At 39.7% G+C, this 57,671-nt stretch carries 52 protein-coding genes and 5 tRNA genes (1 of these 57 running past the window's edge); 38 read left to right on the top strand and 19 right to left on the bottom strand.

Annotation, left to right across the window (positions count from 1 at the left end):
• The 5 genes from BLQ18_RS16070 to BLQ18_RS16050 form a co-directional block, all read right to left on the bottom strand.
• A protein-coding gene (locus BLQ18_RS16070) for a M14 family metallopeptidase (protein WP_090299363.1) crosses the window boundary here: on the bottom strand, positions 1 to 1,235 show its 5' portion. It extends 541 nt beyond the left edge of the window; 1,235 of the gene's 1,776 nt are visible here — the first part of the coding sequence; its start codon is at positions 1,233 to 1,235; its stop codon lies beyond the left edge, outside the window.
• Between the two features lie 69 nt (positions 1,236 to 1,304).
• Positions 1,305 to 1,706: a response regulator gene (locus BLQ18_RS16065; protein WP_245668169.1), complete on the bottom strand. Its 402-nt coding sequence runs from the start codon at positions 1,704 to 1,706 to the stop codon at positions 1,305 to 1,307.
• Positions 1,699 to 3,519, bottom strand: a complete 1,821-nt coding sequence (locus BLQ18_RS16060; RefSeq protein WP_245668168.1) for a PAS domain-containing sensor histidine kinase — start codon at positions 3,517 to 3,519, stop codon at positions 1,699 to 1,701. Before BLQ18_RS16060 ends, BLQ18_RS16065 begins: the two co-directional genes overlap by 8 nt.
• Before the next feature lie 193 nt (positions 3,520 to 3,712).
• Positions 3,713 to 4,171 carry a pantetheine-phosphate adenylyltransferase gene (coaD, locus tag BLQ18_RS16055; RefSeq protein ID WP_090299156.1) on the bottom strand — a complete coding sequence of 153 codons (459 nt, stop codon included), beginning with the start codon at positions 4,169 to 4,171 and terminating at the stop codon, positions 3,713 to 3,715.
• A 36-nt stretch (positions 4,172 to 4,207) separates the two neighbouring features.
• Positions 4,208 to 5,182 (bottom strand): D-alanine--D-alanine ligase, encoded by a 975-nt coding sequence (locus BLQ18_RS16050; RefSeq protein WP_090299153.1) that lies wholly within the window; start codon positions 5,180 to 5,182, stop codon positions 4,208 to 4,210.
• Between the two features lie 77 nt (positions 5,183 to 5,259).
• Here BLQ18_RS16050 and BLQ18_RS16045 point away from each other — a divergent pair, with 77 nt between their 5' ends.
• From BLQ18_RS16045 to BLQ18_RS17045, 6 genes are all read left to right on the top strand, one after another.
• Positions 5,260 to 5,847: a PASTA domain-containing protein gene (locus tag BLQ18_RS16045; protein WP_090299150.1), complete on the top strand. Its 588-nt coding sequence runs from the start codon at positions 5,260 to 5,262 to the stop codon at positions 5,845 to 5,847.
• 2 nt (positions 5,848 to 5,849) lie between these two features.
• A complete protein-coding gene (locus BLQ18_RS16040) occupies positions 5,850 to 6,884 on the top strand; it encodes an RluA family pseudouridine synthase (protein WP_090299147.1) in 1,035 nt (344 codons plus the stop codon).
• Positions 6,885 to 6,973: 89 nt separating this feature from the next.
• Positions 6,974 to 7,735, top strand: coding sequence for a peroxide stress protein YaaA (gene yaaA / locus BLQ18_RS16035; protein WP_090299144.1), 762 nt, complete (start codon positions 6,974 to 6,976; stop codon positions 7,733 to 7,735).
• Between the two features lie 174 nt (positions 7,736 to 7,909).
• Positions 7,910 to 10,456 carry a phosphoenolpyruvate carboxylase gene (locus tag BLQ18_RS16030; protein WP_090299141.1) on the top strand — a complete coding sequence of 849 codons (2,547 nt, stop codon included), beginning with the start codon at positions 7,910 to 7,912 and terminating at the stop codon, positions 10,454 to 10,456.
• 152 nt (positions 10,457 to 10,608) lie between these two features.
• Positions 10,609 to 11,322, top strand: coding sequence for a uracil-DNA glycosylase family protein (locus BLQ18_RS16025; protein WP_090299137.1), 714 nt, complete (start codon positions 10,609 to 10,611; stop codon positions 11,320 to 11,322).
• Between the two features lie 118 nt (positions 11,323 to 11,440).
• Complete coding sequence (locus BLQ18_RS17045) at positions 11,441 to 11,623, top strand: hypothetical protein (RefSeq protein ID WP_175443793.1); 183 nt, start codon at positions 11,441 to 11,443, stop codon at positions 11,621 to 11,623.
• A 60-nt stretch (positions 11,624 to 11,683) separates the two neighbouring features.
• On the opposite strand, the gene BLQ18_RS16020 is transcribed toward BLQ18_RS17045, so the two are convergent.
• The 12 genes from BLQ18_RS16020 to BLQ18_RS15965 form a co-directional block, all read right to left on the bottom strand.
• Positions 11,684 to 13,180, bottom strand: a complete 1,497-nt coding sequence (locus BLQ18_RS16020) for a M20/M25/M40 family metallo-hydrolase (protein ID WP_090299134.1) — start codon at positions 13,178 to 13,180, stop codon at positions 11,684 to 11,686.
• 32 nt (positions 13,181 to 13,212) lie between these two features.
• Positions 13,213 to 13,974, bottom strand: a complete 762-nt coding sequence (gene trpA / locus BLQ18_RS16015) for a tryptophan synthase subunit alpha (RefSeq protein ID WP_090299131.1) — start codon at positions 13,972 to 13,974, stop codon at positions 13,213 to 13,215.
• Positions 13,975 to 14,068: 94 nt separating this feature from the next.
• A complete protein-coding gene (gene trpB, locus BLQ18_RS16010; RefSeq protein ID WP_090299128.1) occupies positions 14,069 to 15,250 on the bottom strand; it encodes a tryptophan synthase subunit beta in 1,182 nt (393 codons plus the stop codon).
• 2 nt (positions 15,251 to 15,252) lie between these two features.
• The gene (locus tag BLQ18_RS16005) at positions 15,253 to 15,969 is read right to left on the bottom strand and encodes a phosphoribosylanthranilate isomerase (protein WP_090299125.1); all 717 of its coding nucleotides are present in this window, start codon (positions 15,967 to 15,969) and stop codon (positions 15,253 to 15,255) included.
• A gap of 106 nt (positions 15,970 to 16,075) precedes the next feature.
• Entirely contained in the window at positions 16,076 to 16,861 is a 786-nt protein-coding gene (trpC, locus tag BLQ18_RS16000; protein WP_090299123.1) for an indole-3-glycerol phosphate synthase TrpC, read from the bottom strand.
• Between the two features lie 154 nt (positions 16,862 to 17,015).
• Positions 17,016 to 17,318 carry a GIY-YIG nuclease family protein gene (locus BLQ18_RS15995; RefSeq protein WP_090299358.1) on the bottom strand — a complete coding sequence of 101 codons (303 nt, stop codon included), beginning with the start codon at positions 17,316 to 17,318 and terminating at the stop codon, positions 17,016 to 17,018.
• Positions 17,319 to 17,480: 162 nt separating this feature from the next.
• Positions 17,481 to 18,476, bottom strand: a complete 996-nt coding sequence (gene trpD / locus BLQ18_RS15990; protein ID WP_090299119.1) for an anthranilate phosphoribosyltransferase — start codon at positions 18,474 to 18,476, stop codon at positions 17,481 to 17,483.
• 64 nt (positions 18,477 to 18,540) lie between these two features.
• Positions 18,541 to 19,110 (bottom strand): anthranilate synthase component II, encoded by a 570-nt coding sequence (locus BLQ18_RS15985; protein WP_090299116.1) that lies wholly within the window; start codon positions 19,108 to 19,110, stop codon positions 18,541 to 18,543.
• 3 nt (positions 19,111 to 19,113) lie between these two features.
• Positions 19,114 to 20,511, bottom strand: coding sequence for an anthranilate synthase component I family protein (locus tag BLQ18_RS15980; RefSeq protein ID WP_090299113.1), 1,398 nt, complete (start codon positions 20,509 to 20,511; stop codon positions 19,114 to 19,116).
• A 239-nt stretch (positions 20,512 to 20,750) separates the two neighbouring features.
• Positions 20,751 to 21,323 carry a YceI family protein gene (locus tag BLQ18_RS15975; protein ID WP_090299110.1) on the bottom strand — a complete coding sequence of 191 codons (573 nt, stop codon included), beginning with the start codon at positions 21,321 to 21,323 and terminating at the stop codon, positions 20,751 to 20,753.
• Between the two features lie 40 nt (positions 21,324 to 21,363).
• Positions 21,364 to 21,996, bottom strand: a complete 633-nt coding sequence (locus BLQ18_RS15970; protein WP_090299355.1) for an NAD(P)H-dependent oxidoreductase — start codon at positions 21,994 to 21,996, stop codon at positions 21,364 to 21,366.
• A gap of 29 nt (positions 21,997 to 22,025) precedes the next feature.
• Positions 22,026 to 22,472, bottom strand: coding sequence for a MarR family winged helix-turn-helix transcriptional regulator (locus BLQ18_RS15965; RefSeq protein WP_090299105.1), 447 nt, complete (start codon positions 22,470 to 22,472; stop codon positions 22,026 to 22,028).
• A 134-nt stretch (positions 22,473 to 22,606) separates the two neighbouring features.
• On the opposite strand from BLQ18_RS15965, the gene BLQ18_RS15960 reads away from it, so the two are divergent.
• From BLQ18_RS15960 to BLQ18_RS15830, 27 genes are all read left to right on the top strand, one after another.
• The gene (locus BLQ18_RS15960) at positions 22,607 to 23,161 is read left to right on the top strand and encodes a TlpA family protein disulfide reductase (RefSeq protein WP_090299102.1); all 555 of its coding nucleotides are present in this window, start codon (positions 22,607 to 22,609) and stop codon (positions 23,159 to 23,161) included.
• 8 nt (positions 23,162 to 23,169) lie between these two features.
• Positions 23,170 to 23,808 (top strand): thioredoxin family protein, encoded by a 639-nt coding sequence (locus BLQ18_RS15955; protein WP_090299100.1) that lies wholly within the window; start codon positions 23,170 to 23,172, stop codon positions 23,806 to 23,808.
• 223 nt (positions 23,809 to 24,031) lie between these two features.
• Entirely contained in the window at positions 24,032 to 24,343 is a 312-nt protein-coding gene (locus BLQ18_RS15950) for a rhodanese-like domain-containing protein (protein ID WP_090299097.1), read from the top strand.
• A 28-nt stretch (positions 24,344 to 24,371) separates the two neighbouring features.
• Positions 24,372 to 25,649, top strand: coding sequence for a DUF2851 family protein (locus BLQ18_RS15945; protein ID WP_090299093.1), 1,278 nt, complete (start codon positions 24,372 to 24,374; stop codon positions 25,647 to 25,649).
• Positions 25,650 to 25,657: 8 nt separating this feature from the next.
• Positions 25,658 to 25,885, top strand: a complete 228-nt coding sequence (locus tag BLQ18_RS15940) for a PspC domain-containing protein (RefSeq protein ID WP_014033469.1) — start codon at positions 25,658 to 25,660, stop codon at positions 25,883 to 25,885.
• A 3-nt stretch (positions 25,886 to 25,888) separates the two neighbouring features.
• Positions 25,889 to 26,896 (top strand): potassium channel family protein, encoded by a 1,008-nt coding sequence (locus BLQ18_RS15935; protein WP_090299090.1) that lies wholly within the window; start codon positions 25,889 to 25,891, stop codon positions 26,894 to 26,896.
• Between the two features lie 85 nt (positions 26,897 to 26,981).
• Positions 26,982 to 28,658 carry an alanine/glycine:cation symporter family protein gene (locus tag BLQ18_RS15930; protein WP_090299087.1) on the top strand — a complete coding sequence of 559 codons (1,677 nt, stop codon included), beginning with the start codon at positions 26,982 to 26,984 and terminating at the stop codon, positions 28,656 to 28,658.
• An 11-nt stretch (positions 28,659 to 28,669) separates the two neighbouring features.
• A complete protein-coding gene (locus BLQ18_RS15925) occupies positions 28,670 to 29,524 on the top strand; it encodes a ComEA family DNA-binding protein (protein ID WP_090299084.1) in 855 nt (284 codons plus the stop codon).
• Between the two features lie 10 nt (positions 29,525 to 29,534).
• A complete protein-coding gene (locus tag BLQ18_RS15920) occupies positions 29,535 to 30,704 on the top strand; it encodes an acyl-CoA dehydrogenase family protein (protein WP_090299080.1) in 1,170 nt (389 codons plus the stop codon).
• 92 nt (positions 30,705 to 30,796) lie between these two features.
• Positions 30,797 to 30,991 (top strand): 30S ribosomal protein S21, encoded by a 195-nt coding sequence (gene rpsU, locus BLQ18_RS15915; RefSeq protein WP_090299076.1) that lies wholly within the window; start codon positions 30,797 to 30,799, stop codon positions 30,989 to 30,991.
• 99 nt (positions 30,992 to 31,090) lie between these two features.
• Positions 31,091 to 31,981, top strand: coding sequence for a tyrosine-type recombinase/integrase (locus BLQ18_RS15910; RefSeq protein ID WP_090299073.1), 891 nt, complete (start codon positions 31,091 to 31,093; stop codon positions 31,979 to 31,981).
• 54 nt (positions 31,982 to 32,035) lie between these two features.
• Complete coding sequence (hpf, locus tag BLQ18_RS15905) at positions 32,036 to 32,338, top strand: ribosome hibernation-promoting factor, HPF/YfiA family (RefSeq protein ID WP_090299070.1); 303 nt, start codon at positions 32,036 to 32,038, stop codon at positions 32,336 to 32,338.
• Between the two features lie 99 nt (positions 32,339 to 32,437).
• Positions 32,438 to 32,511, top strand: a tRNA-Thr gene (locus tag BLQ18_RS15900).
• A 22-nt stretch (positions 32,512 to 32,533) separates the two neighbouring features.
• A tRNA-Tyr gene (locus BLQ18_RS15895) sits at positions 32,534 to 32,616 on the top strand.
• An 83-nt stretch (positions 32,617 to 32,699) separates the two neighbouring features.
• A tRNA-Gly gene (locus tag BLQ18_RS15890) sits at positions 32,700 to 32,772 on the top strand.
• Positions 32,773 to 32,862: 90 nt separating this feature from the next.
• Positions 32,863 to 32,934, top strand: a tRNA-Thr gene (locus BLQ18_RS15885).
• A 48-nt stretch (positions 32,935 to 32,982) separates the two neighbouring features.
• On the top strand, positions 32,983 to 34,170 hold the full coding sequence (gene tuf, locus BLQ18_RS15880; protein WP_090299067.1) for an elongation factor Tu: 1,188 nt from the start codon (positions 32,983 to 32,985) through the stop codon (positions 34,168 to 34,170).
• 70 nt (positions 34,171 to 34,240) lie between these two features.
• Positions 34,241 to 34,313: transfer RNA gene (locus tag BLQ18_RS15875), tRNA-Trp, on the top strand.
• A 99-nt stretch (positions 34,314 to 34,412) separates the two neighbouring features.
• A complete protein-coding gene (secE, locus tag BLQ18_RS15870; RefSeq protein WP_090299063.1) occupies positions 34,413 to 34,601 on the top strand; it encodes a preprotein translocase subunit SecE in 189 nt (62 codons plus the stop codon).
• An 11-nt stretch (positions 34,602 to 34,612) separates the two neighbouring features.
• The gene (nusG, locus tag BLQ18_RS15865; RefSeq protein WP_036383134.1) at positions 34,613 to 35,164 is read left to right on the top strand and encodes a transcription termination/antitermination protein NusG; all 552 of its coding nucleotides are present in this window, start codon (positions 34,613 to 34,615) and stop codon (positions 35,162 to 35,164) included.
• A gap of 68 nt (positions 35,165 to 35,232) precedes the next feature.
• The gene (rplK, locus tag BLQ18_RS15860) at positions 35,233 to 35,670 is read left to right on the top strand and encodes a 50S ribosomal protein L11 (RefSeq protein ID WP_090299059.1); all 438 of its coding nucleotides are present in this window, start codon (positions 35,233 to 35,235) and stop codon (positions 35,668 to 35,670) included.
• 20 nt (positions 35,671 to 35,690) lie between these two features.
• A complete protein-coding gene (rplA, locus tag BLQ18_RS15855) occupies positions 35,691 to 36,380 on the top strand; it encodes a 50S ribosomal protein L1 (protein WP_090299055.1) in 690 nt (229 codons plus the stop codon).
• A 27-nt stretch (positions 36,381 to 36,407) separates the two neighbouring features.
• Positions 36,408 to 36,926 (top strand): 50S ribosomal protein L10, encoded by a 519-nt coding sequence (rplJ, locus tag BLQ18_RS15850; protein ID WP_090299052.1) that lies wholly within the window; start codon positions 36,408 to 36,410, stop codon positions 36,924 to 36,926.
• Positions 36,927 to 36,981: 55 nt separating this feature from the next.
• Positions 36,982 to 37,362 carry a 50S ribosomal protein L7/L12 gene (gene rplL, locus BLQ18_RS15845; RefSeq protein ID WP_090299050.1) on the top strand — a complete coding sequence of 127 codons (381 nt, stop codon included), beginning with the start codon at positions 36,982 to 36,984 and terminating at the stop codon, positions 37,360 to 37,362.
• Between the two features lie 128 nt (positions 37,363 to 37,490).
• The gene (gene rpoB / locus BLQ18_RS15840) at positions 37,491 to 41,300 is read left to right on the top strand and encodes a DNA-directed RNA polymerase subunit beta (protein ID WP_090299048.1); all 3,810 of its coding nucleotides are present in this window, start codon (positions 37,491 to 37,493) and stop codon (positions 41,298 to 41,300) included.
• A gap of 36 nt (positions 41,301 to 41,336) precedes the next feature.
• The gene (gene rpoC, locus BLQ18_RS15835; protein ID WP_090299045.1) at positions 41,337 to 45,635 is read left to right on the top strand and encodes a DNA-directed RNA polymerase subunit beta'; all 4,299 of its coding nucleotides are present in this window, start codon (positions 41,337 to 41,339) and stop codon (positions 45,633 to 45,635) included.
• Between the two features lie 49 nt (positions 45,636 to 45,684).
• Positions 45,685 to 45,996 (top strand): DUF3467 domain-containing protein, encoded by a 312-nt coding sequence (locus tag BLQ18_RS15830; protein ID WP_090299042.1) that lies wholly within the window; start codon positions 45,685 to 45,687, stop codon positions 45,994 to 45,996.
• Positions 45,997 to 46,043: 47 nt separating this feature from the next.
• Here BLQ18_RS15830 and BLQ18_RS15825 read toward each other — a convergent pair whose 3' ends face one another.
• Positions 46,044 to 46,406, bottom strand: coding sequence for a hypothetical protein (locus BLQ18_RS15825; protein WP_245668167.1), 363 nt, complete (start codon positions 46,404 to 46,406; stop codon positions 46,044 to 46,046).
• Between the two features lie 236 nt (positions 46,407 to 46,642).
• Here BLQ18_RS15825 and BLQ18_RS15820 point away from each other — a divergent pair, with 236 nt between their 5' ends.
• A complete protein-coding gene (locus BLQ18_RS15820; RefSeq protein WP_090500111.1) occupies positions 46,643 to 47,356 on the top strand; it encodes a hypothetical protein in 714 nt (237 codons plus the stop codon).
• Positions 47,357 to 47,362: 6 nt separating this feature from the next.
• On the opposite strand, the gene BLQ18_RS15815 is transcribed toward BLQ18_RS15820, so the two are convergent.
• Positions 47,363 to 48,952, bottom strand: coding sequence for a peptide chain release factor 3 (locus BLQ18_RS15815; protein ID WP_090299032.1), 1,590 nt, complete (start codon positions 48,950 to 48,952; stop codon positions 47,363 to 47,365).
• Between the two features lie 388 nt (positions 48,953 to 49,340).
• Between BLQ18_RS15815 and BLQ18_RS15810 the strand changes: the two genes are divergently transcribed.
• The 4 genes from BLQ18_RS15810 to BLQ18_RS15795 form a co-directional block, all read left to right on the top strand.
• On the top strand, positions 49,341 to 53,117 hold the full coding sequence (locus BLQ18_RS15810; protein ID WP_090299028.1) for a T9SS type B sorting domain-containing protein: 3,777 nt from the start codon (positions 49,341 to 49,343) through the stop codon (positions 53,115 to 53,117).
• A gap of 12 nt (positions 53,118 to 53,129) precedes the next feature.
• Positions 53,130 to 54,080, top strand: a complete 951-nt coding sequence (locus BLQ18_RS15805) for a PorP/SprF family type IX secretion system membrane protein (protein ID WP_090299025.1) — start codon at positions 53,130 to 53,132, stop codon at positions 54,078 to 54,080.
• 12 nt (positions 54,081 to 54,092) lie between these two features.
• Positions 54,093 to 56,042, top strand: a complete 1,950-nt coding sequence (locus tag BLQ18_RS15800) for an OmpA family protein (protein WP_090299020.1) — start codon at positions 54,093 to 54,095, stop codon at positions 56,040 to 56,042.
• Between the two features lie 361 nt (positions 56,043 to 56,403).
• Positions 56,404 to 57,671 (top strand): collagen-like domain-containing protein (locus tag BLQ18_RS15795; RefSeq protein WP_175443792.1); only part of this gene is annotated, 1,268 nt, incomplete at its 3' end.

The following is a 57,671-nucleotide window of genomic DNA, read 5'->3' as shown; positions in this document are numbered from 1 at the left end:
AGCCAACTTTGTTTAACAATGTAAGCATCAGGAACACTGATAGTATCTTTTGGAATAAAATAATCTTGGTAAATCGTTTCTTTGGTGAAGGGCTTTTCCCTGTTGTATTTTAATCTGGGCAATCCAGTGACCTCACTTGTCATGATTTCAGCTTCAAAACCTTTAAAGTTTAGGGCGCTACTTTGGGTGGTATCCACCTCATAATTGAAGTAGTATTCGGAGAGCTCCAAATTGTTCTCCAAGGTTTCTTTTCTGAGCTTCTTTATGTTATCGTGCTCTTTTTCTGTTACCTCAATCAGGCTTTCCATTAGTGTATAGGTACCTTCAACCCTTTGCTTGTACGGTTTTAGCATATGGGTTTCCACCATTAAGCCTAATGTGCTCCAAAGTGTAGTGTAACCTGTGGAGTATCTTGGGTGGTCCATAAATTGACTAAACCCTTGCTCTGGCGGCATATTGAATACGTTTACATAAGGAGTGATGTCCCATTCTTTGTTGGCCAACGCCCCTACAATGTCGGGCATAAAACTGTCATGCAGATAGGCTCCCATTTCTCCTCCCAATTTATTGTGTTGGGTGAACAGGTGTGTTAGCACATATTGGTAATCGGCACCGTTGCTTACATGGTTGTCGATAAATACATCGGGCTTAACCGTATGAAATATCTGTGCAAACGTTTTTGCGTTCTGCGTATCCATTTTAATGAAATCCCGATTTAGATCATAATTCAGGGCATTTCCTCTAAAACCATATTCTTCAGGTCCATTTTGGTTGGCCCTAGTAGCTGAATTTCGATTGAGGGAACCACCCACATTGTAAATAGGAATGGTTACAAGAACCGTTTTTTCAGGTGCTTTGATTTTTTCTGTGGCCAAATCACGATAGAGCATCATGGTGGCATCTATTCCATCACTTTCCCCTGGATGAATTCCATTATTGATGAGTATGATGGTTTTTTCCTTTCGGATATTTTCATAATTAAAATCCCCATCAGGATTGTAGGTGACCATGTGCAACGGATAACCGCTATCGGTTTTGCCAATGGTATGAATGTTGATTTCTGGAAAATCCCTTGCAAGGGTTATGTAGTAATCAATGGTTGCTTGGTAGGTAGGAGTTTCCATTCCTTCCGAGGCCTCAAAAAAGGTTTGATATGATGGTTTTTCATCCTGCGTTTTATTTTCACAGGAGATAAAAAATAGGGCTAGTGAGGTTAAAAAAACTAAATACTTCAAATTAACTAAGGGAACTTTGGTTGGCACAATAATGTTTTTCTTGCAAACCAAAAATACAATATAATATGTTTATGAAGCCACATTAATGTACCCAAGGTCAGCCAATTCTATCTTAAAAATGGGCTTGTTCTTAAAATTTAGAGTATGTGGGCAACGGGCTTTGTAATAATACCATTTCTCCAAATCCAACGGATCAATGGAGGATGTTATCACATTTATAGTAATAGGTTGTTGAATGTTCATGGAGATTAATTCTTCCAAAAAGCCCCATCCATCCAAAATGGGCATATTAATATCCAAAAAAATCACTTCGGGCAATAAACTACCTCCAACTCGTTCTTGTATTTCGTTCAATGCCTCCTTGCCGTTTTGAAAAATTTGGATATCGGCACAACCAGCAACAGGTTTCAACATTTTTTTGATTCCGAATACCGTGATCGGATCATCGTCTACAATAAAAATACTATTCATTTTCTTCATTAAAATACACATTAAAGGACGAGCCTTTATCAACTTCACTTTCTATGGTTATGGTTCCGCCCATGGCCTCAATTTGATTTCGTACCAAATACAGGCCAAAACCTTTGGCATCTTCTCGCTGATGGAAAGTTTTGTACATGCCAAACACTTTATCCCCATTCTTTTCTAGGTCAATACCAAGTCCATTGTCGGATACGCGTAAACACACTTGATTGTTTTCGAGAAATGCATCTATGGTGATCACAGGGTCCAAGTCGGGTTTTTTGTATTTGATCGCATTGGTAATCAGGTTAAGAATAATACTGTCCAAATAGGCAGGCACAGACGAAACAGTTATTTGTTTTGGGATGTTGTTTATGATCCGTGCCTTGTTTTTCTCGCTAAATGCAACAATGTTCTGTTGTGCCTTAACAATGCTATCGTGTAGGTTAAGTTGTTTTTTTAACTGCGGCGTTTTGGTGTTGACATCTACTACTTGATTTAGGTTTTCAAGGGTCTCCAACAAATTGTCCGACGCGTGGTTTAACATTTTTAATATTTTTCCTCTTTCCTCCTGATTTTCTTCATAGTTCAAAAACTCCAAAAGCATGGAGAAGTTGGCTGAATGTGATCTAAGGTTATGGGAGACAATATGTGCGAAGTTTACTAGCTTCTTGTTTTGAATAGTGGTAATACTGATCAAATTTTGAAGCTGTTCTTCTTTCTTTTTAATGGCCGAAATATCCATGCTAATTCCAATAAGGCCATTTACGCGGCCGTCAAGGTCAAAACGTGGAATTTTTGAGGTTAGGAAATAGGTGGTTTTTCCATCTTTCTTGGCACTTTCGGTCTCCTTCCCCAAAATGGGTTTAAGGTGTTTCATTACCAGTAAGTCTTCCTCACGTGAAATTTGCGCCATCTTTTCATCATAAAGGTCAAAATCCGATTTGCCCAAAATTTCTGCAGCGCTTTTACCTAGATAATCGCATTCTGCCTTGTTGACCAAAACTTTTTTGGATTCCAAATCCTTGACATAGACGTTCAAGGGTAAGCTATCGATTAAAGTGGTGAGCAACTGTTGGTTTTCCTTGATTTTGGTTTCGGCCATCACTTGTTCATGAATGTCCTTTAAGGTTCCAAAGAGTTTTACCACCTTACCATTTTTTAAAATGGGTTTTCCAGTAGCACGTACCCATCGCTCTTCTCCTTTAAAAGTAAGGATGATCAAATCAACTTCATACGAATCGCCTTTGGTCATCGCATTGTGGAAGAGCATGGAAATTCTATTTTGACTAAAGCCTGACTTGTAAAAGTTTATGGCTTCATTTATATCGGGTCGGTAAGAATCGGGGGCTTTATGTATTCTTTTAGTTTCGTCGCACCAAAATATTTCTTCATTTAAGACATCATATTCCCACCATCCAATTTTGGCTGCTTCAGATTTGTATTTAAGAATATTCTTAAGGCGTTCAATCTCCAATTCCTTCTCTACTTCGGATGTAATATCCTTTGTTTGAATAATGGAACCCAAAACATTCTCATTGTCATCAAACCACGGGGTAAAGGAACTTTCAAAATGACTAATGTTGTCATTTATAATATTCTTGTGTTTGAGGGAAAAGGCGTTGTTGTTTTGAAAGTCTTTAGCTTCTGGAAAAAAATCAAGAATTTTAAGCTTGCGCTTTTTCTTTGTCGGTACTAAACCAAAAATCTCCAACCAGGAGTCGGATGCATCCATCACAACTCCATTTTTACCAACAAATGCGGTAGGGGTGGGGAGCTGTTTGATTAAATAATTTTGGTCTATGTTCTCGACTGCTTTCAAATTTCGGGGGTATTATGAAATTGTATGCCGTTAATTATGAGACCAATGTAAAATTATCCCGATGTATTGGAGAGTTAATGTTGTGAAAGAAGTAAAAAATGTGGTTTTTACATCAATTTGCAATGTTTGACATTTGTCAAGTTTGAAGAAATCACCTACATCAAAATTTATCGGTTGATCAGAAGCTTTAAAATTATTTCTTTACAATGACGGTTTCGGGAACAAGTCCAGTGTAATCGCCTCCATTTCTAATGACATCTCGAACAATGGAAGAACTAATAAACGATTTACCCGAAGAGGTAAGCAAGAACACAGTTTCAATTTCTGATAGTTTACGGTTAGTGTGCGCAATGGCCTTTTCAAACTCAAAATCCGCAGGGTTGCGAAGTCCCCTTAAAATAAAATTGGCATCTATTTTTTTGCAGAAATCTACCGTCATGCCTTGGTAAGTAGTTACTTTTATTTTGGGCTCATCTTTAAAGGCTTCTTTGATAAATTGAACCCTTTCCTCCAAAGAGAACATGTATTTTTTGTCAGCATTGATCCCTATAGCAATAACGAGTTCATCAAAAAGGGTAACACCTCTTTGAATAATGTCAGAATGACCTAAGGTTAGCGGGTCAAAAGAACCAGGGAACAATGCGCGTCTCATGTGGTTTGGTAATTGGTTTCTTAAAAATACGGATTTCTATCGTAAAGCTTCTTCTATGGCACTGTCAAAAAGTGCTTCTAAAGAAATTCCAGCCTCTCGAGCTTGTTGCGGTAACAAACTTTCTTCGGTAAGTCCTGGAGTGGTATTGATCTCCAATAAATAAGGTTCGGCCCCGATAAAAATAAACTCACTTCGGGTGTAGCCTTTTAGGCCGAGCACTTTATAAATAAATTCTGCCCTTTCTTTTACATTGGTTGCCTGAGTTTCTGAAATTCGAGCAGGAGTGATCTCTTGGGATTTACCCATGTATTTCGCTTCAAAATCGAAAAAATCGTTTTCTGAAATAATCTCGGTGGCGGGTAACACTTTCACTTCATTATTATAGGTGATTACCCCAATCGAAACTTCGGTGCCATCCAAAAAAGATTCAATAATAACTTGGTGGTCCTCTTTAAAGGCATTCTCGATGGCGGTCTCCAATTCTTCTTTTTTGTACACTTTGGAAACGCCGTAGCTACTTCCCGCTCTGTTCGCTTTCACAAAACAAGGGAGTCCTACCTTTTCAGCAATGGCATCCTCATCAATAGATTGACCCTTATTAATAAAATAGGAAGTGGCACAAGGTATTCCGTAGGGTTTCAAGGCGCTCAATAAATCCCTTTTGTTGAAAGTTAGAGCGGCTTCGTAATGGTTGCAAGAGGTATGTGGAATCCCCAACAACTCAAAATAAGCCTGCATTAATCCATCTTCACCTGGGGTGCCATGAATGGCATTGAAAACACAATCAAACTTGATTTTATTTCCATCCAATGGCAAACTAAAATCGGAACGTTCCAATAAAAACTCATTGTTTTCTTCATCCAAATAGTACCATTTTTCTTTGGTAATAATTATTCGATAAGGATTGTATTTGCTTCTATCCAAATACTTAAAGACCACATTTCCACTCTTTATGGAAATATTGTATTCACTGGAGTAGCCCCCTATGATGATGGCAACGTTCTTTTTCATTGGTTCAAAATATCGCAAAGCCAAAGTAAAGAAAAAAGGGTTGGCTTTCCTATATTTGTCCCGATAAGGTAATCCACATGAAAAATTTTTTAAACTTTTTAAAAAGTAAGACATTTTTGATTCAATTGGGCTTGGCGGTCGTGGCTGTGCTTGTTTTGGTGATGCTGTCTTTGCGATGGCTTAACAGTACTACCAACCATGGTGAATTTGTAGAAGTGCCCGATTTTTCCAAAATGTCTGTATCCGAAATGCGAAAAGCTGTTGAGGATGCAGGTTTGCGATACCAAGTTTTGGACTCTTCCGAATATAATCCCGATTACCCACGTTTTTCCATTTTGGACCAAAATCCACCTGCGGGAAACAAGGTGAAATCCAACCGTAAAATATATTTTACCGTTAACCCATCAGGGTATAAAAAGGTGACCGTGCCAGATATTATTCAGGTAACCCAACGAAATGCTGCTTCTATGCTTAAGGCAGTAGGATTGGATGTGCAACGTGTTACTTACATTGATGAGTTGGGTAAGGATATGGTGTACAACATGAAGTTTAAAGGGAAATACATTAAGCCTGGAGATAAATTGCCCAAGACCTCCAAAGTTGAACTGATCTGTGGTAACGGGACTGTTCCAGGAAGTGCAAGGGTTCAGGCAGAGTCCAATTAAGCATGGATATTTCGGATAACGATAACCAAGAGTTGTCGCAAGACGAGCTCTACGAGCATTTTAAGTTCATGGCCTCAAAAGGTCAGGAGCCTTTGCGCGTTGATAAATTCTTGATGAATTTTATCGAAAATGCTACTCGAAACAAGATCCAACAAGCGGCCAAACGAGGTCATATTTGGGTAAATGGCGAGGTTGTAAAACAAAACTATAAGGTAAAAGCAGGTGATGAGGTTAAAGTGATGTTCGAGCACCCACCTTATGAGTTTTTACTGACTCCTGAGGACATTCCGTTGGATATAGTGTACGAGGATGATTCTCTTTTGGTGGTGAACAAACCCGCAGGGATGGTAGTGCACCCAGGTCATGGAAATTATTCGGGAACCTTGATCAATGCTTTGGTCTACCATTTTGAGAATTTACCCAACAATAGTTCAGAACGCCCAGGTTTGGTACACCGAATTGATAAAGACACTACGGGCTTGTTGGTGATTGCCAAAACGGAAACCGCGATGACGCATTTGGCCCAACAGTTTTTTGAAAAAACCAGTGAGCGTGAATATATTGCCTTGGTTTGGGGTAATGTGGAAGAGGATGAAGGAACCATTGAAGGTCATATAGGTCGAAACCCTAAGAACAGACTTCAAATGGTGGTTTTTCCGAATGGGGAAGATGGGAAAGAAGCGGTGACCCACTATAAAGTGCTGGAACGTTTGGGCTATGTGACTTTGGTCTCCTGCAAATTGGAAACAGGAAGAACCCATCAGATTCGGGTGCACATGAAATACATTGGGCATACACTGTTCAATGATGAGCGCTACGGTGGGGATAAAATTTTAAAAGGCACCACATTTACCAAATACAAGCAATTTGTAGAAAACACCTTTAAGGTTTTGCCCAGACAAGCTTTGCATGCCAAAACTTTAGGGTTTGAACATCCAGTGACAGGAGAGTTCATGCGTTTTGATTCAGAATTGCCAGAAGATATGGTGAACGGTATTGAAAAATGGCGTGGCTATTCTAAACATCATGAATCATAGTTTTCATTAATATTAAGATTGAAAACACCATTGGAAAATGCTTTTTGAAGCCCAAATTCCTACTTATTTTTACTGAAATTTAAATGCATATGAAAATTGTGATCTCTCCAGCCAAGTCGTTGGATTTTGAAACAGCCTTACCAACATCAAAATTTACACAGCCCGAATTTTTGGAGCAATCCGAAAAGCTGAATGCGGTGCTGAAAAAGAAGAAACCAAAGGCATTGAGTGAGCTGATGTCCATTTCCGATAAGTTGGCTGAACTGAACTGGGAGCGCAATCAACAATTTGAGCCACCTTTCACTCCAGAAAATGCTAGGCCAGCAGTTTATGCTTTTAATGGTGATGTGTACCAAGGTTTGGATGCCTACACCATTCCAGAGGAAAAACTAGATCAACTTCAGGAAACCCTCAGAATTTTATCAGGATTGTATGGTGTGTTAAAGCCTTTGGATTTAATTCAGCCCTACCGCTTGGAAATGGGAACACAATTGAAAATAGGAAGAAAAAAGAACTTGTACGACTTCTGGAAAACACAATTGACCGCCCATTTAAACAATGAATTGGAAGATGGTGAGTTGTTTGTGAACTTGGCCAGTAATGAATACTTCAACGCAATCGATACCAAGAAATTGAAAGTTCCTGTGATCACCCCAATCTTTAAAGATTGGAAAAACGACAAGTTGAAGATCATCAGCTTCTTTGCCAAAAAAGCACGTGGATCTATGGTGCGCTACATCTTGGATTCTGACGCTAAGACCTTGGACGATATTAAAAACTTCAATTACGACGGTTACCTTTTTAGTGAAGAGCACACCCTAAAGGAAAACCAGCCCGTTTTCGTCCGATAAATCTTTGGTAAAATCCAAAGTAATCTTTAAGTTGTTAGTGACAATTGGGTTTGGGTGTTAAGATAGAAACGCCTTATACCTAAAATTGTGATACCCTTAAATTTAACCCATTGGTTACACATTAATCACGACCTTTGGGTGTTCGTCTGTTTTTAACACTAACACAAACAATACATGCAACAGTCTAAACGGTTAGAAGAGTTTAAAAAATCGGTAACCAATAAATTCAATATCTACAACAGTCTTTTCTTGAGTTTACCCTACAAGAACATTGAAAATGTGGGGATTTTGATTCCACTTTTGTTGGATCAATGCGAAAAGGGATTGAAAGATGGTAAGGAGCCCCAAGAAATTTTGGATGTGTTCTTTTCCAACTTTGCCAATATTCAAGATGAGCGTGAGCGATTGGATTTTATGTTCCGCATTGTGCAATATGTGGAACGTCAGGTGGTGTTGTATGATAGTGTTGAAGATTCGGCATTTCCGAAACTTCAGGAGTACAGCACTTCGTTGACCATTCCTGATTATTTTGAATTGGTGAATCGCACCAAAAACTGGGACAAGGTATCCAAGAAACTGTCCACATTCAGCGCACGAATTGTTCTTACAGCGCACCCTACGCAGTTTTATACCCCTGCTGTTTTAGATATTATTGCTGAATTGCGAAGCCTTATTGACGAAGATAGGCTTCACGATATTGATGTAACGCTTCAACAATTGGGATTGACCTCTTTGGTGAATGCCAAAAAGCCTACTCCGTTGGATGAGGCCAAAAACATCATCTATATTTTGAGGAATACCTATTATGATGCAGTTGGGGATTTGTACCAATATGTAAAGAACAACATCAAAGATGAAAAGTTTGAGAATTACAATCTCATGAAACTTGGATTCTGGCCAGGTGGTGACCGAGATGGAAACCCCTTTGTGACCGCTGATATCACCAAACAAGTAGCCGATGAACTTCGATTGACCTTGATGAAGTGCTACTACAATGAATTAAAGGAACTTCGTAAAAAGCTTACGTTCAAAAGCATGCAAGAAGACCTTAATGCTCTGAGCGATAAACTATACCTCGCCATGTTCGACCCGAATGCACCAATTTCCTACGCTGGAATTATAGAACATTTAAATGCAGTTCGTGAGCAATTGATAGAGCATTACCACGAATTGTATCTGGATGAGTTGGACCAATTTATTGATAAGGTTCACATCTTTAAAACGCACTTCGCTACCTTGGATATTCGTCAAGATCATAGCAAACATTTCTTGGTAGTTGAAACTGTACTGAAAAAACAGGGCGTTATCAAGGAATCTTTGGCTGAGTTGAAAGAAAAGGATTTGGTGCAGCAATTATTGCAAAAGGACTATAAACTCAACCCAAAAGATTTTGATGAGGAAATTGTACAGGATACCATTGCCAACATTCAAAATTTAAAGGCCATTCAAGAAAAGAATGGGGAAGATGGTTGTAACCGCTATATCATCAGTAACTCCGAAGATATTTTTGCCGTTCTCTTTGTTTATGGATTGTTCAGATGGTGCGGATGGGACGAAAAGGACATCACTTTCGATATTGTTCCTTTATTCGAAACCATGAAAGGAATGGATGCTTCCGAAGAAGTGATGCAAACCTTGTTTGATATTCCAAAATACAGAAAACACTTGGAGCGCAGAAATGATGTGCACACCATTATGCTTGGTTTCTCCGATGGGACCAAAGATGGCGGATATTTAAAAGCCAACTGGTCTATTTTAAAAACAAAGGAAACCTTGAGTAAAGTCTGCAAGAAAAATGGAATCGCTGCCATATTTTTTGACGGTAGGGGAGGACCACCTGCAAGGGGTGGTGGTAAAACCCATAGATTCTACGCTGCACAAACAAAAGATGTGGCGAATCACGAAATTCAACTCACCATTCAAGGGCAAACCATTACCAGTACCTATGGTACAAAAGAGCAATTCATCCATAACTCGGAACAATTGCTGACTGCAGGTTTGAGCAATAATCTTTTTGGTAAGGAATTGGTGATTTCTTCAGCCCAACGTAAATTGATAGAAGAGCTTTCTGAATTGAGTTTCGATAAATACGATGGGCTAAAACAGCATGATAAGTTTATCCCGTACTTAGAAAACCGAAGTACTTTAAAATATTACACGAAGGCCAATATTGGAAGTAGACCAGGAAAGCGTGGCAATAAAGCAAAATTGACCTTGTCCGATTTAAGGGCAATTTCCTTTGTGGGATCTTGGAGCCAATTGAAACAAAATGTGCCAGGTTATTTTGGTTTGGGTACAGCTATCCAACAATTGAAAGAGGAGGGTCGACTGAGCGAAGTGAAAAAATTGTACAAAGAAGTGCCATTTTTCAAAGCTTTGATGTTGAACAGTATGATGTCTTTGGCGAAAACCAATTTCCAATTGACAAGCTACATGAAAGACGATCCTGAATTTGGAGATTTCTGGAATATACTTCACGACGAATTCGAACTTTCTAAAAAGATGTTGTTACAGATTTCTGGTCTTAAGATTTTAATGGAAGATGAGGCCATTTCAAGGGAGTCCGTAAAAATCCGTGAGAAGATTGTGTTGCCTTTGTTGGTGATTCAGCAAAACGCCTTGTACCATATCACCCAGAATTCTGAGTTTAAGGAATTGTATGAAAAGATTGTAACGCGTTCGCTTTACGGAAACATTAATGCAAGTAGAAACTCTGCTTAACCATAATATAGTATAAGGTCACCCCGAACTTGTTTCGGGGTCTCATAAAATTTTATTTATGTGATGCTGAAACGAGTTCAGCATGACGTGGATTCTCTCTTTTTAATAGTTTGTTCTTTTGAACTTGATACTTAAAACTCTCCACTTTAAACTTGAAACTCTTTCAACACATTCATCCATACGAGCCATTTTTATTGGAAGAGGCCACCAAGTTGATTGTGGGTACGCTACCACCACCTCGTTTTACCACAGGAGAATTAAAGGATGAGGATGTTGATTTTTGCTACGGCAGTTGCAATGGCATGTTATGGCCCATTTTGGACCGAATCTTTGATTTGGGACTCAAATATGAAAACACCCATGAGGCCATTCAACAACGAAAACACTTTTTAATAAAAAATAAAATTGGTGTTTGCGACATTGTGCAAAGTGCCGAACGCGAAAAAATCGATGCTTCCGATTTGGGAATGCAAAATGTAGAACTGCGCGATTTGGTGGGATATCTTCAAAAACATCCAAATATTGAAACATTGTTGTTCACAGGTGGCAATAGTAAAAACGGTCCAGAATATTTCTTTAGAAGACAACTCAAAGAACATGGTTTAAAATTGGATGTGATTTCTGATGAAGTGCCACGAATTCATCAGTTGGAGTTACCTGTCACTTCTAATTCTTTGTCAGTTCGAGCGCCCGCCTGCGGCATGGGCAGGCAGTCGAGAACAATTACAACAGTCTCTTTAACTGGACCCTCGGGAGCAGCCAATAGAGCCGTGGGAAGTTTGCAAGCGTATAAAGATTTGAAAAAAGTCAATCCCAAATTCAACACCTTGGATTTTAGGGTAATGCAGTACCGAGAGTTTTTCTAGTTTGATGGAAATATGAATTATTTAGCATTATTCATCAAATGATATGGGGTTTAGGTCAATTTTAACGTGATTTTTTCGTTGTTATAACTACATTCAACCAAATCCCTAAATCAAAAACATGAGAAATTTACTTAAGATTACTATTGTATTATGTTCTATTGCGATGTTTACATCTTGTAAAGTGAACCATGGTACGGTAAAAAGAAGTACTGCACCAGGTCAGGTTAAAAAAGCAACAGGAGCTAAAAGTGCCAAAGCGTATGCCCCTGGCCAACAGAAAAAGAAAAGCAATAACGAATAGTCTAAATAATTTATCAAAAAAAGCCCCGACAGTTCGGGGCTTTTTTAGTTAGAAGTTCTTTTATTCCATCGGAGTTGATAGCACCCCGTAAAACATTTTAATTCCATACGCTAGTTGCCCAATTTTCACATTTTCATTGGGACTGTGTTGGTTGTTATCTGGATTTACAGTAGGAACAATAAATGCAGGGATTTTCAATTCGTTGATGAATGGTGCAATGGGAACGGTTCCGCCCATGGTTCGAATTTGAATTACATCCTCTCCAAAGGTTTCTTTCATGGTTTTTGTGATGAAAACACCATAAGGGTTGCCCATTGAAGTTCTAAAAGCATCGGTAACACTTCCTTCCCTTACATGAACGATTTTATCGAATTGCATGCGCTCTTCCTTGCTCGGCTCGTGGTCCAATACTTTGTATCCTTGTTTTGCGATGTGGTCCTTTACCAATTTTTTCAATCTAGTACCATCGCTTTCCACTACCAAACGCAAATCCAATTCAGCAGTTGCACTTTCGGGAACAATGGTTCTAGCTTTTGCACCTACCCATCCAGAGCCCAATCCTCTAATATTCAAAGAGGGATATTGTAGCGCTTCTTGATAAAAACTCCCTACTTTTTCCGAGGTTTTGAATTGTAATTTTTCTGCAATGGCTTCATCACTGTCAGGAACACTTTTTAAAATGTTTAAAGTGGACTCGTCTATATTGATGCCATCATAATAGCCTGGAATCAATACCTTTCCATCTTTATCTTTCATGGTTGCCAATAACTGGGCCAATTGGAAACCAGGGTTTGGCGCATAATTACCATAATGGCCGCTGTGTTGAGGTTTGATTGGACCATAAGTAGTCAATGAAAGCGTAGTGATTCCTCTACAACCATACACAACCGTTGGTTTTTCCGAAGCATGAACGGGACCATCCACAATCATTAAAAAGTCAGCTTCCAATAAATCACGGTACTCTTTTACTGCTTTAGGTAAAGGTTTACTACTTTTTTCTTCCTCACTATCCAAAATCACCTTTACATTAAATGGGATTTCTTTACCCTCATTTTTAAAAAGGTCGATAGTGTTCAACAACATCACAATGGGCGATTTGTCATCTGAAGTGGAACGACCAAAAAGGCGCCAATCATAATTGATGTCATCATTGAGTTCTTCCCAAGAAATAGTTTTAAAACCATCACCCTCAGGAGCTTTTAAAACCACCTCATAAGGGTCAGGTTGATCCCATTTTGTTGGGTCAATAGATTGACCATCCAAATGCATATAGATCAATACCGTTGGTTTTTCGGTATTCATCGGTAATGCAGCAAAAAACAAGGGTAGATTTTCTGTTTCCAAAACAGCTGTATTGAAACCACGTTCTCCAAATTTGCGCTTTAGCCAATTAATGTTTCTGTCGATATCATCAGGATTGAGGGCATCGTTTGGTATGGAAATAAAATCCCGAAGCTCGTTGATGGCATCGGCGACTTGCGACTTTATGGCTACATCATCTTGGGCATAAAATGAAAATGCAGAAAATAATGAAGCTAGCAGTATGGCTTTTTTCATGAATCGGCTTGAGTTAGTTTTAAACTCGAAATTTAACGAATTTGACTCACAAACCCACCAATACTGTCTACACCATTTTCTGTTAAATGTTTGATGAAAGCAGAACCAATAATGGCACCCTTTGTTTTTTCTGTAGCTTGATTAAAAGTTTCTGCATTGCTGATACCGAACCCAACAATTTGAGGGTTCTTTAATTGCATATTTGAAATGCGTTGAAAATAAGAAGATTGCTCTTCTCCAAATCCAGATTTTGCTCCAGTGGTGCTTGCTGAACTCACCATATAAATAAACCCTTCCGAAGCATCATCGATGGCTTTGATACGTTCATCACTAGTTTGTGGTGTAATCAAAAACACATTGATGAGTCTATGTTTTTTGAACAAAGCTTCGTACTCTTCTTGGTACACATCAAGGGGTAAATCGGGTAGAATTAACCCATCGATGCCAATTTCCTCACATTTTTGGCAAAACTTTTCCACTCCATATTGAAGCACTGGGTTAAAATAGCCCATCAATATCAATGGAATGGAAACCGATTTTCTTATGTCTTTGATTTGTTCAAAAAGCAATTCAGTGTGCATCCCATTTTTAAGGGCAGCCGTAGAACTTTCCTGAATGGTTGGTCCGTCAGCCAAAGGATCACTAAAAGGAAGACCAATTTCAATAAGATCCACTCCGCTTTTTTCCAGATCTTGGATGATTTGAACCGTGTCGTCCAATTTAGGATAACCAGCGGTGAAGTATATAGAGAGGATTTTTTTATCCTCGCTCAGTTTTTGTTTGATTCTGTTCATTCTAAATCTCGTATTTAAAAATCATTTTGTCATTCCGCACTTGATGCGGAATCCTTAGGGTTATAGATTCCTGCTTTCGCAGGAATGACAGAAATTATAATTTGAAATAATCGATATAATTCTGTAAATCTTTGTCGCCACGGCCTGATAAATTCACTACGACCACATCATCTTCTTTGAATTTTCTATCCTCAAAAATGGCCAAAGCGTGTGATGATTCTATCGCTGGGATTATTCCTTCTAGTTTGCAAAGTTCCAATCCAGCTTGCATGGCCTCATCATCGGTAATAGAAATAAATTCCCCACGACCAGACTTGTACAAATGAGCATGCATCGGACCAACTCCTGGGTAATCCAAGCCAGCTGAAATGGAATAGGGTTCAGTAATCTGCCCGTCAGCCGTTTGCATCAACAAAGTCTTACTTCCATGGATGATGCCCACTTTGCCCAAGGCAGAGGTTGCCGCACTTTCACCTGAATGAATTCCTTTTCCAGCTGCTTCGACGGCAATAATGCCCACTTCTGGTGTATCCAAATAATGGTAAAAAGCACCAGCTGCATTACTTCCTCCACCCACACATGCTACAACGTAATCTGGATTTTCTCGGTCCTCTTTTTCCAACAATTGACTTTTAATTTCCTCGGAAATTACCGATTGGAAACGAGCGACCATATCAGGGTAGGGATGTGGCCCAACTACAGAACCAATAATATAATGGGTGTCCACTGGATTGTTGATCCAATCACGAATGGCTTCGTTGGTGGCATCCTTTAGGGTTTTACTTCCTGATTTAGCCGCTCTCACCTCGGCACCCAACATTTTCATTCGGGCTACGTTCGGAGCTTGGCGAGCAATATCAATTTCACCCATATACACTACACATTCAATGCCCATAAGAGCACAAACTGTTGCAGTGGCCACACCATGTTGACCTGCACCAGTTTCAGCAATGATTCGATGTTTGCCCAATTTTTTGGCCATCAAAATCTGCCCGATCGTGTTGTTCACCTTATGTGCACCTGTATGGCAAAGGTCTTCACGCTTCAGATAGATTTTGGTGTTGAATTTTTCTGAAAGTCGTTTAGCAAAATAGAGTGGGGTGGGTCTGCCCACATAATCTTTTAATAATTGTTGGAACTCTTGCTTAAAGGAGGGTTCCTCCATGATTTGGATATAGTTTTGCCGAAGTTCCTCGCAATTGGGATACAGCATTTCGGGAATAAAGGCTCCGCCGAACTCCCCGTAATACCCTTTTTCATCTGCATGATAACTCATAATCAGTTGTCAGTTTTAAGTTGTAATTCGTCATTGAGTTCATTGATGAATGTTTTCAATGACGTTATGTTTTTTAATCCAGGTTGGGTCTCAAATTTACTGTTCACATCAATCGCAAAACAATATTTTGATGCTGGACTGTTCTTGAATTTTTTCAATTTTTCAATGGATTCCAAACCAATGCCCCCACTTAAAAAGAAAGGTTTGTTGGATGGGTAATTCTCTAAAATAGACCAATCAAACGTATAGCCATTTCCACCTGGTAATTTTCCTTTGGTATCGAAAAGAAAGTAATCACAAATGGTTTCATAATCTTTCAAAATGGAAAAATCAAAATCATCTTTGATGGAAAAAACTTTGATGATATCCGTATTTGTCATGTCGAGTACAGTCGAGACCTCTTTCTTATCATCAACTTTCTGGTTTCTCGACTGTGCTCGAAATGACAGAAAGTTGGATTTTAAATCAGAGCAATACTGAACACTTTCCTTACCATGTAATTGCACGGCATCCAATTGGAATTCGGCAACTTTTTCCAAAACCTCTTCTAAAGGTGCATCTACAAAAACCCCCACTTTTTTAATGGATTTGGGCAAATCGGGCATTTCTCCCTCAAAAAAACGAGAGGAGGGTTCCCAGAAAATAAAACCCAAATAATTGGGTTGCAATTGTGCGACCTCGGTGGGATTATGGTTCATGCCGCAGACCTTTAGTTTCATAATCTTTATTTCGTCAGGTCGAGTATTTTGAAACTTGTTTCAAAATGTATCGAGACCATTTCACTTCTCGATACAATTTACCTTTGGTAAATCACTCGAAGTGACGTTAATTTTCTAATTCGTTAATAAATGCTTTTGCACTCGCTCCAGGATTATCTGTTTTCATAAAATTCTCTCCAATCAAAAATCCTTGGTAACCGTATTCTTTTAAATCTCTGATTGCTTCAATGGAACTGATACCGCTTTCGGAAACCTTTACAAATTCATCAGGAATTAGCTGAGAAAGAGTTTTACTGGTTTCCAAACTCACCTTAAAAGTTTTTAGGTTACGATTGTTCACGCCCAACATGTCCAAATTGGGCATCAAGGATTTTTCCAATTCTTCTTCATTGTGCACTTCCAACAACACATCCAAGCCCAAACTTTTGGCCAATTCGGAGTACGCTTTGATTTCTTCTCGGGTCAATATGGCGGCAATCAATAAAATCACATCGGCACCATAGGCTTTGGCTTCCACAATTTGATATTCATCTATAATGAATTCTTTTCGTAGCAATGGGTTGTTCACGGCTGCTCTGGCCAGCACCAAATCATCCAAGGAACCTCCGAAATATTTTCCATCCGTTAAAACCGACATGCCACAAACTCCTGCCTCTGCATAGCCTTTTACCACATTCTGTACATTCAGGCTTTGATTGATTACGGATTTTGATGGGCTACGTCTTTTGTGTTCTGCAATAATTCCTGAATTGCTTTTGCGTAGCACTGCAGCCAATGAAACCGATGTGCGTTCCATAAGCAATGCACTTTCCAATTGGGGAAGTGTAATCAGCTTTTTCTTTAAATCGACTTCCTTGCGTTTGTCGGCTACTATTTTGTCTAGTATGTTCATTTTATTCTTTAGTCATCCCGCACGGATGCTGAGCGAAGTCGAAGCATTATGCGTAATTTTTTATTCTGTTTCTGTTTTCGATTCCTGCTTTCGCAGGAATGGCAATGATCTTGATTCATTGTTAATTGTCATCCCGCACTTGATGCGGGATCCATTAGGAATACCAACCACTAGCTAAATCCTTCCATTTGGGATTTTCTTTTTCAACCAATTCAATTTTCCATTGTCTTTTCCATTTCTTCAGTTGTTTCTCCCTTAGGATTGCCTCATTCACATTTTGATGAACTTCAAAATAAATTGATGTTTTGAGTCCGTACTTTTTTGTGAAACCCTCTACACTACCAGTTTTATGTTCTAGTATTCTACGTTCTAAATCGTTTGTCATGCCAATATATAAGGTGCCATTTGGTATATTGGTTAAGATGTAAACATAATATTCATGAACGTTTTTAATCATTTGTTTTATGGATTCCTGCTTTCGCAGGAATGACACTTATCTTGTTTTTATTTAATTTGTCATTCCGAACTTGATGCGGAATCATTTATTCAATTAGGTTATTGGATTCCTGCTTTCCCATCGGCTACGCTCAGGGTACAACAGGAATGACATTTCATCTCTTTAATTTCTACTCAATTCCTGTAATTTTTTTAATGCTGCCAAACCTTTGCCACTCATCAACGATTCTTGGGCTTTCTCAAAACCTTGTTTTGGCGTCAATCCTTGAACCGTGGCTATGGCTACTCCTGCATTGGCGCATACCACATTGTTTTGTGCTTGGGTACCTTTTCCTTGCAGCACATTCATGAAAATTTGTGCGGATTCAGCAATATCCTCACCACCCACAATTTCTGCTTGAGTTACTTTTTCTACTCCAAAATCGGCAGGTTTCAACATGCTCTCGGTATGGTTAGAAATGGTCTTGGTGTCACCCGTCAACGAAATTTCATCGTAGCCATCCAAGGCATTTAAAATGGTGAATTTCTTATCGGTATTCTGATATAAGTAGCCGTACATTCTGGCCAATTCCAAATTATACACCCCTACCATTTGGTTCTTTGGAAAGGCAGGGTTCACCATAGGTCCCAGCATATTGAAAAAGGTCTTTACCGCCAATTCTCTTCGGATGGGAGCTACATTTTTCATGGCAGGGTGAAAAAGTGGCGCATGCAAAACACAAATGCCAGCTTCTTCAATGGTTTTCTTTAGAAAATCGGCATCATTACTGAATTTGATGCCCAGAAATTCCATCACGTTGCTACTTCCACATTTCGAGGAAACCCCATAGTTACCGTGTTTGGTCACATGGATTCCAGCTCCAGCCGTAACAAAAGATGCCAAGGTGGAAATATTAAAGGTGTCCTTGCCATCCCCGCCCGTTCCGCAAAGATCAATAGGATTGTAATCGGATAGGTCTACCGCCAAACAAAGCTCCAATAGGGCATCGCGGAAGCCTTCCAACTCCTCAATGGTGATACTTCGCATCATGTACACCGTTAAGAATGATGCAATTTGGGAGGTGTTGTAATCTCCCTTGGCAATGTTCACCAATATTTGCTTGGCCTCTTCCTTGGGGAGAATTTCGTGATTGATAAGTTTATTTAAAGTCTCTTTCATTTTTCTTAGATGTGAGAGATTAGATGTTAGATTTTAGAGAACTCTCAATTCTCATATCTCGTTTCTATTTTCTATTGAGCCAATTCTTAAGCATTTGTTTTCCTTCTGGAGTCAATACCGATTCTGGGTGAAACTGCACGGCTGTTACATCATAGGTTTTGTGGCGAAGTGACATTACCTGTCCGTTTTCATCCACGGCAGTAGTTTCCAATTCTTCAGGTAGATTTGGATCAACAACCCAAGAGTGGTAACGCCCCACTTGAATGGTCTTGGGCATGCCCTCATAGATTTGGTCGTCTTTGGTGATTGTTATCTTGGTGTCCACTCCGTGGTACACTTTATCCAGATTCACCAAAGTGCCACCAAATACTTCACCAATCGCCTGCAATCCCAAACAAACCCCAAAAATCCGTTTGGTAGGGGCGTAGGTTTTGATGATTTCTTTCAGCAAGCCTGCTTCATCAGGAATACCTGGCCCAGGGGAAAGCACGATATAATCGAACAGTTCCACTTCATCCAAAGAGAGTTGGTCGTTTCGTTTTACGGTTACTTCACAATCCAAATCTTCCAAATAGTGCACCAAATTGTAGGTGAAACTATCGTAGTTGTCTATCATTAAAATCTTTCTTCCCATGGTCTAGATTGTTTCGGCAATTTCCAATGCCTTGGTCAATGCTCCCAGCTTGTTATAAGTTTCTTGTAATTCGTCTTCAGGGTTGGAGGCGGCCACCAAACCAGCTCCTGCTTGGTAATACAGTTCGTGGTTTTTGCTCAAAAAGGTTCGGATCATAATGGCATGGTTAAAGTTGCCTTCAAAATCCATAAAGCCTATGGCGCCGCCATAATAAGAGCGGCTTGTTTTCTCATATTTTTCAATGAGTTGCATGGCCATGTGTTTTGGCGCTCCGCTCAATGTTCCTGCAGGGAATGTGTCGGCTACCACTTTCATGGTGCTGATGTCTTTCTTTTTTTGTCCTGTTACTTTGGAAACCAAATGAATCACATGGGAGAAATATTGCACTTCACGATAAGTGTCCACATGCACAGTGTTTCCGTTTCGGCTTAGGTCGTTTCGGGCCAAGTCCACCAACATCACATGTTCGCTGTTTTCTTTGTCGTCCTGAGCCAATTTTTTAGCGAGCTCAGCATCTTTTTCATCATTCCCAGTACGTTTGTAAGTGCCTGCGATAGGGTGAATTTCTGCTTTTCCGTCCTTTACGATCAATTGTGCTTCTGGTGAACTTCCGAAAATTTTAAAGTTGCCGTAATCGAAATAGAAAAGGTAAGGGGAGGGGTTGATGGAACGAAGTGCTCGGTACACATTAAATTCGTCCCCTTTAAATTTTTGTTTGAATCTTTTCGAGAGCACCAATTGAAATACATCACCACGTTGACAATGCTTTTTGGCCAACTCTACGTGCTCTTTATACTCTTCATCTTTAAGGTTGGATTCTGGTTCCCCCTCTTTATGGAAATTGTAGGATGAAAATGTACGCACATTGAACAATTGTTCAATTTCATCCACATTACTTTCCGAATCGTAGCAATGAGCAAACAAATAGGCCTCATTTTTAAAATGGTTGATGGCAATAATGTTTTTGTACACCGCATAATAAATATCAGGAATCCTAACGGAATCTTCCTTTTTGGAAATCTCCACATCTTCAAAATAACGAACCGCGTCATAGGCCATGTAACCGAACAGTCCATTGTTGATGAACTTGAAATCGTTTTGGGCAACAGAAAACTTTTGTGAGAAGCTATGGATGACTTCGGTGACATCTATTTCTGGGGTGATTTCAGTGGTTTCTTTGGAACCGTCGGGAAATCGTTGGGTAATAATTTCATCTTCTACCTTAATATAAGCGATGGGATTGCAGCAGATGTACGAAAAACTGTTGTCGTTGGCATGGTAGTCGCTACTTTCCAATAGAATACTGTTCGGGAACTTATCTCGAATTTTAAGATAGACACTCACGGGCGTAATGGTGTCCGCAAGGATTTTTTTGAAGTGGGTCTGTAATTGGTATTTCATAATAGTTCTTAAAAACAAAAAAGGCTTGTCGTGATGACAAGCCTCTTGTATGATTATAATGGGGACTTAGCTCACGACGTTTGACGTAAGTTGTTCCACCACCAGTTATTTGCTGTAAATAATTTCATTGCTTCAAATATAGGGAGGAATTTTTAACTCAGCAATACCCTTTTGTTTTAAAATAAAAAATCCCGCCCAATTTAATTGGGCGGGATTTTTACACACTAAACATGAGTTGCCTACATCTGTAGATCAACTACCAAATCAAATTCGTCATAGATCAATTTGTCCTTGGCAGTACCAATAATCCCCGATCCGTATTTTACGTCGTACTTTGTTCTGTCTACTTTCAAAGAAGCAGTTGCTTTGTCTCCGTAAACGGAAACATCGAAAGTTACAGGCTCGGTAGTTCCTTTAATAGTAAGGTCACCTGTTACGGCATACGAATTTTTACCAGTAGCTTTCACTTTAGTGAAAACCAATTTGGCTGTTGGGTGGTTGGCAGTTCCGAAGAAATCATCAGATTTCAAGTGACCGTCCAACTGACCTTTGTAATCACCTTCCAAATCGGTAGTGTTGATGCTGGTCATATCCACAACAAATTCACCACCTACCAATTTTTCACCGTCAAATTGCAAAGCACCAGATTTTAGGGAGATAGTTCCATTGTGAGAACCACCAACTTTGTAACCTTTCCAGGTAACAGTGCTTTCAGAAGTTTTTACTTCTTTGGTTTCTTTAACGATTGGATTTGCGATTGCAGAAGCTCCAAAAAGGGTGATCAAGGCTAAACTTAAAATTCTCTTTTTCATGATTGTTTAAATATCTGTTTTAATTGTAATTGTTTAATACTTATATAAGGGTAAATAATTCTTCTTCTGATCTGCGTACTTTGGCGTAATGCTGGGTATCATCTTCTTCAGAACGGTAACCTACGGCCAATACCACTGCGGCTTTAAGATTTTTGTCAGTTAGGCCAAGAATCTCATTGTATTGCTCAGCTTCAAAACCTTCCATAGGACAAGTATCGATTTTTAACTCAGCTGCCGCTTGCATAGCATTACCAAAAGCGATGTATGCTTGTCTTGCTGTCCAGTTGTTTTTGGTTTCGGTTGGAAGATTGACCAATTTGGATTTCATAAAATCTGCATATCCATTCAAGTTTTCAGCAGGAATACCACGAGTTTCACTCACATTGGTGATATAATCGTCTACCAACTCATCACCAAAATCTGCGAAATTGGCAAAAACGATGATGTGAGATGCATCAGTAAGTTGTGACTGTCCCCAAGAAGCTGCTTTAAGTTGCTCTTTTACCTCTGGATTGGAAATCACCAATACATGATACGGTTGAAGCCCATAGGAAGAAGCGCTCAAACGGGTTGCTTCCAATAAGGTGTTCAAATCCTCTTCCGATACTTTTTTAGAGGTATCAAATTTTTTGGTGGCATAGCGCCAGGTTCTATTTTCTAGTACAGTACTCACTTTATCTTCTATTGCTGTGCTCATGCTATTTAAAATTTATCTAGTAATTCGTTTAATTTTTCTAAATCTTCTGTGTTGAAATTCTGATAGATTTCCTCGTGGGCTTTTTCTAAGGAAGCATCCATTTGCTCCAAAGCTTTAAGTCCAGATTCAGTAATCACAATCTCAACTTTTCTTCTGTTGGAGGGACATACGGCACGATCCACAAACCCTTTGATCAAAAGTTTGTCGACCAAGCGTGTGGTATTGCTCATTTTGGTCACCATCCGTTCATTTAAGGTGGATAAGTTCGCGGGTTGGCCCTTTTGTCCTCTCAATATGCGTAGCACATTAAATTGTTGCAGGGAAACTTCAAAGGGTTTTAGGGCACTGTTCATGGTTTCGTTGATTTTATTGTGTACCAACTGCATATGAATCAATGTTCTGGGTTCCAGTGGAATTTCCTTCGAGGTTTTTATAATCTCTTCAACATTCATGTCTAAACAATATTTGTATATACAAATGTATGTGATTATTTCATTTCCAACCAAATTTTTATTCGATAAATTTTTGTTAAAGAGTGGATTGGGAAGCTTTTGCTTTGTATTTTTAAGAGTGTAAAATACAGATAATGAATAGGTTATTTATCCTTTTGACGGTTTTGGTATTGATTTTCAGCTGTAAAGACCAAAAAGCAAAAAATAACGAGGTAGCGGATTCCAGTTTAGTTGAAAGTAGTACAAATAATACCAAGGATGAAGCCGATGTCAAATTCCCCGTATATGATTTCAATGCATTTGAACCGTTGTTACATAAAGATGACGGCATCACTTACATTGTTAATTTCTGGGCTACTTGGTGCCAACCCTGTATTGAAGAAATGCCGCATTTTGAAAGAGTAAATGCAGAACAAAAAGAAAATAATGTAAAAGTAATTCTAGTCAGTTTGGACATGCCCAACATGTGGAAATCTCGATTGGAGCCTTATGTGGAAAAAAAAGATATCCAATCCGAGGTGGTGATTTTGGACGACCCGAAACAAAATGTGTGGATTCCAAAGGTATCCGAGGAGTGGGGCGGAGCCATTCCTGCTACCTTAATATATAATAAGGATAAACGAAGTTTTTATGAAAGGGGCTTCACCTATGAAGAACTGAACGAAGAATTAAGCAAATTCACCAAATAAAAAGAGCTATGAAATCAAACAAAATACTTGGAATAGTGGCCTTGTTGCTGCTTGTTGGAGCATCACTGGCCATGGGAGTTATAAGTTCGGAGGAAATTTCTCCTTTGGAAGCAGGATATGAAGTGGGCGATATTGCTACGGATTTTTCTTTGAAAAACGTGGACGGAAAAATGGTTTCGCTTTCAGATTACAAAAGTGCAAAGGGCTATTTAGTAATTTTTACCTGTAATACGTGCCCTTATGCCCAAGCCTACGAGGATAGAATCATTGCTTTAGATGCCAAATATAAATCTAAAGGAGTTCCTGTTGTGGCCATTATGCCAAACAACCCATCCAAGAAACCAGGCGATAGCTTTGATAAAATGAAGGAACGAGCATCGGACAAAGGTTTTTCTTTTCCTTATTTAATTGATGCAGGTCAAAAAGTGTATCCACAATACGGTGCTACACGAACACCCCATGTATTTTTATTGGAGAAGACATCAAAAGGGAATGAGGTAAAGTACATTGGTGCCATTGACGATAATTACCAAGATGCCGCCAGTGTTGATGAAAAATTTGTGGAGAATGCAGTGGATGCTATGTTGGCTGGGAAAGAAGTTCCGTTAAAGACAACCAAGGCTATTGGATGCGGGATAAAAGCTTGATTTGAAAAATAAAATAGATGAAAATCCGGGGTAATGCTCCGGATTTTTTGTTTCGCTGAATTAGAATCCACTGAAATTCGTCAACCTGAACTAGTTTCAGGTTCCCATCTTCATATATTTTAAAAGTTCATGAGATTCCGAAATAAATTCGGAATGACGCACAAAAGCAATTATTTTATCTAAAAGATATTCGTTTATTTTGTTGCCATATAAATAAAATAAAATGTCAGATTTATCACAAGAAGAGTGGGAAGAACAATTGCAAAATGATGAAAACGCCATCATTTTGGACGTAAGAACTCCTGAAGAAGTTGAAGAAGGATATATTCCAGGTGCCATTAATATAGATATTTATTTGGGGCAGGAATTTTTGGCGGAAGTGGACAAGTTGGACAAGTCCAAGAATTTTTACGTGTACTGCAGGTCTGGTAACCGTAGCGGTCAGGCATGTGCCATTATGAACAGTATTGGAATAGCGAATGCATATAATTTGGAAGGTGGCTTTATGAACTGGGAAGGAGATAGGGAAGAGTAAACGGGCACCCTCCATCAATCCCAAATCGATGCGAGAAGACCTACTATATTTTATGTGGAAGCACAACAAGCTTCCAACAAAACAATTGTGCACAGGCAATAAGGAATCGGTGACCATAAAGTCACCTGGGTTCCAAAACAAATTGGCTGGCCCCGATTTTTTCAATGCACAAGTTGAAATAAACGGACAGTTATGGGCTGGTAATGTAGAGATGCACCTTAAATCTTCGGATTGGTATGCTCACCATCACGAAACTGATGAAAATTACAACAATGTCATCCTCCATGTAGTTTGGGAAGATGACATTGCTGTTTTTAGGAAAGACGGCACCCGAATTCCCGCTTTAGAGGTGCAACACTTTGTTTCGCACGAGTTGTTGAAAAGTTATCAGAATCTTTTCGAAAAGTCTAAAGTCACTTTTATTAATTGTGAAAGGGATTTAGGAGGCGTAGACAATTTCTTGTTCGAAAATTGGTTGCACCGCCTGTACATTGAAAGAATGGAAGAAAAGTCAAAATTAGTTTTTGAATTACTGGAAGCATCAAAAAATGATTGGGAGGCTGTTCTATTTATAATGCTAGCTAAGAATTTTGGATCCAAAGTAAATGGCTCCTATTTTTTGGAACGAGCAAAACAGCTGGATTTTTCCATTATTCGGAAAGTATCGAACTCACCACAACAATTGGAAGCTTTGCTTTTTGGTCATTTTGGACTTTTGGAGGTTGAATGCAATGACACCTATTTTATTCAGCTTAAAAAGGAGTATGATTATTTAACACGAAAATTTGGATTATCGGCTCCTTCCTCAAAACCCAACTTCTTTGGATTGAGGCCTCATAATTTCCCAACGATCAGAATTTCGCAATTGGTTAATATATATAAAGGTAAACATCAGTTTTTTGCCCATTTGATGACCTTGAAGACCAAGGAGCAGGTGTTCGATGCTTTTCAGGTGGAAGCTGGAACGTATTGGGAAGACCATTTTACCTTTGGTAAGATATCCAAGAAAAGCAAAAAGCGTATTTCAAAGTCGTTTATCGATTTGATCATCCTCAATACTTTGGTGCCATTGCGGTTTTGTTATGCCAAACACTTGGGCAATGAAGACCATGAAGATTTGATTGCCCTTATGGCTCAAGTTGAAAGTGAGCAGAATTCCATCATCAAAAATTTTGATAAACTGGGACATGAAACTAAAAATGCAATGGAAAGCCAAGCCAAATTGACCCTGTACCAATCGTATTGCGCAAAAAATAAATGCCTGCAATGTGCCGTGGGTACCCAATTATTGAATAGAAATATATAATTTTAGGTATGTCTTTATTTTATAATACCCTTTATTATTTTCAAAAGCGAGGTTTTGAGGTGTGCAGGCGCATCGCGGAGCGACTTGGTATTCGGGCTAGGGTAGTGCGAACCAGCTTTATTTATCTCACTTTTGTAACCTTGGGTTTTGGCTTTGCCCTATACCTATTTATCGCATTTTGGCTTCGCATAAAAGATTTGATCTACACCAAACGAACTTCCGTTTTTGACCTCTAATTTATGATTCGATTACTTCGCTCCAAAATAGTATTGGCACTTTCCTTAATGGCTACAGTGCTTGTATTTGGTGTGGTGGGGTATAAATTAATTTCTGATTTTACTTGGATAGAGGCATTGTACATGACCATTATCACGGTGACCACCGTTGGTTTTTCCGAAGTACGCCCCTTAGATGCGGATGCAAAGATTTTTACCGTATTTTTAATCGTAACCAGTGTTTTTATTTTTGGTTTTGCCATTTCGGTGGTTTCGGAATATATCTTGGGTCGAAATCAACTCGAACTCTTAAAAAAGAAAAAAGTGAAAAAGCAAATAGATAGTCTCTCAAACCATGTGGTCGTTTGCGGATTTGGTAGAAATGGCATGCAGGCCGCGGAAAAGCTAATGGCCTATAAAAAACCCTTTGTGGTTATTGAAAAGGATAAGGAGATTATTGAGAGACATGAAGAGGAAATATTGTTTGTTGAGGGAGATGCCAATGAGGATGAGGTGCTGATGGAGGCAGGTATCGATCGTGCCCAATATTTGATCACGGCCGTACCTGATGATGCCGCCAACCTTTTTATAGTGCTCTCCGCACGACAATTAAACAAAAAACTATTCATTATAAGTAGAGCTTCACAAGTAACCTCCCTTAAAAAACTACAATTTGCTGGAGCGGACAAAGTGATTATGCCCGATAAAATTGGGGGGGACCACATGGCTTCCTTAGTGGTAATGCCCGACTTGATCACCTTTATGGACAAGTTGTCCATAGAAGGGGAGCATACCACCAATTTAGAGGAGGTAGAAATAGAGGATTTTACCAATCAAATGGATTGTCATTCGCTACGGGATTTAGATCTTCGAAGAAAAACGGGATGTACTATTATAGGTTATATAGATCCAGAAGGTAAGTACATAATCAACCCAGAAGCAGATATGGTTTTGCAACCCAAAAGCAAGGTGATTGTGTTGGGTAGGCCAGAACAAATAAGAAAACTCAACGAAATGTTTCAGATTGGATAGGTTTAACAATCATTAATTTTTTTCCGTTGAAATTTTTTAGGATATTGGGGCCTTTACAAAAAACTAACATAACCAAAACATTATTATGAAGTATAAGCTTCTATCTATTTGCTCAATTTTTTTACCCTTAATGTCCATGGCCCAAGAGGCGCAGGAAGTGGGAATCGACGAAAAAATTGATAAAGTTTTTGGAGACCTCACAGGTTGGTTCGTAAACTTCATTTTTTACCAAATCCCCTTTTCAGAGAACATTAAAATTTATTGGGTGCTGTTCCCATTGATCTTAGGAGCAGGTTTCTTTACTTTCTATTTTAAATTTATCAATTTCACTGGTGTTGTTACTGCTATTAAGGTGGTAATGGGCAAGTATGAGGATATTGAAAAGTACGGTGCAAAGGAGTTGTATGGTGAAGACGGAATTGCTGCTGGGGTTGATATGAACAAGGTTGAAAGTCTAGACAAGCATTTGGCCGATAACCAAGATGAAATTGTAGTTGACGGAGATATTATTGACACTATTAGGGATGAAAGTTCCAATGGAGAAGTGTCACACTTCCAGGCATTGACAGCGGCTTTATCTGCCACTGTAGGTTTGGGTAATATTGCTGGTGTTGCGGTAGCAGTTTCCATTGGTGGAGCTGGTGCAACTTTTTGGATGATTGTAGCTGGTCTTTTGGGAATGGCTTCAAAATTTGTTGAATGCACGTTGGGTGTAAAATATCGTGATGTTGGTCCTGATGGAACCATATTTGGTGGTCCTATGTATTACCTTAATAAAGGTTTAAAAAATAAGACGCTAGGAAAAGTATTGGCCGGTGCATTTGCAATAATGTGTATTGGAGGATCCTTTGGTGGTGGTAACATGTTTCAAGTAAACCAAGCTGTTCAGCTTTTTGAAAATATGACCGGAGGTACCGAATCCTTTCTTTACGGATATCGTTGGGCCTTTGGTGTGGTGATGGCCATTTTGGTCGGTATCGTAATTATTGGTGGAATTAAATCCATTGCCAAGGTTACCGATAAGATTGTTCCATTTATGGTAGTAATCTATGTGGGTGCTTCCTTATTTGTATTGGTTGCCAGATATGATATGATTGGTTGGGCCTTTGGACAAATATTTGAAGGTGCTTTTGCTCCAGTTGGAATTGTTGGTGGTGCCGTGGGTGTAATGATCCAAGGTTTCCGAAGAGCAGCATTCTCCAATGAGGCAGGTGTAGGTTCGGCTTCCATTGCCCACTCTGCGGTACGTACAAAATATCCTGCTTCGGAAGGATTGGTAGCATTGTTGGAACCATTTATTGATACTGTTGTGGTTTGTACCATGACAGCGTTGGTATTGATCATCACTGGAAATGTGGATCCAAGCAACGCAAGTTTGAATGATGCTGATGCAATTTTGTTGACATCTGGTGCATTTGAATCCGTTATTAGCTGGTTCCCTTATGTGCTAACTGTTGCTGTGGTATTGTTTGCTTTCAGTACTCAGATTTCATGGTCTTACTATGGATATCAAGCTTGGGCATATCTGTTTGGTCGAACCAAAAGAACCGAATACACCTATAAAATTATATTCTGTTTGTTTGTAATTGTTGGTGCTTCTGCAAGTTTAGGATCTGTGATTGGATTCTCTGATGCCATGATATTTGGTATGATGGTGCCGAACATGGTGGGTATTGTTATACTTGCCCCAAAAGTAAAAGCCGAACTCAAGAAATATATGGGTGCTATTAAATTGAAAGCTAAGGCGATTACCGAAGATTAAAATTTAATTCGATGATTTATAAATCCCACTTCAGGTTCAATAAACAAGAACGAAGTGGGATTTTCTTTTTATTGCTGATTCTGGTCGGATTTCAAATTGGCTATTTCTACTTAAAATCAAAACCCTTTTCTGGGCCGACCCATTTTGCACTTAATGAAGTTGAGCAGGGACAATTGGATAGTCTACGAGCACAATTAATAGTTGAGGAGGAAAAAATATTCCCATTCAACCCAAATTACATTTTAGATTATAAAGGATATACTTTGGGTATGTCTCCTGAAGAATTAGATAGGCTTCATACTTATCGTGAACAAGGTAAGTTTGTGAATTCGGTTGAAGAATTTCAGCAAATCACACACATCTCGGATTCACTGCTGGAATTGATCTCACCATCTTTTAAATTTCCTCAATGGAAGAACAGTCAGGCATCTTCTCAAAAAAAATCTGCACCAAACAAAACCACAGTTATAATTAAGGATTTGAACAAAGCCACTGCAGAGGAATTGGAAAGTGTTTATGGCATCGGAGCAACCCTCTCCAAACGAATTATAAAATTTAGAGATCGACTGGGCGGCTTCTTGGTGAACGAACAATTGTACGATGTGTATGGATTGCAACCTGAAGTGGTAGAAAAAACTTTGCGTAATTTTCAGGTTAAGATGGTGCCTAATGTTAATAAGATCAATCTGAACAAGGCGGATGTCTCTCAATTGTCCCAATTAATATATATCCCCAAATCACTTGCTTATACTATTATTGAATATCGCAACCTCAAAGGAGCATTTACATCATTTCAAGAATTAGGAAATGTGGATGGGTTTCCAGCCGAAAAATTGGATAGAATAGCTTTATATTTGTCTCTTTAAAATAGGAGGTATGATCGATATGTACTTCACGGAAGAGCATAACTTGTTCCGGGAAAGTTTGAAGGATTTTTTACAGAAAGATGTTGTTCCCCACATTGAAAAATGGGAAGAATCTGGTCAGATAGACCGATTTATTTGGAACAAGTTTGGGGAGATGGGCTACTTTGGCCTTATGACCCCCGAGGAATATTCTGGATTGGGACTGGACCTATTTTATACCGTTATTTTTCTTGAAGAGCTTCAAAAAATAAATTCTGGTGGTTTTGCTGCGGCCATGTGGGCGCATCAATATTTGGCAATGACCTATTTGAACAAGCTAGCCAATGAAGATCAAAAGAGGGCTTATCTAGAGCCTAGTGTTCTTGGTGATAAAATTGGTGCTTTAGGAGTTTCTGAGCCATTTGGGGGTAGCGATGTGGCGGCCATGCGCACCACTGCTGAGAAAAAAGGAGATGTATATATTGTAAATGGTTCTAAGACCTTCATTACCAATGGAGTTTATGGGGACTATATTGTTCTTGCAGCAAAAACAGATAAAGATGCTGGCCATAAAGGCATCAGTATGTTTATTGTTGATAAAAATGCAAAAGGTGTTTCCGCAAGTAAATTAAATAAATTAGGTTGGCGAGCTTCCGATACCGCTGAGTTGGCTTTTGATAATGTTGAGGTCCCTGTAGCAAACTTGTTGGGGAGAGAGAATGCTGGCTTTAATTATATTATGGAGGCCTTTGCATTGGAACGCTTGGTCATGGGTATCAATGCTCATGCAAGAGCGGAATATGCGTTGGATTATGCTTTGCAATATATGTCTGAACGTGCAGCATTTGGCAAAACCATTGATCAGTTTCAGGCATTGCGTCACAAATTGGTAGACCTGCATTCCGATATGTTGTTATGCAAACAGTTTAATTATGCAACAGTGGCCCAAATGGAAAAAGGAGCTTATGTTGTGAAGGAAGCAACTATTTCCAAATTGAAATCCACACAAATGGCCGATGAGGTCATGTATAATTGCCTCCAGTTTTTAGGCGGGTATGGGTATATCGAAGATTACCCGATGGCGCGCTTAAGCCGAGATAGTAGATTGGGCCCAATTGGTGGAGGTACTTCTGAAATTTTGAAGGAAATATTGGCTAAAATTATCATAGATAAAAAGGAATACAAAAAGCCAACTATTTAGGTAATATTGAAAAAAATAAAATATTTCTTTTCAGGTTGAAGAACCTTTGTATATTTGCAAACCAAAATTTTAAAGAAAGGAGGTTGTAGCCCATGTTAATTATACCAGTAAAAGAAGGAGAAAACATCGATAGAGCATTAAAGCGTTTTAAGCGTAAGTTCGACAGAACAGGAACAATGCGTCAGTTGAGAAGCAGACAGCAGTTCACTAAGCCTTCTGTGGAGCGTAGAGCTCAGATACAAAAAGCTCAATACATTCAAGGTCTTAGAGATCAAGAAGAAGTATAGGGTATAGCCTACAGAAAATATATTTTAATCCCGTTCCAATTTTGGAGCGGGATTTTTCGTTCTATACCTATAGTGTATTCTAATTGCTACCTTTGGTATATGTCCGTAAGTGCTTTTATCTCTTATTTACGTTTAGAAAAGAATTATTCCGAACACACCATAAAGGCGTATCAAAAGGATATCGATGCATTTTCCAGTTTTTGCGAAACGCAATACGAAGCATCTTCCATTACGCACATAGGTTATCCGCTTATCCGAAATTGGATTGTGGAGCTTTCCCAAAGTGGAGTATCCAACCGAACCATCAATAGGAAAATATCGTCGCTTCAGGCCTATTATAAGTTCTTATTGAAGATAGACGAGATTAAAGTTTCGCCTTTGATAAAACACAAGGCACTTAAAACTGAAAAAAAAGTAGAAATCCCTTTTTCGGAAAAGGAAATGGATGCACTTCTGGGAGAAAATCCGTTCAACGATGATTTCGAGGGTTTACGTGATAAACTAATCATTGATTTGTTGTATGCCACAGGAATGCGAAGAGCGGAACTGGTGAATCTTAAATTGGTAGATGTTGATTTGGCCAATCAAACCCTCAAAGTGTTGGGTAAACGCAATAAAGAACGGATAATTCCCATTTTACCCGCTACCCAACAATGTATAGAACAGTATATGGTAGTACGCTCCAGTCTTAAAAAAGTACAGGATAATTCGTATTTAATATTAACAAAAGAAGGTCTTAAAATTTATGAAACACTTGTTTATCGAACTATAAATAAGTATTTTAGTTTAGTATCCCCCAAGGTAAAAAAGAGCCCGCATATACTCAGGCACACCTTCGCAACACATTTGCTGAACAGGGGGGCAGATTTAAATTCCGTAAAGGAATTATTGGGTCATTCAAGTTTGGCATCTACTCAAGTGTACACGCACAACAGTATCGCTGAACTCAAAAAAGTTCATCAAAAGGCCCATCCAAGAAGCAAGAAATAATATTTCTTGTAATGTTTAACTTCACTGTCTTTGACAGTATAAAAACTACATCTTATGAAAGTAAATGCACAATCGGTAAATTTTGTAGCTGATGGTAAACTCCTAGACTTCGTTCAAAAGCGAATGGACAAGTTGGATTTGTTCTATGACAAGGTCGTAGATTCGGAGGTCTTTTTAAAAGTGGAAAACACTAGTGCAAAGGAGAATAAGATCGTGGAAATCATGGTGTCCGTGCCCAGAGATAGATTGGTGGCAAAAAAACAATGCAAGACCTTTGAAGAGGCTGTTGATTCAGCTTGCAGCTCTTTGGAAAGGCAACTTGTGAAACGAAAAGAAAAATTAAGAGCAAAAGCATAGAAAATTTTTCAAAAATTATTTTGAAACAAAAAAAATATATATACATTTGCAGTCCGTTAGAAATAGCGGGCTTTTTTTGTGAAAAACAAGCGGTAAATTGCCGATGTAGCTCAGCTGGCTAGAGCAGCTGATTTGTAATCAGCAGGTCGTGGGTTCGAGTCCCTCCATCGGCTCGTAAGTTACTGAAAATAAGGCGGGGAGATACTCAAGCGGCCAACGAGGACAGACTGTAAATCTGTTGGTTTTCACCTTCGCAGGTTCGAATCCTGCTCTCCCCACAAAGTTGTTCAGCGGAACAACACAAAAAGGGAAGTTTTTTGAAATAATGGAATCTTTTTTTGGGCTTGTCCCAAAAAAATATGCGGGAGTAGCTCAGTTGGTAGAGCGTCAGCCTTCCAAGCTGAATGTCGCCGGTTCGAACCCGGTCTCCCGCTCTAAGACTTGAAAAATGAATTTCAAGTAAAGGTTGAAGTTTTGGCGAGCTTGACTTGTAACTTTAAACTCTGAACCTGTAAACCAAATAAGCCGGTGTAGCTCAGGGGTAGAGCGTTTCCTTGGTAAGGAAGAGGTCACGGGTTCAATTCCCGTCATTGGCTCAAAACGATTTGTACACTAATATAAACTAAGAATTAAATCATTTTAAAATGGCAAAGGAAACTTTTGATCGTTCCAAACCCCACTTAAATATTGGTACCATTGGACACGTAGATCACGGTAAAACCACATTGACCGCTGCTATCACAACGGTATTGGCAAACGCTGGATTGTCTGAGCTTAGAAGCTTTGACTCCATTGATAACGCTCCTGAGGAGAAAGAGAGAGGTATTACTATCAACACTTCTCACGTTGAGTATCAAACTGCTAACCGTCACTACGCTCACGTTGACTGTCCTGGTCACGCGGATTACGTAAAGAACATGGTTACTGGTGCTGCTCAGATGGACGGTGCTATCTTGGTTGTTGCTGCAACTGATGGTCCAATGCCACAAACTCGTGAGCACATCCTATTGGGGCGTCAGGTAGGTATTCCACGTATCGTTGTTTTCTTGAACAAAGTTGACATGGTGGATGATGAAGAGCTTTTGGAGCTTGTTGAAATGGAAGTAAGAGAGTTGCTTTCTTTCTACGAGTATGATGGTGACAATGGTCCTGTAATCTCTGGTTCTGCACTTGGTGCTTTGAACGGAGAACAAAAATGGGTTGACACTGTAATGGAATTGATGGATGCAGTTGATAACTGGATCGAACTTCCTGCTAGAGATGTTGATAAAGACTTCTTGATGCCAATCGAAGATGTATTCACAATTACTGGTCGTGGTACTGTAGCTACAGGACGTATCGAAACTGGTGTTGCCAACACAGGTGACCCTGTTGAAATCATCGGTATGGGAGCTGAGAAATTGACTTCTACTATCACTGGTGTTGAGATGTTCCGTAAAATTCTTGATAGAGGTGAAGCTGGTGATAACGTAGGTCTTTTGTTGAGAGGTATTGAAAAATCCGACATCAAAAGAGGTATGGTAATCTGTAAGCCAGGTTCTGTTAAGCCACACGCTAAATTCAAAGCTGAGGTTTATATCCTTAAAAAAGAAGAAGGTGGTCGTCACACTCCATTCCACAACAACTACCGTCCACAGTTCTACGTTCGTACAACTGACGTGACAGGTAACATCAACCTTCCTGAAGGAGTTGAAATGGTAATGCCTGGTGATAACTTGACAATCACTGTTGATTTGATTCAGCCAATCGCATTGAGCGTAGGTCTACGATTCGCTATCCGTGAAGGTGGTAGAACAGTAGGTGCTGGTCAGGTTACTGAGATTTTAGATTAATCATTTTACAATAAATAGTACACTAAAGGGTGTCCCGGATTTCTCGGGATACCTTTCAGTGTAATTATAAACGGGTGTAGCTCAGTTGGTAGAGCACTGGTCTCCAAAACCAGGTGTCGGGAGTTCGAGTCTCTCCTCCCGTGCAAAAGGAAAATCGTGGCATAGTGAAGTGAGACAAGAAGTTTATCCCGAGCGTAGTCGAGGGAAGTCTCTCCTCCCGTGCAAGCTAAATACAAGAAATTATGGTCACTTATATAAAGGAATCATTAGAAGAACTAAAGAACAATGTAACATGGTTGGAGCGTTCAAAAGCGTCAAACCTTATGATAATTGTAGCTGTGTTCTCCATTCTGTTTGCATTGGCAACTTGGGGTGTCGATTCTTTGTTCAGTAAGTTGATCACATTGTATTTTGATAAAATAATAGGATAAAGATCGATCGTATGTCTGAGGTACTAGAGAAGAAATGGTATGTAGTAAGAGCGGTCAGTGGTCAGGAGAACAAGATCAAGGGCTATATTGAAAGCGAAGTTGAGAGAGCTGGCTTTGGTGATTACCTTGAAGAAGTACTTGTGCCTACCGAAAAGGTAGTGCAGATTAGAAATGGAAAGAAAATCAACAAAGAGAGAGTTTACTTTCCAGGTTATATTATGATCAAAGCCAATTTAGGTGGTGAAATGGTGCACATTATCCGTTCCATTACCAATGTAATTGGATTTTTAGGTGAAGTAAAAGGTGGTGACCCCGTACCTTTAAGAAAATCGGAGGTAAACCGTATGTTGGGGAAAGTGGACGAGTTGGCTGTCAATACAGACAACGTGGCCATTCCTTTTGTGTTGGGAGAAACGGTTAAGGTAATTGATGGACCTTTCAATGGATTCAATGGAACTGTTGAAAAAATCAATGAAGAAAAGCGTAAGCTTGAGGTGATGGTGAAGATCTTTGGAAGAAAAACACCGTTGGAATTGAGCTATATGCAAGTAGAAAAAGTATAACAAGAGCTGTTACATATATAAAGCTGTGTTGCTTCCAATTGACACAACTTTAAATTTAATTAGAAACAATGGCAAAAGAAGTAGATAAGGTAGTTAAATTACAAGTTAGGGGAGGTGCAGCGAACCCATCGCCACCGGTTGGACCCGCCTTAGGTGCTGCTGGTGTTAACATCATGGAGTTCTGTAAGCAGTTTAATGCTCGTACACAGGACAAGCCAGGTAAAGTATTACCTGTTGTTATCACCGTTTACAAAGACAAATCTTTCGAGTTTGTTGTAAAGACACCACCTGCGGCAGTTCAATTGATGGAAGCGGCTAAGATTAAAAAAGGATCTGGCGAACCTAACAGGGTAAAAAATGGATCAGTAACATGGGATCAAGTAAAGGTAATCGCCGAAGAAAAAATGGTTGATTTAAATGCCTTTACCGTAGAATCTGCAATGAGTATGGTTGCGGGTACTGCAAGATCAATGGGATTGAAAATCGCTGGACAAAGACCCTTTTAAAATCTTAAAGCAATTAAGAAATGGCAAGATTGACTAAAAAGCAAAAAGAGGCCCAATCCAAAATAGACAAGAATAAATTGTATTCTTTGGATGAGGCATCCGCTTTAGTAAAAGAAATTACCAACGTAAAATTTGATGCTTCCATTGATATCGCTGTTCGTTTGGGTGTAGATCCAAGAAAAGCAAATCAAATGGTGCGTGGCGTTGTTACACTTCCTCACGGAACAGGTAAAGACGTTAAAGTTTTAGCATTGGTGACTCCAGACAAAGAAGCAGAAGCTAAAGAAGCTGGTGCAGACTTTGTTGGTTTAGATGAATATTTGGATAAAATTAAAGGCGGTTGGACTGATGTTGATGTAATCATCACCATGCCAAGCGTTATGGGTAAACTAGGTCCATTAGGTAGAATTTTGGGTCCAAGAGGTTTAATGCCCAATCCAAAAACCGGTACAGTAACTATGGATGTTGCAAAAGCAGTATCTGATGTTAAAGCTGGTAAAATCGACTTTAAAGTTGACAAAACAGGTATTGTACACGCTGCAATCGGAAAAGCTTCATTTTCTGCTGATAAAATCGCAGGAAACGCTAAAGAGCTTATCGAGACTTTGGTAAAAATGAAACCATCCGCTGCAAAAGGTGTTTACATGAAGAGTATCTATTTGTCTAGTACCATGAGTCCTAGTGTTCAATTAGATCCAAAAGCAGTTTAATCTAACTGGTAGTTCAATTTTATAACTATGACAAGAGAAGAAAAAGCAACAGTAATAGAAGACTTGACTGCACAGTTGGCCGAAACCCCAAATATTTATTTGGCGGATATATCTGGATTGAATGCCGTGGATACCTCTAACTTAAGAAGAGCGTGTTTTAAGGCAAACATTAAACTTGCGGTAGTAAAGAACACATTGCTTGCAAAGGCAATGGAAGCTTCTGATAAGGAATTTGGTGAACTTCCTGAGGTTTTGAAAGGCAATACATCTATGATGTTGTCCGAAACAGGAAACGCACCTGCGAAACTTATCAAGAACTTTAGAAAAAAATCAGAAAGACCTGTATTGAAAGGAGCTTTTATTGAAGAAGCTGTTTACATCGGGGACGAAAACCTTGACGCACTTGTTAACATCAAGTCTAAAGAAGAGGTTATCGGAGATATTATCGGATTGTTGCAATCACCGGCCAAGAATGTTATTTCTGGTCTTAAATCAGGTGGTGGTAAATTAGCTGGTATTCTTAAAACCCTTTCTGAGAAAGAATAATTCGCGCACAATAAACTAAGTATATTTTTAAAAATTTTTATTAAACGATAGAAAAATGGCAGATTTAAAAGATTTTGCAGAACAGTTGGTAAACCTTACAGTAAAAGAGGTAAATGAGTTGGCCGACATATTGAAAGAAGAATACGGTATTGAGCCTGCAGCTGCTGCAGTAGCTGTTGCCGCTGGTGGTGGAGCCGCAGATGGTGGTGAGGCTGCTGAAGAAAAATCAGAATTTGATGTAATCCTTACCGCTGCCGGTGGTTCTAAATTGGCAGTTGTTAAATTGGTAAAAGAATTGACAGGTCTTGGTCTTAAAGAGGCTAAAGATATCGTTGATAGCGCACCTAAAGCTGTTAAGGAAGCTGTTTCTAAAGACGAAGCAGAAGGTATCAAAAAATCTTTGGAAGAAGCAGGAGCTGAAGTTGAGCTTAAGTAATAGCTTTTCCCATAAAAATTTGGTTAAGGTCTACCCAGTTATTGGTTAGACCTTAGCCTATTTAAATAAGGAGTGTATAAAGTCATACACAAACCCACAAAGTATTCACGTTCAAAATTTGTCCATAGATGTTCACAAACACTATTGAAAGAGTTAATTTCGCATCGGCTAAGAACATACCGGAATACCCGGATTTCTTGGACATTCAGATTAAATCGTTTCAGGATTTCTTCCAATTAGAAACTAAATCTGACGAAAGAGGGAACGAAGGTCTCTACAACACCTTCATGGAGAATTTTCCAATCACTGACACCAGAAACCAGTTTGTACTGGAATTTTTGGATTACTTTATAGATCCACCAAGATATTCCATCCAAGAATGTATAGAGCGTGGACTTACCTATAGCGTACCTTTAAAGGCGCGTCTTAAATTATACTGTACCGATCCAGAGCACGAAGATTTCGAAACCATCGTTCAAGATGTGTATTTGGGAACCATTCCTTACATGACCCCAAGTGGAACATTCGTAATCAATGGAGCTGAAAGAGTTGTGGTTTCTCAGTTGCACAGATCACCAGGTGTGTTCTTTGGGCAATCTTTCCACGCTAACGGTACAAAATTATATTCAGCCAGAGTTATACCTTTCAAAGGTTCTTGGATTGAATTCGCTACCGACATCAACTCGGTAATGTATGCCTACATTGATAGGAAGAAAAAATTACCAGTAACCACTTTGTTCCGTGCCATTGGCTTCGAAAGGGATAAAGATATTTTGGAAATCTTCGACCTTTCAGAAGAAATCAAAGTTTCCAAAGCTGGACTTAAAAAAGTATTGGGCCGTAAATTGGCTGCAAGGGTTTTGAACACTTGGCATGAGGATTTCGTGGATGAAGATACAGGTGAAGTGGTATCCATCGAGCGTAACGAAATCGTTTTGGACCGTGATACAATTTTGGAAAAAGAGCATATCGATGAGATCATTGATGCCGATGTGAAGACAATCTTGCTTCACAAAGAAAACAATGCGCAGTCGGATTATGCCATTATCCACAATACCTTACAAAAAGATCCTACCAACTCTGAAAAAGAAGCGGTAGAACACATTTATAGACAATTGCGTAATGCCGAGCCGCCAGATGAAGAAACTGCGCGTGGTATTATCGATAAATTGTTCTTCTCCGACCAACGTTACAACTTAGGTGAAGTAGGTCGTTATAGAATGAACAAGAAATTGGGCTTGGATATTGGAATGGACAAACAAGTTTTGACCAAGGAAGATATCATTACCATTATCAAGTATTTGATTGAGTTGATCAACTCCAAAGCGGAGATTGATGATATCGATCACTTGTCCAACCGTCGTGTAAGAACCGTTGGTGAGCAATTGTCCTCTCAATTTGGTGTAGGTTTAGCGCGTATGGCTCGTACCATCCGTGAGCGTATGAACGTTCGTGACAATGAAGTGTTTACTCCGATTGATTTGATCAACGCCAAGACTTTGTCTTCCGTGATCAACTCTTTCTTTGGTACCAACCAGTTGTCTCAGTTCATGGATCAGACCAACCCATTGGCAGAGATTACACACAAAAGAAGATTATCCGCACTTGGGCCAGGTGGTCTTTCCCGTGAAAGAGCAGGTTTCGAGGTGCGTGACGTTCACTATACCCACTACGGAAGATTGTGTCCGATTGAGACACCTGAAGGACCGAACATTGGTTTGATCTCTTCACTTTCTGTATTTGCAAAAGTGAACAGCATGGGCTTCTTGGAAACCCCTTACCGCAAAGTTGAAGATGGAAAAGTAGATACGAAAAACCATATCTACCTTAGTGCAGAGGAAGAAGAGGGAATGAAGATTGCCCAGGCCAACATCCCATTAAAGGATGATGGTGAAATTGATACAGATAAGGTAATTGCAAGGGAAGAAGGTGATTTCCCAGTGGTTGATCCAGCTGAAATCCAATATACTGACGTTGCTCCTAACCAGATTGCATCCATCTCTGCATCCTTGATTCCTTTCTTGGAGCACGATGATGCGAACCGTGCACTGATGGGATCAAACATGATGCGTCAGGCCGTACCATTATTGCGTCCTGATTCTCCAATCGTTGGTACTGGTCTTGAAAGACAAGTTGCTACCGATTCTAGAGTATTGATCAATGCTGAAGGAAATGGAGTTGTTGAGTATGTAGATTCTCAGAAAATTACCATTAAATACGACAGAACCGAGGAAGAGCGTTTGGTGAGCTTTGAAGAAGACTCCAAAACGTACACATTGGTGAAGTTTAGAAAAACAAACCAAGGAACCTCCATCAACTTGAAACCTATCGTTAGAAAAGGTGACAAGGTGAAAAAAGGACAGGTACTTTGTGAAGGTTACGCTACAGAAAAAGGTGAATTGGCCTTGGGTAGAAACATGAAAGTGGCCTTTATGCCTTGGAAAGGATACAACTTCGAGGATGCAATCGTAATCTCCGAAAAAGTGGTGCGTGAAGATATCTTTACCTCTATCCACATTGACGAGTACGCATTGGAAGTAAGGGATACCAAATTGGGAGCTGAAGAGTTGACCAACGATATTCCTAACGTATCTGAAGAAGCAACCAAAGATTTGGACGAGTACGGTATGATCCGTATTGGTGCAGAAGTAAAACCTGGTGACATTTTGATCGGTAAGATTACTCCAAAAGGAGAGTCTGATCCAACACCTGAAGAAAAGCTATTGCGTGCCATCTTTGGTGATAAAGCAGGAGATGTGAAAGATGCTTCATTGAAAGCGTCACCATCTTTGAGAGGTGTGGTTATCGATAAGAAATTGTTCTCTCGTTCTATTAAAGATAAGAGAAAACGTTCCGAAGATAAAGAGGCTATCTCAAGATTGGAGATGGACTACGAAGTGAAGTTCCAACAATTGAAAGATGTATTGATCGAGAAATTGTTCGGATTGATCAATGGTAAAACATCTCAAGGTGTAATGAACGATTTGGGTGAAGAAGTACTTCCAAAAGGAAAGAAATACACCATCAAAATGTTGAACGCCGTTGATGATTTTGCTCACTTGGTAGGTGGAAGCTGGACAACTGATGAAGATACCAATCACTTGGTAGCTGATTTGTTGCACAACTACAAAATCAAGTTGAACGACATTCAAGGTAACTTGAGAAGAGATAAGTTTACCATCTCTGTTGGAGATGAACTTCCTGCAGGTATCATGAAGTTGGCTAAAGTTTACATTGCTAAAAAACGTAAACTTAAAGTAGGTGATAAGATGGCAGGTCGTCACGGTAACAAAGGTATTGTGGCCCGTATCGTACGTCAAGAAGATATGCCGTTTTTGGAAGATGGAACCCCAGTGGATATCGTATTGAACCCACTTGGTGTACCTTCAAGGATGAACATTGGTCAGATTTATGAAACTGTTCTTGGTTGGGCAGGTCTTAAATTGGGTCAGAAATATGGAACTCCAATTTTTGATGGTGCTACTTTGGACGAGATCAATGCATTGACCGATAAAGCAGGTGTACCAAGATTTGGACATACCTACCTTTACGACGGTGGAACTGGTCAGCGTTTCGACCAACGTGCAACAGTAGGTGTAATCTACATGTTGAAACTAGGTCACATGGTAGACGATAAGATGCACGCAAGATCTATTGGACCATACTCATTGATCACGCAGCAACCATTGGGTGGTAAAGCCCAGTTTGGTGGTCAGCGTTTTGGAGAAATGGAAGTATGGGCATTGGAAGCTTACGGTGCTTCATCTACCCTAAGGGAAATTTTGACTGTGAAGTCCGATGATGTTATCGGTAGGGCTAAGACCTATGAATCCATCGTGAAAGGCGAAACAATGCCAGAACCTGGATTACCAGAATCTTTCAACGTATTGATGCACGAACTTAAAGGTTTGGGCTTGGATATTAGATTGGAAGAATAGAACACTATACATTAATTATATCACCACCATATTATTATGGCTAGAATTAAAGATAACAACGCACAAAAAAGGTTCAATAAAATTTCCATCGGATTGGCTTCTCCAGAGTCTATCTTGGCTGAGTCCCGTGGAGAGGTTTTGAAGCCTGAAACCATAAACTATAGAACGCACAAGCCTGAGCGTGATGGATTGTTCTGCGAGCGTATTTTTGGTCCTGTAAAGGATTACGAATGTGCCTGTGGTAAATATAAGCGTATCCGTTACCGTGGTATCGTTTGTGACCGTTGTGGTGTTGAAGTAACAGAGAAAAAAGTACGTAGAGACCGTGTGGGACACATCAACTTGGTGGTTCCCGTGGCGCACATCTGGTACTTCCGTTCGTTACCAAACAAAATAGGATACCTTTTGGGATTGCCTTCCAAAAAGTTGGATATGATCATTTACTACGAAAGGTATGTGGTTATCCAACCAGGTATTGCAAAAGGTCCAGAAGGTGAAGAGATCCACAAAATGGATTTCTTGACCGAAGAAGAGTATTTGAACATTTTGGAAACCCTTCCAAGTGAAAACCAATATTTGGAAGATACGGACCCTAACAAGTTCATCGCCAAAATGGGTGCCGAATGTTTGATCGATATTTTGTCCAGAATCGATTTGGAGCAATTGTCTTACGAACTACGTCACAAAGCAAATACAGAAACTTCAAAACAACGTAAAACTGAAGCCTTGAAGCGTCTTCAAGTTGTGGAAGCTTTGCGTGAGTCTCAAGGAAACCGCGAGAACAACCCAGAATGGATGATCATGAAGGTGATTCCGGTGATTCCACCAGAATTGCGTCCGTTGGTGCCATTGGATGGTGGTCGTTTCGCAACTTCCGATTTGAACGATCTGTACCGTAGAGTAATTATCCGTAACAACCGTTTGAAGCGTTTGATGGAGATCAAGGCACCAGAGGTGATCTTGAGAAACGAAAAACGTATGCTTCAAGAGGCTGTGGATTCCCTTTTCGATAACACAAGAAAAGCATCTGCGGTAAAAACAGAATCTAACAGACCATTAAAATCCCTTTCTGATTCCTTGAAAGGTAAGCAAGGTCGTTTCCGTCAAAACCTTTTGGGTAAACGTGTGGATTATTCTGCTCGTTCTGTAATTGTTGTTGGACCGGAATTGAAATTGTACGAATGTGGTCTTCCTAAAGATATGGCAGCCGAGCTATACAAGCCGTTCATCATCCGTAAGTTGATTGAAAGAGGTATTGTAAAGACCGTTAAATCTGCCAAGAAGATTATCGACAAAAAGGAGCCTGTTGTATGGGATATCCTAGAAAATGTCCTTAAAGGGCACCCAGTATTGTTGAACCGTGCCCCCACATTGCACCGTTTGGGTATTCAAGCGTTCCAGCCTAAACTTATCGAAGGTAAGGCGATTCGTTTGCACCCATTGGCATGTACCGCATTTAACGCGGATTTTGATGGGGATCAGATGGCAGTTCACTTGCCATTGGGGCCAGAGGCAATTTTGGAAGCGCAATTATTGATGTTGGCTTCACAAAACATCCTTAACCCAGCAAACGGTTCTCCGATTACCGTACCTTCCCAAGATATGGTTTTGGGTCTATACTATATGACCAAGCATAAGAAATCTACTCCGGAAGAGCCTGTATTGGGTGAAGGATTAACGTTCTACTCTCCAGAAGAAGTTGAGATTGCTTTCAATGAGAAGAAAGTAAACTTGAACGCTGGAATCAAGGTAAGAACCAAAGACTTCAATGAAGATGGAGAATTGGTCAATCAAATTATTGAAACCACTGTAGGTCGTGTATTGTTCAACCAAGAAGTGCCAGAACAAGCAGGATTCATCAACCAAGTATTGAACAAGAAAGCCCTAAGAAATATTATTGGGGATATTCTTGCCGTTACCGATGTGCCTACCACTGCTGAATTCTTGGATAAGATCAAGGCCATGGGATATGATTTCGCCTTTAAAGGTGGATTGTCCTTCAGTTTGGGAGATATTATCATCCCAGCCGAAAAATTGGAAATGATCGGTGAAGCCAATGAGCAGGTAGATGGTATTATGATGAACTATAACATGGGTCTTATCACCAACAATGAACGATATAACCAGGTTATTGATGTTTGGACTTCTACCAATGCTATGTTGACTGAATTGGCGATGAAGCGAATTCGTGAGGACAAACAAGGATTCAACTCCGTATATATGATGTTGGATTCTGGTGCGAGGGGTTCCAAAGAGCAGATTCGTCAGTTGACCGGTATGCGTGGTTTGATGGCCAAGCCTAAAAAATCTACCGCTGGTGGTGGTGAAATTATCGAAAACCCGATTCTTTCCAACTTTAAGGAAGGTCTATCGATTTTGGAATACTTTATCTCTACTCACGGTGCGCGTAAAGGTCTTGCGGATACCGCTTTGAAAACTGCAGATGCAGGATACTTAACTCGTCGTTTGGTAGATGTATCTCAAGATGTGATCATCAATATTGAAGATTGTGAGACATTAAGAGGTATCGAGGTTGAGGCATTGAAGAAAAACGAAGAGATTGTTGAGACCCTTGGAGAAAGAATCCTTGGAAGGGTATCTCTACATGATGTATACAACCCATTAACAGAGGAATTGATCCTTAAAGCTGGCCAAGATATTACCGAGGCCGATGTGAAAAGGGTAGAAGCCGCTCCAATCGAGAAAATCGAAGTAAGGTCTCCATTGACCTGTGAGGCACCTCAAGGAATCTGTGCTAAATGTTACGGTAGAAACTTGGCGACCAATAAAATGGTTCAACGAGGTGAAGCTGTAGGTGTTGTTGCTGCACAATCCATTGGAGAACCTGGTACACAGTTAACGCTACGTACCTTCCACGTGGGTGGTATTGCAGGTAACATCTCTGAAGATAACAAACTAGAAGCCAAATTTGATGGTGTTGCTGAGATTGAAGATCTTAGAGTTGTTGAAGGTGAAAATGCTGAAGGAGGTAAAACAGATATCGTAATTTCCAGAACATCTGAAATTAAGATCATCGATGCCAAAACAGGAATCACTTTAAGTACCAACAACATTCCTTACGGTTCTCAATTGTTTGTGAAAGATGGTGCCAAAATTTCCAAAGGCGATACAATTTGTCAGTGGGATCCATATAACGGTGTTATCGTTTCTGAGTTTACAGGACAGATTGCATACGAGAATATTGAGCAAGGGGTTACTTACCAAGTTGAAATCGATGAACAAACCGGTTTCCAAGAAAAAGTAATTTCTGAATCCAGAAACAAGAAGTTAATCCCAACCTTGTTGATCAAGGACGGAAAAGGAGAAACTTTGCGTTCATACAACTTGCCAGTAGGTTCACACCTTATGATAGATGATGGTGAGAAAATCAAAGAAGGTAAAATCTTGGTGAAAATACCACGTAAGTCTGCCAAGGCAGGGGATATTACCGGTGGTCTTCCAAGGGTAACCGAGTTGTTCGAAGCCCGTAACCCATCTAACCCAGCAGTTGTATCAGAAATTGATGGTGTAGTATCATTTGGTAAGATCAAACGTGGTAACCGTGAGATCATCATCGAATCCAAGACGGAAGAGGTGAAAAAGTACTTGGTAAAACTTTCCAACCAGATTTTGGTTCAGGAGAACGACTACGTACGTGCCGGTATGCCGTTGTCTGATGGATCAATTACTCCAGAAGATATCTTGGCCATTAAAGGACCATCTGCAGTACAGCAATACTTGGTGAATGAAGTACAGGAAGTATATCGTTTACAAGGGGTGAAAATCAACGATAAGCACTTCGAGGTTGTGGTAAGACAGATGATGCGTAAAGTAAGAATCCAAGATCCAGGAGATACCATCTTCTTGGAGAACCAATTGGCGCACAAAGACGACTTTATCAACGAGAATGATGAAATTTTCGGTAAGAAAGTTGTTGAGGATGCCGGTGATTCTGAAAGATTGAAGCCAGGTCAGATTATAACCGTACGTGAACTAAGGGATGAAAACTCTATCTTGAGAAGAGAGGACAAAACTTTAGTTTCCGCTAGGGATGCAGTTGCTGCGACAGCTACACCGATTTTGCAGGGTATTACAAGAGCTTCGCTACAAACGAAGTCCTTTATATCTGCTGCATCGTTCCAGGAAACAACCAAAGTATTGAACGAAGCCGCTGTAAACGGTAAGGTTGATTCTTTGGAAGGTTTGAAGGAGAATGTAATTGTAGGACATAAGATTCCAGCCGGTACCGGTATGAGGGATTATGACAGTATCATTGTAGGTTCCAAAGAGGAGTACGATGAAATCATGGCCCGAAAAGAGGAATTCAAATTCTAAATACTAACAAACCCTGGCCTTTAGGTCAGGGTTTTCTTTTTTATAGTTTATGGCAGACGAAAACCAGAAACAAAAACAAATCAACATTGAGTTGGATGAAAAAATGGCAGAAGGGACTTATTCCAACTTGGCCATTATCAACCATTCAGTTTCAGAATTTGTGGTAGATTTTATCAGCTTGATGCCTGGTGCTCCCAAAGCAAAGGTGAAGAGCCGAATTATTTTAACGCCACAGCATGCTAAGAAGTTTTTAAAAGCGTTGAACGATAACGTAACTCGTTTTGAAAAAGCCCACGGTCCAATAAAAGATTATGAGCAACCTCCAATTCCATTGAATTTTGGACCCACGGGAGAAGCATAAAAAAAGCCCTAATCTAATGATTAGGGCTTTTTTTTAGGTGCTTAATATCAGCCTAACCAACCTTTCTGAATTCCTTTTTTAGAAAAAGAAATAAGGTACAACCCTATCACCAATACAAAAGCTGGCATAATATAAGAGGTAGACCCATAGGCCTCAACCGCATTTGAAATAAATAACCAATGGATAAATTGTGCTGCTGCCGTAACAAATGAGATAATAAATAGGGTTTTGGCCCATTTTTTCTTCATCAAAAGACCAATACAGGCGATGGTGCCCGAAAAAACCGCAATAGCAAATGCTGCGGTGGCCCAAGCTGGAATGCCTTCAAAAACTTCTCGTTGTGCTTGATCCAAAGTTTCCGCAATGGCTACTTGGTTAAAAGCTTGATTTAGGTAGTTCACAACTCCCATTAAATTCCATAATAGGGCGATTACGCTTACTACCCAGAACCAGGTAGGTGGTTTTACTTTAGTTGTTATAATAGTCTGTTTAAATGGTTGTTATATACAATGTACTAAAAATTAGCATATTAAAGCTCAAATTTGATATGTTGCATATTAGGTTGTCCTGATTTATTTGTTTTGGATAATTCGGGACTAGGTACCTATTAATCTAAAGTAGTTTCACAAAAACAAAATCCAGAATTATGAAATGGAATGTGAAATATCTAATAATTAGTTTGGTGTATCTCCTATTGGGTGAATTTATGTATGCACAAGAAAAGGACACAAAGCATGCACTGGGAGCCTCCGTTGGGATTACTTTTGGAGGTCCAATGTCTAAAATGGTTACACATTTAGAAAACAACAATTTTGATTATTATTCAAATGGTGGGTGGTTTGGTCCAATTTCTTATCCAGTAAAATCGGGTCCTAGGGGTGAATTTTCTTTATCCTATATTTTGATGGGATCTAACAGTAAGGATATTGAATTCTCATTTACGTATGCTGAGTTGGGCGAAGTTGCAGGTTCTACTGGTCAAGGACATCGAATAGAACTTGGATTTAGGAATTATGCACTGGGTGTATTTTATCAATTTGGTCCAAGGTTGACGAAATTTAGTGTAGGGCCAACGTTAATGTTGAATCAAGTTTATGCTGTTGAGTTTATGGATTATAAAGAATCCAATAAGATTATTGACGATAAAATTACTGCTGGATTAAAGGGGACGGCCTTAATATATTTTTGGAATCGCCGTGTTACCTATGGTAATATTGGAATTTCTTATTTGCTAACGTTGCCAACTGAACATGGTCCATTTCCAGTGAATGATAGTGAAAATGAGTTGGCAGAACTCGAAAAAACCAAGTTGAACTTTGGCTATGGTACGGTATTCTTTGCCTTTGGGGTTAAGTTCTAAAAGGGTTTATTCAAATTCTGATGTGTAGTGCAATTTTACAGTAGGGTATTTTTGTTGGGTCATTTGCAATGAGAAAGGAGAGTCCGCTAAAAACACCAATTGACCCTTTTTATCAGTAGCCAAAAACTTCTGTTTCACCCGTTTGAATTCTTGGAATTCTTCATTTTTTTCATCCTTTGGCTCCACCCAACACGCTTTATGCACAGGGAAGTTTTCGTAGGTACATTTAGCGCCATATTCGTGTTCCAAACGATATTGGATAACCTCGTACTGAAGTGCTCCAACGGTTCCAATTACTTTTCTACCGTTTAATTCCAAGGTAAACAACTGGGCAACCCCTTCGTCCATAAGTTGGTCTATACCTTTATACAATTGCTTGGCTTTCATGGGGTCCGCATTGTTGATGTAGCGGAAATGTTCTGGTGAAAAACTAGGAATTCCTTTGTAATGCAACTCTTCTCCGCTGGTTAAGGTATCCCCGATCTTAAAGTTTCCAGTATCGTGAAGCCCGACAATATCACCAGGGTATGAAATATCCACAATCTCTTTTTTCTCAGCAAAAAAAGCATTTGGACTGGAGAATTTTAATTTTTTATTCTGTCGTACATGCAGGTAAGGCGTATTACGCTCAAACGTTCCAGAAACCACCTTGATAAAAGCCAAACGGTCTCTATGTTTTGGATCCATATTCGCATGAATCTTGAACACAAACCCAGAAAATTCTTTTTCATTGGCATTCACTAATCGCTCTTCGGCCTTTTTAGGTCGAGGTGCAGGTGCAATATTTATAAAACAATCCAAAAGTTCACGTACCCCGAAATTGTTCAAAGCCGAACCAAAAAATACGGGTTGTTGTTCTCCTTTTAAGTAAGCCTCTTTGTCAAAAGCAGGGTAAACCCCTTCCGTCAACTCAAGATTATCACGCAATTCATCCGCAGCTTCGGCACCAATAATTTTCTCCAATTCGGGGCTATCTAAATTGTCGAAAGCAATAGTTTCCTCGATGTTTTTCTTGCTGCTCCCACTAAACAGATTGATGTTCTTCTCATAGATGTTATAGATTCCTTTAAAATCATATCCCATCCCAATTGGAAAACTTAGTGGAGTAACCTTTAAGCCCAATTTTTGTTCTACTTCATCCAAAAGATCAAAGGCATCTTTACCTTCGCGGTCCAATTTATTGATGAAAACGATCATTGGAATGTTTCGCATTCGACATACTTCCACCAATTTTTCCGTTTGCTCTTCTACACCTTTTGCAACGTCGATAACCACAATTACACTGTCAACAGCTGTTAGGGTTCTAAAAGTATCTTCCGCAAAGTCCTTGTGGCCAGGAGTATCCAGAATGTTGATTTTTTTGTCTTTGTAAATAAAGGCCAAAACAGAAGTAGCAACAGAGATTCCCCTTTGGCGCTCAATCTCCATAAAGTCACTCGTAGCCGATTTCTTGATTTTATTGCTCTTTACGGCTCCCGCTTCTTGGATGGCACCACCAAACAAAAGCAATTTTTCGGTCAAAGTGGTTTTCCCGGCATCGGGGTGAGAGATAATTCCAAAAGTTCTTCGTCTCGCTATTTCCTTTACAAATTCCATCAACAAAAATTTCGGCAAAAATAAGGGAATTAAATGTTTTCCCTGTCATTTTAGACAGGATTGACTATTGTTAATATCATTGGATAAAATTACCTCCAAGTAATTCACTGGTTGGAAAAAGTAGAGTATTTTCCGCCCGTTTTTATGATTCTCTTTGGGAATGGCCTTCTCATCTGTTGGTGAAATAGTTAGATGTAGTAGATGGGGTTGTTGAAATCGCTTTTTATCGATTAAAATAGGTGGTGCAGGTCAAATCATGTAACTATGTGACCAATTGGAGTACTTAGGTTTCCAATAAAGAGAGATAAAAACAATAAGGAGCCCCAATTTCTTACACGTTTGAATTCTACTGTAGCCATGGTGATTAGTTGACCAAAACTTATCATTTATGGAAAAAATTACTTTCTTGAATTTCAGGAAGGGCATTATAGTGCTTGTTCTACTTTTAGGATTTCCCATATACCCTACGGTTGTATCTGCTATTGATTCTAGAGGTGCAATTGTTGAATCCCTTCCTAATAGTACTTCATTGGATACGGACACAGATGGCGATGGTATACCTGACCACATAGATATTGATGATGACAACGATGGTATTTTAGATGTTGTCGAAGGCTATACTTTGGATAGTGACGGAGATGGTATCCCAAATTATTTAGACCCAGATTCTGATGGTGATGGATTGTTGGACAATTACGAAGCTCAATTTCATAATACATTTCAACTGCCATCTGGTATTGATTCCGATGGAAATGGTTTGGACGACGCCTACGAATCCTACCCTGGAGCAGGTGAAGGAATAACTCCTGTTGATACTGATTCTGATGGAATACCTGATTATTTGGATATGGATTCTGATAATGATGGTATTCTAGATCAAAATGAATCGAGTGTTATTAGTGAAGATTTTGATTGTACTACCGTTCCTAAATTAAACTTTGGCAGCGAACCTGTTTTGGAATATGGAATTGCACTTTCTGAAGGTGCAGTATATCGTTATAATCAAGTGACCAACGATTTGGATGCTTTGGTGACCATTGAAAAAGTGGATAATGGCGAAATTCTATATTTAGATCAAAATGCAACTGATCCAGAATTTTTTAAACCTGAAATTTATTTTACTACAACTTCAACCGATAGAAGACCTTATGTAGATTTTAGAATCTCATTTGTTGAAGTTGGTACAAACATTCCAGTAATTTTAGAGGAATTGAGTGCTAACTTTTTGGATGTAGATGGTAATAATGAATATCAAGAATACAATAGATTCAATACCCCAGCCAGTTTTACATTAGATGAAAACAATGAGATTACTGTTCAGAATACAACTGGTGGATTTCTTGTAAATGGGGGCTCTAAGGAATATGATGGTATTTCCAATCAAGTTCCTGCAGTCAATGTTGCTGTTGAATTTATAAACATCGATTCTTTCGTCTTTAGATTTGGAATTAAGGCCGATGTCGACAATAATTTCACTACCAATGTGGCTCGACAAGCTGGAATTCAATTCACATGCTTGGATAACTTTAATAACCCGCAGACTACAAATTTTAGTGTCGATGTGGATAGTGATATGGATGGTTATCCAGACCGATTGGATATTGACAGTGATAATGATGGCATTCCTGATAATGTGGAAGCGCAGCCTACATTCGAGTATATTCCTCCTTCTGGACAGGATTCAAACGAAAATGGAGTGGATGATGCCTATGAAAGTGGAGAAACTGTAGGCCTTTCCGTAGAAGATACAGATGATGATGGTACACCGGATTATTTGGATGATGATTCAGATAATGATTGGGTGCCGGACAATAACGAAGGGAATGACTTTAACTTTGATGGGATTCCAGATTGGACATTTACAGGAATTGATACCGATGGAGATGGATTGGATGATGGTTACGAAGGAAGTGATGTAAATGATGGATTCGATGTAAATGATGAAATTGAGAATCCTGCCACAGATTTGCCCGATAGAGACGAAGAAGGTGATGTGAATTATAGAGATACCGATGATGATGGAGATGGCATACCTACTCCTGATGAAGATGCTGACGGTGATGGTGATCCAACTAATGACGATACCGATGGAGATGGAACCCCAGATTATTTAGATCCAACAGATGAAACCGATACGGATGGTGATGGAGTGCCCGATGATGTTGAGGAAGAGGATGAAACCGATCCCTTGGACTATTGCGATTACATAAAAGAACATGTAACCGAACCGCAAAGTGAGGAATACCTAAATGGGGATTGTGATGGTGATGGGGTTACTAACCAAGATGAAGAAACAGATGGGACTGATCCTTTTGATCCCTGTGATTATAATCCAGAAAGTATAACATTACCGCAAAGTGGTGATTATTTGGAAGCCGATTGCGATGGTGATGGTGTGACCAATGGAGATGAAGAAGAAGATGGCACGGATCCAAATGATGCCTGTGATTTTAATTTGGAAAGTCAAACAGTTGATACTTCATCCACTTGGAACACTAGTGACTGTGACGGCGATGGAGTAACCAATGAAGATGAAGTTTCAGATGGTACCAATCCATTAGATCCTTGTGATTACAATCCAGAAAGTGTCACTTTGGAACCTTCGGAAGAATGGAACAACTTGGATTGTGACGGAGACGGGAATCCAAACGGAAATGATCCAGACCCATTGAATGCAACTGCAAGGGATGACTCAGGTTCTACTCCTGCACTTACCGAGGTCGCCATCAATATTTTGGAAAATGATGATTATTTGCCTAACAATGATGCTGCCAATCTTGGTGTGACCAATATATCCAGAATTGGAGGAGATGCAATGGGTACATTGATTTTGGATGCCGAAACAGGAATGCTAAACTACACACCAACACTGGTAGAATCAAATTCAACAGTAACCATAATTTATCAAGTATGTAACGTTAATGAGGATCCTAATGTGTGTGCCTCGGCAAAAGTGTCTATTGAAGTTGGTTCAAACCTCATCGATGCAGTTAACGATTCCTATGTTTCAGTTGAAGGAGATATTGCAGAAAGCGATGTATTGTCAAACGATACCTTGAATGGTGAGCCCGTAAGTTTGGAGAACGTGATTTTATCATCAACGCCGACAGATGCCCTAACCATTAATGAAGATGGAAGTATAACTGTGGCAACTGGAACTGTCCCTGGATCATACACCATCGATTATACCATTTGTGAGATTGCCAATGTGGACAATTGTGATACCGCGACAGTTACCGTAACAGTAGAAGAAGGAATGGGAGGAAACGTTATTGATGCTGTGGAAGATTCATACGTTTCAAACGGAGAAGGAGATATTGCAGAAAGCGATGTATTGTCCAACGATACCTTGAATGGTGAGCCCGTAAGTTTGGAAAACGTGATTTTATCATCAACCCCAACAGATGCTCTAACAATCAACGAAGATGGAAGTATAACTGTGGCAACTGGAACTGTCCCTGGAACCTACACCATTGATTATACCATTTGTGAGATTGCCAATGTGGACAATTGTGATACTGCGACAGTAACCGTAACAGTGGAAGAAGGAATGGGAGGAAACGTCATTGACGCAGTTGATGATTCATACACCGTAGAAAGTGACGATATCACCATTGATGGCAGTAACGTATTGCTTAATGATACCTTGAATGATGAACCTGCTACTTTGGAAACCGTAATATTGACATCTACTTCAGATGGCATTTTAACCATTAACGAAAATGGAAGTGTGACCATTGAAGAAGGCATTCCACCAGGAACTTATACCATTGAATACACAATTTGCGAGATTGCCAATGTGGACAATTGCGATACGGCGACAGTAACCGTTATAATTGATGAGGAAAATAATGAGGAAGGTTCAAAAATTGAGGTAAACCAAATATTGACCCCAAATGGAGATTTGAAAAATGACTTCCTGTTCATTCGTGGTGTTGATAAAATCAGAAATAGTACGCTTCGCATTTTCAACAGATGGGGTGTGGCAGTTTATGAAGGGAAAAATTACGACAACATAAACAATGTGTTCGATGGCCGCTCCAGAGGTAGGTCCTCGATTGGAGTAAACCAATACCTGCCAGCAGGAGTGTATTTTTATATTTTTAATTACGAAACGGATGAAGGCAGTTTCACCGATTCCGAATACATCTATATAAGTAGATAACCTATTGATCAAATGGTAAGAAAAAAGATTATAATCCCATTATTGTTGTTAATTGGAATCGTATCCAACCAGCTTTTAGCTCAGCAGGATGCCCAGTATACGCAATATATGTACAACACCATGACTGTAAATCCTGCTTATGCAGGTTCTAGAGGGCAATTGAGTTTGGCTGCATTGTATCGATCACAGTGGGTAGGTTTGGATGGAGCCCCCGAAACCTTTACAATAAACCTTCATTCCCCAATTCGTAACAGTAGGTTGGGATATGGAATCTCGATTGTGAACGATAATATCGGAGATGGAGTGGTTCAAGAAACCTATTTGGATGCAATGGTGTCCTATACCATCGATGTTTCCATGGATGCCAAGTTATCTTTTGGATTAAAGGCAGGGGGGAATATGTTGAGCCTTGATTTTAACGGACTTCGAAACTTTGACCAAGAGGTGGTAAACCAAGACAATATTGATAATAAATTCACGCCAAACTTTGGTTTAGGGGTATATTATCATACCGATAAATTCTATGCAGGAGTATCGTTGCCCAATGTATTGGAAGCTGATTATTTTGATAATGACAATACGGAAGGCGATGTAAATTTCTTGTCCGCAGAACGCATGAATTTCTATTTCATTACAGGATATGTGTTCGATATTGGAGCTGATTTGCAATTTAAACCAGCTTTATTGACCAAAGCTGTGAGTGGAGCACCATTGCAAGTAGATGTATCTGCTAGTTTCCTGTTTGCTGAGAAATTTAGTTTTGGGGCCGCCTATCGCTGGGATGCCGCATTGAGTGGATTGGTTGGATTTCAATTGACAGAACAATTGATGGTGGGGCTTGCCTACGATCGAGAAACAACAGAATTGGGAGGTACCCAGTTTAACGATGGTTCATTCGAAGTGTTTTTGCGTTTGGAATTGTTGAAATCATTCCAAAGAACCATATCACCAAGATTCTTTTAAAACCCATTGATGATGCTAAAGAGAGTACTTTTCTTATTGATCATGGTTTTTGGAGCTACCACCCAATTGGTTGCACAACAAGACAGTCTCCCAAGTAGACAAGTCACTAGGGTATTAGATCGAGCAGATGAAAACTACAATGAATATTCATTTAGTCCAGCCATTGATATTTATAAGAAAGTATTGGACAAGGGATATGTTTCAGCAGATCTTTTAAAGAAATTAGGTAATTCGTATTACTTCAATGCAAAATACCAAGAAGCTGCGGATATCTTCAAAAAGTTGGAAGAGACCTTTCCAGATGAAATGGAAGTTGAAGACATCTTTAAATATGCCCAAAGTTTAAAGTCTATCGGAAATTATGATGAATCTGCCAGATTGATGCAGGATTTCAAAGAGATCACTGCCGTTTCTGAAAATTTCGATGCCGATTACATGGCCAAAATCGAGGAAAATTCAGGCAGGTACACTCTTAAATCTTTTCCTTACAATAGTAAATATTCCGATTTCGCTGCAGCCTATTATGAAAAAGGATTGATTTTCGCCTCCGACAGGGATACAGGAAATTTCGCAAGATACAGACACACTTGGAATGCAAGCGATTTCTTGGACCTTTACAAAGTAAATGCGGATAGCGCCTCCAATAACAAAGTGGTAAAATTGCCAGGGGATGTGAATACACGTCTACACGAATCTACATCAGTGGTTACTAAAGATGGCACCATAATGTATTTTACGCGTAACAATATTTTGGACGGTAAAAAGAAAAAGGACGAGGCAGGAATCATTCGCTTAAAAATTTATAGTGCGGAAAATGTAGATGGTGTTTGGACCAATATTACCGAACTCCCTTTTAATAGTGATGCTTACTCGGTGGCACATCCAGTGTTGAGTCCAGATGAAAAGAAACTTTATTTTGTTTCCGATATGCCTGGAAGTTTAGGCCAATCCGACATTTTTATGACCGATATTATAGGTGACGGTACTTACGGACCCATTGAAAATTTAGGGAGCAATATCAATACCGTTGGCAGGGAAACCTTTCCTTTTATCACACAAGACGGAGTATTGTTCTTTTCTTCCGATGGGCACCAAGGACTGGGCGGACTTGATATTTTTGCAACTAAAATTGCCTATAACGATTATAGCCAGCCAGTTGTAAATGTAGGTCGGCCAGTCAACGGACCAAAGGATGATTTTTCCTATATTTTTAATCCTGAAGACAAAACAGGCTATTTCTCATCCAATAGAGATGGAGGTTTAGGTGGAGATGACATCTACAGTTTTGTAGAGAATGAGCCATTGGTATTGGATTGCATTCAAGAAGTAACAGGAACCGTTCGTGATAGAATTTCAAATGAAGTTTTGGCAGGAGCAACTGTGAAGGTCATTGATGAAGAAAATCAAGAAGTTTCATCAACCATTACCGACTCCAATGGAAACTATATGTTAATGTTGGATTGTTCCAAAGGTAATTTCGTAAGAGCATCTCGTGATGGTTATGTTCCTGCCGAAGAATACATTAGTAAATCCGATGGCAAGCCTCGAATAATAGACTTTTATCTAGAGAGGGATGTGGTCACTGGAGGATTTGGTGATGATTTGGCGAAATTATTACAGCTAAGTACCATTTATTTCGATTTGAACAAATACAACATACGACCAGACGCAGAGATTGAAATTCAGAAAGTAATCGTCGCGATGGAAAAATACCCAAGTTTAAAAATTAAGGTGAACTCGCATACCGATAGTCGAGGTATTGATGCTTATAACCTTTGGTTATCACAAAAAAGAGCAGAATCAACTGTAGATTATATGATTTCAAAAGGTATTTCACGAGATAGACTTCAAGGTGAAGGATTTGGTGAAACCAGATTGGTTAATGAGTGCGCGAATGGTGTACCTTGTTCGGAAGACCAACATCAATTGAACAGACGATCCGAGTTTATCATTTTTGAATAATAGATTACAAACTTTAGAATAAAAAAAGCGGTCCAATAGAGACCGCTTTTTTTATGATTTATCCCAAATTCAATAGAATTTTTTGTAGGAAATAACCTATGTTATTCAACATTATAAGTGGTCTAATCGACGAACTGTCTTAACAAAATCCTAAAGATTGTAAAAAGCTTACCTCAAAAAAAGATAGCTATACAGTCGGAATATGCCCCTTTACAACAATTATTTTCTTCCCCTAATGTCTAGGGTAATTTTGTAGCGTATTGAAATTTAGGAGTACTCCGAATTACATGGATTTCCAAGTTTTCAATAATTAATGATTACAAAAATTCAGCAGATACGACCCTCAACAAACAGTAACCTCATGAAGAAGTGCATACTTGCCCTATTATTTCTATTGTTTACAGGAATTGCTTTTTCCCAAACTACCGTTACCCTTCAAGATCAATGTAATTGTGAAGTTCTAAAAGGAACTGAAGTTACCACCGCAGGTGCCACTTCACCTTCTGGAGCCGATTTAGGTGATATTTATATCAATACCGATTCGGGCACACTATTTTTCTGGGATGGAGACTCATGGGAATTGACCCATGCTGATACCAATACCATAAATAGTCGAATGGAGGTAGTTGGGTTAAACCTAGTGCTTACCGATTCGGATAATAATACCGTATCAATTCCAATATCAGATATTGCAGCGGCAGGGGCTACTGGCCCACAAGGTCCAGCAGGTCCACAAGGACCAGCAGGAGCTGACGGAGCAGATGGTGCTGATGGAGCAGACGGAACCAATGGGACCGATGGTTTGGGCTTCACAGGCGGGAGCTATGACAATACAACAGGCGTTGTGACCTTTACCTCGGATGATGGTCTTGGATTTTCCACCACTGATTTGAGAGGAGCGGACGGCGCAACAGGCCCACAGGGACCACAAGGTATCCAGGGACCAGCAGGAGCGGATGGTGCCGATGGGGCAGATGGAGTAGATGGAGTAGATGGAGCAACAGGTCCACAGGGACCGCAAGGTATTCAAGGTCCAGCAGGAGCAGACGGAACAAATGGATCTGATGGATTAGGCTTCACTGGTGGAAGCTATGACAATACAACTGGCGTTGTGACCTTTACCTCGGATGATGGTCTTGGTTTTTCTACAACTGACTTAAGGGGAGCAACTGGTCCACAGGGTATTCAGGGTCCACAAGGTATCCAAGGTCCAGCGGGAGCTGACGGAGCTGACGGTGCAGATGGAACCAATGGAACCGATGGTTTGGGCTTCACAGGCGGGAACTATGACAATACAACAGGCGTTGTGACCTTTACCTCGGATGATGGTCTTGGTTTTTCCACTACCGATTTGAGAGGAGCGGATGGAGCAACAGGCCCACAGGGACCGCAAGGTATTCAAGGTCCAGCAGGAGCCGATGGAGCAGACGGAACCAATGGGACCGATGGCTTGGGCTTCACAGGCGGTAGCTATGACAATACAACAGGAGTGGTGACCTTTACCTCGGATGACGGTCTTGGTTTTTCTACTACTGATTTAAGAGGAGCAGACGGAGCAACTGGCCCACAGGGTATCCAGGGTCCACAAGGTATCCAGGGACCAGCGGGAGCAGATGGCGCTGACGGAGC

It is taken from the genome of Flagellimonas zhangzhouensis (assembly GCF_900102925.1).
In the GTDB taxonomy this organism is placed as follows: domain Bacteria; phylum Bacteroidota; class Bacteroidia; order Flavobacteriales; family Flavobacteriaceae; genus Flagellimonas; species Flagellimonas zhangzhouensis.
The sequence above is the reverse complement of the archived record's forward strand: the minus strand, read 5'-3'. Positions and strand labels throughout refer to the sequence as shown.

Excerpts from the sequence above, each read along its gene's own strand:
- BLQ18_RS16065 (WP_245668169.1), bottom strand. The coding sequence starts at position 1,706 with ATGAATAGTATTTTTATTGTAGACGATGATCCGATCACGGTATTCGGA.
- coaD (WP_090299156.1), bottom strand. The coding sequence starts at position 4,171 with ATGAGACGCGCATTGTTCCCTGGTTCTTTTGACCCGCTAACCTTAGGT.
- BLQ18_RS16050 (WP_090299153.1), bottom strand. The coding sequence starts at position 5,182 with ATGAAAAAGAACGTTGCCATCATCATAGGGGGCTACTCCAGTGAATAC.
- BLQ18_RS16045 (WP_090299150.1), top strand. The coding sequence starts at position 5,260 with ATGAAAAATTTTTTAAACTTTTTAAAAAGTAAGACATTTTTGATTCAA.
- BLQ18_RS16040 (WP_090299147.1), top strand. The coding sequence starts at position 5,850 with ATGGATATTTCGGATAACGATAACCAAGAGTTGTCGCAAGACGAGCTC.
- yaaA (WP_090299144.1), top strand. The coding sequence starts at position 6,974 with ATGAAAATTGTGATCTCTCCAGCCAAGTCGTTGGATTTTGAAACAGCC.
- BLQ18_RS16030 (WP_090299141.1), top strand. The coding sequence starts at position 7,910 with ATGCAACAGTCTAAACGGTTAGAAGAGTTTAAAAAATCGGTAACCAAT.
- BLQ18_RS17045 (WP_175443793.1), top strand. The coding sequence starts at position 11,441 with ATGAGAAATTTACTTAAGATTACTATTGTATTATGTTCTATTGCGATG.
- BLQ18_RS16020 (WP_090299134.1), bottom strand. The coding sequence starts at position 13,180 with ATGAAAAAAGCCATACTGCTAGCTTCATTATTTTCTGCATTTTCATTT.
- trpA (WP_090299131.1), bottom strand. The coding sequence starts at position 13,974 with ATGAACAGAATCAAACAAAAACTGAGCGAGGATAAAAAAATCCTCTCT.
- trpB (WP_090299128.1), bottom strand. The coding sequence starts at position 15,250 with ATGAGTTATCATGCAGATGAAAAAGGGTATTACGGGGAGTTCGGCGGA.
- BLQ18_RS16005 (WP_090299125.1), bottom strand. The coding sequence starts at position 15,969 with ATGAAACTAAAGGTCTGCGGCATGAACCATAATCCCACCGAGGTCGCA.
- trpC (WP_090299123.1), bottom strand. The coding sequence starts at position 16,861 with ATGAACATACTAGACAAAATAGTAGCCGACAAACGCAAGGAAGTCGAT.
- BLQ18_RS15995 (WP_090299358.1), bottom strand. The coding sequence starts at position 17,318 with ATGATTAAAAACGTTCATGAATATTATGTTTACATCTTAACCAATATA.
- trpD (WP_090299119.1), bottom strand. The coding sequence starts at position 18,476 with ATGAAAGAGACTTTAAATAAACTTATCAATCACGAAATTCTCCCCAAG.
- BLQ18_RS15985 (WP_090299116.1), bottom strand. The coding sequence starts at position 19,110 with ATGGGAAGAAAGATTTTAATGATAGACAACTACGATAGTTTCACCTAC.
- BLQ18_RS15980 (WP_090299113.1), bottom strand. The coding sequence starts at position 20,511 with ATGAAATACCAATTACAGACCCACTTCAAAAAAATCCTTGCGGACACC.
- BLQ18_RS15975 (WP_090299110.1), bottom strand. The coding sequence starts at position 21,323 with ATGAAAAAGAGAATTTTAAGTTTAGCCTTGATCACCCTTTTTGGAGCT.
- BLQ18_RS15965 (WP_090299105.1), bottom strand. The coding sequence starts at position 22,472 with ATGAATGTTGAAGAGATTATAAAAACCTCGAAGGAAATTCCACTGGAA.
- BLQ18_RS15960 (WP_090299102.1), top strand. The coding sequence starts at position 22,607 with ATGAATAGGTTATTTATCCTTTTGACGGTTTTGGTATTGATTTTCAGC.
- BLQ18_RS15955 (WP_090299100.1), top strand. The coding sequence starts at position 23,170 with ATGAAATCAAACAAAATACTTGGAATAGTGGCCTTGTTGCTGCTTGTT.
- BLQ18_RS15950 (WP_090299097.1), top strand. The coding sequence starts at position 24,032 with ATGTCAGATTTATCACAAGAAGAGTGGGAAGAACAATTGCAAAATGAT.
- BLQ18_RS15945 (WP_090299093.1), top strand. The coding sequence starts at position 24,372 with ATGCGAGAAGACCTACTATATTTTATGTGGAAGCACAACAAGCTTCCA.
- BLQ18_RS15940 (WP_014033469.1), top strand. The coding sequence starts at position 25,658 with ATGTCTTTATTTTATAATACCCTTTATTATTTTCAAAAGCGAGGTTTT.
- BLQ18_RS15935 (WP_090299090.1), top strand. The coding sequence starts at position 25,889 with ATGATTCGATTACTTCGCTCCAAAATAGTATTGGCACTTTCCTTAATG.
- BLQ18_RS15930 (WP_090299087.1), top strand. The coding sequence starts at position 26,982 with ATGAAGTATAAGCTTCTATCTATTTGCTCAATTTTTTTACCCTTAATG.
- BLQ18_RS15925 (WP_090299084.1), top strand. The coding sequence starts at position 28,670 with ATGATTTATAAATCCCACTTCAGGTTCAATAAACAAGAACGAAGTGGG.
- BLQ18_RS15920 (WP_090299080.1), top strand. The coding sequence starts at position 29,535 with ATGATCGATATGTACTTCACGGAAGAGCATAACTTGTTCCGGGAAAGT.
- rpsU (WP_090299076.1), top strand. The coding sequence starts at position 30,797 with ATGTTAATTATACCAGTAAAAGAAGGAGAAAACATCGATAGAGCATTA.
- BLQ18_RS15910 (WP_090299073.1), top strand. The coding sequence starts at position 31,091 with ATGTCCGTAAGTGCTTTTATCTCTTATTTACGTTTAGAAAAGAATTAT.
- hpf (WP_090299070.1), top strand. The coding sequence starts at position 32,036 with ATGAAAGTAAATGCACAATCGGTAAATTTTGTAGCTGATGGTAAACTC.
- tuf (WP_090299067.1), top strand. The coding sequence starts at position 32,983 with ATGGCAAAGGAAACTTTTGATCGTTCCAAACCCCACTTAAATATTGGT.
- secE (WP_090299063.1), top strand. The coding sequence starts at position 34,413 with ATGGTCACTTATATAAAGGAATCATTAGAAGAACTAAAGAACAATGTA.
- nusG (WP_036383134.1), top strand. The coding sequence starts at position 34,613 with ATGTCTGAGGTACTAGAGAAGAAATGGTATGTAGTAAGAGCGGTCAGT.
- rplK (WP_090299059.1), top strand. The coding sequence starts at position 35,233 with ATGGCAAAAGAAGTAGATAAGGTAGTTAAATTACAAGTTAGGGGAGGT.
- rplA (WP_090299055.1), top strand. The coding sequence starts at position 35,691 with ATGGCAAGATTGACTAAAAAGCAAAAAGAGGCCCAATCCAAAATAGAC.
- rplJ (WP_090299052.1), top strand. The coding sequence starts at position 36,408 with ATGACAAGAGAAGAAAAAGCAACAGTAATAGAAGACTTGACTGCACAG.
- rplL (WP_090299050.1), top strand. The coding sequence starts at position 36,982 with ATGGCAGATTTAAAAGATTTTGCAGAACAGTTGGTAAACCTTACAGTA.
- rpoB (WP_090299048.1), top strand. The coding sequence starts at position 37,491 with ATGTTCACAAACACTATTGAAAGAGTTAATTTCGCATCGGCTAAGAAC.
- rpoC (WP_090299045.1), top strand. The coding sequence starts at position 41,337 with ATGGCTAGAATTAAAGATAACAACGCACAAAAAAGGTTCAATAAAATT.
- BLQ18_RS15830 (WP_090299042.1), top strand. The coding sequence starts at position 45,685 with ATGGCAGACGAAAACCAGAAACAAAAACAAATCAACATTGAGTTGGAT.
- BLQ18_RS15825 (WP_245668167.1), bottom strand. The coding sequence starts at position 46,406 with ATGGGAGTTGTGAACTACCTAAATCAAGCTTTTAACCAAGTAGCCATT.
- BLQ18_RS15820 (WP_090500111.1), top strand. The coding sequence starts at position 46,643 with ATGAAATGGAATGTGAAATATCTAATAATTAGTTTGGTGTATCTCCTA.
- BLQ18_RS15815 (WP_090299032.1), bottom strand. The coding sequence starts at position 48,952 with ATGGAATTTGTAAAGGAAATAGCGAGACGAAGAACTTTTGGAATTATC.
- BLQ18_RS15810 (WP_090299028.1), top strand. The coding sequence starts at position 49,341 with ATGGAAAAAATTACTTTCTTGAATTTCAGGAAGGGCATTATAGTGCTT.
- BLQ18_RS15805 (WP_090299025.1), top strand. The coding sequence starts at position 53,130 with ATGGTAAGAAAAAAGATTATAATCCCATTATTGTTGTTAATTGGAATC.
- BLQ18_RS15800 (WP_090299020.1), top strand. The coding sequence starts at position 54,093 with ATGCTAAAGAGAGTACTTTTCTTATTGATCATGGTTTTTGGAGCTACC.